This is a genomic window from Fodinicola acaciae (genome assembly GCF_010993745.1).
GTDB classification, from domain to species: Bacteria; Actinomycetota; Actinomycetes; order Mycobacteriales; family HKI-0501; genus Fodinicola; species Fodinicola acaciae.
Window position 1 is genome coordinate 1,147,006 of the sequence record NZ_WOTN01000003.1, and the last position, 56,758, is coordinate 1,203,763.

At 68.7% G+C, this 56,758-nt stretch carries 55 protein-coding genes (2 of these 55 running past the window's edge); 34 read left to right on the top strand and 21 right to left on the bottom strand.

Features of this window, described 5'->3' with window-relative positions:
* The 3 genes from GNX95_RS31590 to GNX95_RS31600 all read left to right on the top strand — a co-directional run.
* Positions 1–565 carry the 3' portion of an ABC transporter permease gene (locus tag GNX95_RS31590; protein WP_163511319.1) on the top strand. Its footprint begins 215 nt before the window's first position, so the window shows 565 of its 780 coding nt (coding positions 216–780); the start codon falls outside the window, past its left edge; it ends in the stop codon at positions 563–565.
* Positions 565–1,371: an ABC transporter permease gene (locus tag GNX95_RS31595; RefSeq protein ID WP_163511320.1), complete on the top strand. Its 807-nt coding sequence runs from the start codon at positions 565–567 to the stop codon at positions 1,369–1,371. Before GNX95_RS31590 ends, GNX95_RS31595 begins: the two co-directional genes overlap by 1 nt.
* An 80-nt stretch (positions 1,372–1,451) precedes the next feature.
* Positions 1,452–2,339 carry an SGNH/GDSL hydrolase family protein gene (locus GNX95_RS31600; RefSeq protein WP_163511321.1) on the top strand — a complete coding sequence of 296 codons (888 nt, stop codon included), beginning with the start codon at positions 1,452–1,454 and terminating at the stop codon, positions 2,337–2,339.
* Here GNX95_RS31600 and GNX95_RS31605 read toward each other — a convergent pair.
* Genes GNX95_RS31605 through GNX95_RS31640 form a run of 8 tightly spaced genes read right to left on the bottom strand, consistent with a single transcriptional unit; the run spans position 2,308 to position 10,541 of the window.
* A complete protein-coding gene (locus GNX95_RS31605; protein WP_222854074.1) occupies positions 2,308–3,129 on the bottom strand; it encodes an alpha/beta hydrolase family protein in 822 nt (273 codons plus the stop codon). The two genes, GNX95_RS31600 and GNX95_RS31605, sit on opposite strands and share 32 nt — an antisense overlap.
* A 9-nt stretch (positions 3,130–3,138) precedes the next feature.
* Positions 3,139–4,116, bottom strand: coding sequence for an ABC transporter ATP-binding protein (locus GNX95_RS31610; protein WP_163511322.1), 978 nt, complete (start codon positions 4,114–4,116; stop codon positions 3,139–3,141).
* Complete coding sequence (locus GNX95_RS31615; protein ID WP_163511323.1) at positions 4,113–5,096, bottom strand: ABC transporter ATP-binding protein; 984 nt, start codon at positions 5,094–5,096, stop codon at positions 4,113–4,115. Before GNX95_RS31615 ends, GNX95_RS31610 begins: the two co-directional genes overlap by 4 nt.
* Positions 5,097–5,101: 5 nt before the next feature.
* The gene (locus GNX95_RS31620; RefSeq protein ID WP_163511324.1) at positions 5,102–5,992 is read right to left on the bottom strand and encodes an ABC transporter permease; all 891 of its coding nucleotides are present in this window, start codon (positions 5,990–5,992) and stop codon (positions 5,102–5,104) included.
* Positions 5,985–6,950: an ABC transporter permease gene (locus GNX95_RS31625; RefSeq protein WP_163511325.1), complete on the bottom strand. Its 966-nt coding sequence runs from the start codon at positions 6,948–6,950 to the stop codon at positions 5,985–5,987. Before GNX95_RS31625 ends, GNX95_RS31620 begins: the two co-directional genes overlap by 8 nt.
* 4 nt (positions 6,951–6,954) lie before the next feature.
* On the bottom strand, positions 6,955–8,607 hold the full coding sequence (locus GNX95_RS31630; RefSeq protein WP_163511326.1) for a peptide ABC transporter substrate-binding protein: 1,653 nt from the start codon (positions 8,605–8,607) through the stop codon (positions 6,955–6,957).
* 6 nt (positions 8,608–8,613) lie between these two features.
* Positions 8,614–9,423: an alpha/beta hydrolase family protein gene (locus tag GNX95_RS31635; protein ID WP_163511327.1), complete on the bottom strand. Its 810-nt coding sequence runs from the start codon at positions 9,421–9,423 to the stop codon at positions 8,614–8,616.
* Positions 9,420–10,541 carry a C45 family autoproteolytic acyltransferase/hydrolase gene (locus tag GNX95_RS31640; RefSeq protein WP_163511328.1) on the bottom strand — a complete coding sequence of 374 codons (1,122 nt, stop codon included), beginning with the start codon at positions 10,539–10,541 and terminating at the stop codon, positions 9,420–9,422. The genes GNX95_RS31635 and GNX95_RS31640 overlap by 4 nt, the downstream gene beginning before the upstream one ends.
* A gap of 106 nt (positions 10,542–10,647) precedes the next feature.
* Here GNX95_RS31640 and GNX95_RS31645 point away from each other — a divergent pair, with 106 nt between their 5' ends.
* Entirely contained in the window at positions 10,648–11,562 is a 915-nt protein-coding gene (locus GNX95_RS31645) for a MurR/RpiR family transcriptional regulator (protein WP_222854075.1), read from the top strand.
* 16 nt (positions 11,563–11,578) lie between these two features.
* Here the strand turns inward: GNX95_RS31645 and GNX95_RS31650 are convergent, their stop codons facing one another.
* A complete protein-coding gene (locus GNX95_RS31650; protein WP_163511329.1) occupies positions 11,579–11,959 on the bottom strand; it encodes a PPOX class F420-dependent oxidoreductase in 381 nt (126 codons plus the stop codon).
* Between the two features lie 75 nt (positions 11,960–12,034).
* Here GNX95_RS31650 and GNX95_RS31655 point away from each other — a divergent pair, with 75 nt between their 5' ends.
* The 12 genes from GNX95_RS31655 (at position 12,035) to GNX95_RS31710 (ending at position 27,634) form a co-directional block, all read left to right on the top strand.
* Positions 12,035–13,516: a purine-cytosine permease family protein gene (locus GNX95_RS31655; RefSeq protein WP_163511330.1), complete on the top strand. Its 1,482-nt coding sequence runs from the start codon at positions 12,035–12,037 to the stop codon at positions 13,514–13,516.
* Between the two features lie 140 nt (positions 13,517–13,656).
* The gene (locus GNX95_RS31660) at positions 13,657–14,004 is read left to right on the top strand and encodes a DUF485 domain-containing protein (RefSeq protein WP_246281828.1); all 348 of its coding nucleotides are present in this window, start codon (positions 13,657–13,659) and stop codon (positions 14,002–14,004) included.
* Positions 14,001–15,659 (top strand): solute symporter family protein, encoded by a 1,659-nt coding sequence (locus GNX95_RS31665; RefSeq protein WP_163511332.1) that lies wholly within the window; start codon positions 14,001–14,003, stop codon positions 15,657–15,659. Before GNX95_RS31660 ends, GNX95_RS31665 begins: the two co-directional genes overlap by 4 nt.
* A gap of 98 nt (positions 15,660–15,757) precedes the next feature.
* Complete coding sequence (locus GNX95_RS31670; RefSeq protein ID WP_163511333.1) at positions 15,758–16,651, top strand: alpha/beta fold hydrolase; 894 nt, start codon at positions 15,758–15,760, stop codon at positions 16,649–16,651.
* Positions 16,648–17,649 (top strand): GNAT family N-acetyltransferase, encoded by a 1,002-nt coding sequence (locus GNX95_RS31675; protein ID WP_163511334.1) that lies wholly within the window; start codon positions 16,648–16,650, stop codon positions 17,647–17,649. Before GNX95_RS31670 ends, GNX95_RS31675 begins: the two co-directional genes overlap by 4 nt.
* A gap of 133 nt (positions 17,650–17,782) precedes the next feature.
* Positions 17,783–19,366 carry a DUF4139 domain-containing protein gene (locus GNX95_RS31680; RefSeq protein WP_222854076.1) on the top strand — a complete coding sequence of 528 codons (1,584 nt, stop codon included), beginning with the start codon at positions 17,783–17,785 and terminating at the stop codon, positions 19,364–19,366.
* Positions 19,367–19,423: 57 nt separating this feature from the next.
* Positions 19,424–20,266 carry an SMP-30/gluconolactonase/LRE family protein gene (locus GNX95_RS31685; protein ID WP_163511335.1) on the top strand — a complete coding sequence of 281 codons (843 nt, stop codon included), beginning with the start codon at positions 19,424–19,426 and terminating at the stop codon, positions 20,264–20,266.
* A 217-nt stretch (positions 20,267–20,483) separates the two neighbouring features.
* Positions 20,484–22,004 carry an MFS transporter gene (locus GNX95_RS31690; RefSeq protein ID WP_163511336.1) on the top strand — a complete coding sequence of 507 codons (1,521 nt, stop codon included), beginning with the start codon at positions 20,484–20,486 and terminating at the stop codon, positions 22,002–22,004.
* A 24-nt stretch (positions 22,005–22,028) separates the two neighbouring features.
* Positions 22,029–22,832, top strand: a complete 804-nt coding sequence (locus GNX95_RS31695) for an alpha/beta fold hydrolase (protein ID WP_163511337.1) — start codon at positions 22,029–22,031, stop codon at positions 22,830–22,832.
* 4 nt (positions 22,833–22,836) lie between these two features.
* Positions 22,837–23,832 carry a glutathione S-transferase family protein gene (locus GNX95_RS31700; RefSeq protein ID WP_163511338.1) on the top strand — a complete coding sequence of 332 codons (996 nt, stop codon included), beginning with the start codon at positions 22,837–22,839 and terminating at the stop codon, positions 23,830–23,832.
* A gap of 405 nt (positions 23,833–24,237) precedes the next feature.
* Positions 24,238–25,671: a sigma 54-interacting transcriptional regulator gene (locus GNX95_RS31705; RefSeq protein WP_163511339.1), complete on the top strand. Its 1,434-nt coding sequence runs from the start codon at positions 24,238–24,240 to the stop codon at positions 25,669–25,671.
* A gap of 1 nt (position 25,672) precedes the next feature.
* Positions 25,673–27,634 carry a vWA domain-containing protein gene (locus GNX95_RS31710; protein WP_163511340.1) on the top strand — a complete coding sequence of 654 codons (1,962 nt, stop codon included), beginning with the start codon at positions 25,673–25,675 and terminating at the stop codon, positions 27,632–27,634.
* 64 nt (positions 27,635–27,698) lie between these two features.
* On the opposite strand, the gene GNX95_RS31715 is transcribed toward GNX95_RS31710, so the two are convergent.
* Positions 27,699–28,676, bottom strand: a complete 978-nt coding sequence (locus GNX95_RS31715) for a hypothetical protein (protein ID WP_163511341.1) — start codon at positions 28,674–28,676, stop codon at positions 27,699–27,701.
* A 135-nt stretch (positions 28,677–28,811) separates the two neighbouring features.
* Between GNX95_RS31715 and GNX95_RS31720 the strand changes: the two genes are divergently transcribed.
* On the top strand, positions 28,812–29,291 hold the full coding sequence (locus tag GNX95_RS31720) for a DUF2269 family protein (RefSeq protein ID WP_163511342.1): 480 nt from the start codon (positions 28,812–28,814) through the stop codon (positions 29,289–29,291).
* Between the two features lie 52 nt (positions 29,292–29,343).
* On the opposite strand, the gene GNX95_RS31725 is transcribed toward GNX95_RS31720, so the two are convergent.
* The gene (locus GNX95_RS31725; protein ID WP_163511343.1) at positions 29,344–30,201 is read right to left on the bottom strand and encodes a hypothetical protein; all 858 of its coding nucleotides are present in this window, start codon (positions 30,199–30,201) and stop codon (positions 29,344–29,346) included.
* Positions 30,202–30,322: 121 nt separating this feature from the next.
* On the opposite strand from GNX95_RS31725, the gene GNX95_RS31730 reads away from it, so the two are divergent.
* Positions 30,323–30,844 (top strand): SigE family RNA polymerase sigma factor, encoded by a 522-nt coding sequence (locus GNX95_RS31730; protein WP_163511344.1) that lies wholly within the window; start codon positions 30,323–30,325, stop codon positions 30,842–30,844.
* Positions 30,841–31,644 carry a hypothetical protein gene (locus GNX95_RS31735; RefSeq protein WP_163511345.1) on the top strand — a complete coding sequence of 268 codons (804 nt, stop codon included), beginning with the start codon at positions 30,841–30,843 and terminating at the stop codon, positions 31,642–31,644. Before GNX95_RS31730 ends, GNX95_RS31735 begins: the two co-directional genes overlap by 4 nt.
* A 67-nt stretch (positions 31,645–31,711) precedes the next feature.
* Here GNX95_RS31735 and GNX95_RS31740 read toward each other — a convergent pair whose 3' ends face one another.
* Both GNX95_RS31740 and yczE read right to left on the bottom strand, forming a co-directional pair.
* Entirely contained in the window at positions 31,712–32,875 is a 1,164-nt protein-coding gene (locus tag GNX95_RS31740) for a cystathionine gamma-synthase (protein WP_163511346.1), read from the bottom strand.
* Entirely contained in the window at positions 32,872–33,501 is a 630-nt protein-coding gene (gene yczE, locus GNX95_RS31745; RefSeq protein WP_222854077.1) for a membrane protein YczE, read from the bottom strand. Before yczE ends, GNX95_RS31740 begins: the two co-directional genes overlap by 4 nt.
* A 62-nt stretch (positions 33,502–33,563) precedes the next feature.
* Here yczE and yczR point away from each other — a divergent pair, with 62 nt between their 5' ends.
* The 5 genes from yczR to lat all read left to right on the top strand — a co-directional run bounded on the left by yczR (position 33,564) and on the right by lat (position 39,110).
* Positions 33,564–35,015 (top strand): MocR-like transcription factor YczR, encoded by a 1,452-nt coding sequence (gene yczR, locus GNX95_RS31750; RefSeq protein ID WP_163511348.1) that lies wholly within the window; start codon positions 33,564–33,566, stop codon positions 35,013–35,015.
* A gap of 52 nt (positions 35,016–35,067) precedes the next feature.
* Positions 35,068–35,727, top strand: coding sequence for a peptide-methionine (S)-S-oxide reductase MsrA (gene msrA / locus GNX95_RS31755; RefSeq protein ID WP_163511349.1), 660 nt, complete (start codon positions 35,068–35,070; stop codon positions 35,725–35,727).
* Positions 35,728–36,200: 473 nt separating this feature from the next.
* Entirely contained in the window at positions 36,201–36,653 is a 453-nt protein-coding gene (locus GNX95_RS31760; RefSeq protein WP_163511350.1) for a universal stress protein, read from the top strand.
* Complete coding sequence (locus GNX95_RS31765) at positions 36,628–37,617, top strand: adenylate/guanylate cyclase domain-containing protein (protein WP_163511351.1); 990 nt, start codon at positions 36,628–36,630, stop codon at positions 37,615–37,617. The genes GNX95_RS31760 and GNX95_RS31765 overlap by 26 nt, the downstream gene beginning before the upstream one ends.
* A 185-nt stretch (positions 37,618–37,802) precedes the next feature.
* Positions 37,803–39,110: an L-lysine 6-transaminase gene (lat, locus tag GNX95_RS31770; protein ID WP_163511352.1), complete on the top strand. Its 1,308-nt coding sequence runs from the start codon at positions 37,803–37,805 to the stop codon at positions 39,108–39,110.
* A 63-nt stretch (positions 39,111–39,173) separates the two neighbouring features.
* On the opposite strand, the gene GNX95_RS31775 is transcribed toward lat, so the two are convergent.
* Entirely contained in the window at positions 39,174–40,409 is a 1,236-nt protein-coding gene (locus GNX95_RS31775) for a lipase family protein (RefSeq protein ID WP_163511353.1), read from the bottom strand.
* A 95-nt stretch (positions 40,410–40,504) separates the two neighbouring features.
* On the opposite strand from GNX95_RS31775, the gene GNX95_RS31780 reads away from it, so the two are divergent.
* Together GNX95_RS31780 and GNX95_RS31785 are read left to right on the top strand one after the other, a co-directional pair.
* Positions 40,505–41,107 carry a TetR family transcriptional regulator gene (locus GNX95_RS31780; RefSeq protein ID WP_163511354.1) on the top strand — a complete coding sequence of 201 codons (603 nt, stop codon included), beginning with the start codon at positions 40,505–40,507 and terminating at the stop codon, positions 41,105–41,107.
* A 49-nt stretch (positions 41,108–41,156) separates the two neighbouring features.
* Positions 41,157–41,738 carry an O-methyltransferase gene (locus tag GNX95_RS31785; RefSeq protein ID WP_163511355.1) on the top strand — a complete coding sequence of 194 codons (582 nt, stop codon included), beginning with the start codon at positions 41,157–41,159 and terminating at the stop codon, positions 41,736–41,738.
* On the opposite strand, the gene GNX95_RS31790 is transcribed toward GNX95_RS31785, so the two are convergent.
* The 4 genes from GNX95_RS31790 to GNX95_RS31805 form a co-directional block, all read right to left on the bottom strand.
* Positions 41,681–42,739 carry an adenosine deaminase gene (locus tag GNX95_RS31790; RefSeq protein ID WP_163511356.1) on the bottom strand — a complete coding sequence of 353 codons (1,059 nt, stop codon included), beginning with the start codon at positions 42,737–42,739 and terminating at the stop codon, positions 41,681–41,683. The genes GNX95_RS31785 and GNX95_RS31790 overlap by 58 nt on opposite strands.
* Before the next feature lie 162 nt (positions 42,740–42,901).
* Positions 42,902–43,339 (bottom strand): hypothetical protein, encoded by a 438-nt coding sequence (locus GNX95_RS31795; protein ID WP_163511357.1) that lies wholly within the window; start codon positions 43,337–43,339, stop codon positions 42,902–42,904.
* 64 nt (positions 43,340–43,403) lie between these two features.
* Positions 43,404–43,637: a DUF397 domain-containing protein gene (locus GNX95_RS31800; protein WP_163511358.1), complete on the bottom strand. Its 234-nt coding sequence runs from the start codon at positions 43,635–43,637 to the stop codon at positions 43,404–43,406.
* Positions 43,638–44,492, bottom strand: coding sequence for a helix-turn-helix domain-containing protein (locus GNX95_RS31805; protein WP_163511359.1), 855 nt, complete (start codon positions 44,490–44,492; stop codon positions 43,638–43,640).
* 74 nt (positions 44,493–44,566) lie between these two features.
* Between GNX95_RS31805 and GNX95_RS31810 the strand changes: the two genes are divergently transcribed.
* Positions 44,567–44,788 (top strand): hypothetical protein, encoded by a 222-nt coding sequence (locus GNX95_RS31810; RefSeq protein WP_163511360.1) that lies wholly within the window; start codon positions 44,567–44,569, stop codon positions 44,786–44,788.
* Positions 44,789–44,856: 68 nt separating this feature from the next.
* On the opposite strand, the gene GNX95_RS31815 is transcribed toward GNX95_RS31810, so the two are convergent.
* Positions 44,857–46,224 (bottom strand): cystathionine beta-synthase, encoded by a 1,368-nt coding sequence (locus GNX95_RS31815; RefSeq protein WP_163511361.1) that lies wholly within the window; start codon positions 46,222–46,224, stop codon positions 44,857–44,859.
* Positions 46,225–46,415: 191 nt separating this feature from the next.
* Between GNX95_RS31815 and GNX95_RS31820 the strand changes: the two genes are divergently transcribed.
* Together GNX95_RS31820 and GNX95_RS31825 are read left to right on the top strand one after the other, a co-directional pair.
* On the top strand, positions 46,416–47,819 hold the full coding sequence (locus GNX95_RS31820; protein ID WP_163511362.1) for a glycoside hydrolase family 43 protein: 1,404 nt from the start codon (positions 46,416–46,418) through the stop codon (positions 47,817–47,819).
* A gap of 84 nt (positions 47,820–47,903) precedes the next feature.
* On the top strand, positions 47,904–49,811 hold the full coding sequence (locus GNX95_RS31825; protein WP_163511363.1) for an N-acetylmuramoyl-L-alanine amidase: 1,908 nt from the start codon (positions 47,904–47,906) through the stop codon (positions 49,809–49,811).
* Here the strand turns inward: GNX95_RS31825 and GNX95_RS31830 are convergent.
* Positions 49,805–50,176 (bottom strand): hypothetical protein, encoded by a 372-nt coding sequence (locus GNX95_RS31830; RefSeq protein ID WP_163510243.1) that lies wholly within the window; start codon positions 50,174–50,176, stop codon positions 49,805–49,807. The genes GNX95_RS31825 and GNX95_RS31830 overlap by 7 nt on opposite strands.
* A 268-nt stretch (positions 50,177–50,444) precedes the next feature.
* Here GNX95_RS31830 and GNX95_RS31835 point away from each other — a divergent pair, with 268 nt between their 5' ends.
* A complete protein-coding gene (locus GNX95_RS31835) occupies positions 50,445–51,014 on the top strand; it encodes a hypothetical protein (RefSeq protein WP_163511364.1) in 570 nt (189 codons plus the stop codon).
* Positions 51,015–51,539: 525 nt separating this feature from the next.
* Here GNX95_RS31835 and GNX95_RS31840 read toward each other — a convergent pair.
* Complete coding sequence (locus tag GNX95_RS31840; protein ID WP_163511365.1) at positions 51,540–52,373, bottom strand: helix-turn-helix transcriptional regulator; 834 nt, start codon at positions 52,371–52,373, stop codon at positions 51,540–51,542.
* Between the two features lie 101 nt (positions 52,374–52,474).
* Between GNX95_RS31840 and GNX95_RS31845 the strand changes: the two genes are divergently transcribed.
* The 4 genes from GNX95_RS31845 to GNX95_RS31860 all read left to right on the top strand — a co-directional run.
* Positions 52,475–53,311, top strand: a complete 837-nt coding sequence (locus GNX95_RS31845) for an NAD-dependent epimerase/dehydratase family protein (protein ID WP_163511366.1) — start codon at positions 52,475–52,477, stop codon at positions 53,309–53,311.
* Positions 53,312–53,433: 122 nt separating this feature from the next.
* Positions 53,434–54,420, top strand: a complete 987-nt coding sequence (locus GNX95_RS31850) for an SGNH/GDSL hydrolase family protein (RefSeq protein WP_222854078.1) — start codon at positions 53,434–53,436, stop codon at positions 54,418–54,420.
* Between the two features lie 64 nt (positions 54,421–54,484).
* Positions 54,485–55,699, top strand: a complete 1,215-nt coding sequence (locus GNX95_RS31855; protein WP_163511368.1) for an acetyl-CoA C-acetyltransferase — start codon at positions 54,485–54,487, stop codon at positions 55,697–55,699.
* A 161-nt stretch (positions 55,700–55,860) separates the two neighbouring features.
* On the top strand, positions 55,861–56,758 hold the 5' portion of the coding sequence (locus GNX95_RS31860; RefSeq protein WP_163511369.1) for a phospholipase D-like domain-containing protein. 341 nt of this gene lie beyond the right edge of the window; only the first 898 of its 1,239 coding nucleotides appear in the window; the start codon lies at positions 55,861–55,863; its stop codon lies off the right edge, out of view.

Sequence of the window (56,758 nt, forward strand, 5' to 3'; positions counted from 1 at the left end):
CAACGCGATGATGAGCGGCGTCGGCGAGGCGACCTGGCCGGTGATGGGTGCGATCAAGTGGTGGCGGCAGTACGAGGCGATGCTCGCGACCCCGCTCGGCGTCACCGACGTGCTGCTCGGCCACCTCGGCATCATCGTCGTCCGTACGTCCATCTCGGCGGCGGCCTTCGTGCTGGTCGCGGCCCTGCTCGGCGCGGTGCCGTCGCTGTGGGGGATCCTCGGCGTGTTCGCCGCGATCCTGGTGACGCTCGCGCACGCCGCGCCGATCATGGCGTTCAGCGCCACGCAGCAAACCGAGACCGGGTTCAGCCTGATCTTCCGGATCGGAGCCACGCCGATGTTCCTGTTCTCCGGCACATTCTTCCCGGTGCACCAGCTGCCGGCGGTGCTGCAGCCGATCGCGTACGCGACACCGCTCTATCACGGCGTCGAGCTGTGCCGCGGCCTGGTCGCCGGCACGGTGGCGCCGCTGCCGGCGCTCGGCCACATCGGTTATCTGCTGCTGTTCCTGGTCGTCGGCCTGGTCCTCGCGCGGATCAGCTATCACCGCCGGCTGGTGATCTGATGGGGGCCGCGCGGCTGGTGGCACGGCTGATCCCGGTCCCGGCCGGTGCCGGACTGGCCAGGATGTTGTTCGAGCGCAACGTTCTGGTCTATCGGCGCGCCTGGATCGCCTTCGTCACCGGCTTCATGGAGCCGGTGTTCTATCTTTTCTCGCTGGGGATCGGCATCGGAGCGCTGGTCGGCACCGTCAGCTACGGCGGCGAGCAGGTGTCGTACGCGTCGTTCGTGGCGCCGGCGATGCTGGCGACCTCGGCGATGAACGGCGTCGTCTTCGACATGGTCTTCATGCTGTTTTTCAAGCTGAAATACAACAAGGTCTACGAGTCGGTGCTCAACACGCCGCTCGGCGTACGCGACATCGCGGTCGGCGAGTCGGCGTGGGCTTTGGTGCGCAGCACGATTTACGCCACGGGTTTCCTGGTCGTCGCGACCATCGCCGGCTTCGTGCACAGCTGGTGGGCGGTGCTGGCGGTGCCGGTGGCGGTGCTGATCGGTTTCTGCTGCGGCTCGCTGGCGATGGCCGGCACCACCTGGATGCGTACGCACCAGGACTTCGACTATCTGAGCCTGGTCCTGATGCCGCTTTTCCTGCTGTCGGCGACCTTCTATCCGCTGGACACCTATCCGCCGGCGCTGCGCTGGCTCGTCCAGCTCTCGCCGCTCTATCACGGCGTCACCCTTGAGCGCGACCTGATGCTCGGCCATCTGCACGCCGGCCTGCTGGTCAACGCGCTCGTGCTCGCGCTCGTCGGTCTGCTCGGCCTGGCGATCGCCGGCCGCCGGCTGGAAAAACTGCTGCTGTCGTAAGAGGGCGTCCTCGCGCCGTTGCCAGCCGAGATAACCGCGGGTAGGTTTCCGGAGACATCCAGTCAGGGAGGAAACCGCCGATGCGTGGTCGCGCCGTGCTGCTGTTTTCCGTGTTGTTGGTCGCGTTGTTTGTCTCGCCGGCCGGCGCCGCCACCGGCTATCGCGAGTACGTGGCGCTCGGCGACTCCTGGACCGCCGACGTCAACATTCTCAACGTCGCGACCACGTTCGTGCCGTACGGTTGCGTGCAGAGCGCGGCGGACTATCCGCACCAGGTCGCGAAAACGCTGGGGATCGCGACGTTCACCGACGCGAGCTGCGGCGGTGCCACCACCGACCACATGACCAAGCCGCAGTCGGCGCCGCTCGGCGGCACCAACCCACCGCAGTTCGACCGGCTCACCCCGACGACCGACTTGGTGACCGTCGGCATCGGCGGCAACGACGCCGGCCTGGTCGGCGTAGTCACCAGCTGCATCCGGCTGCTGCCGCTGGGAAAGACCTGCCAGTCCACGTACGTCTCCGGCGGTGTCGACAAGGTGTCGCAGGCGATCGCCGCCGCCGCACCGAAAATCGCCGCGACGGTCGCCGGCATCAAGGCCCGGTCGCCACACGCGCGGATCGTGCTGGTCAACTACATGAACCCGATTCCGAGCGTCGGCTGCTATCCCTACATCCAGATCTCCAACAAGGATGTCCCATGGCTGCGCGCCAAACTCGCCGAGATGAACGCGGCGATCGCGACGGTCGCGGCCAACGCTCAGGTCGGCGTGGCCAACACCGATGTCGGCATGGCCGGACACGATGTGTGCCAGCTGCCCAACAAGCAGTACGTGACGGCCTTGTTGCCGTTGTCGACGGATCCGCTCGTCGCGGTGCCGTTCCATCCGACGCAGCTCGGCGCCGACCACCAGGCGGCGGTCGTGTCCGCTTACCTCACCGGCGGCTCGTACTCAGCACGTACGTGAAGAAGTCCCGCACGGCCGGCACCATCTTCAGGCCCTCGTGCGCCGCACCGGCGATGAGGTCCTGACGTACGTCAAGGCCGCGCTCCCCCAGTTTTTCCTTCAGCACGGCCATCTTCGTCAGCCGCGTGACCCCGACGTCGTTGACCCCGGCGATCCAGCCGGGAGTGTCCGGTGTCAGGCTGATCTCCCACGTCTCGGTGTCCCGGTCCCCGATCACCAGCTGCACCGGCACCTGCCGGATCGCGTCCCAGTCCGGCCGGACGCCGAGCACCTCGTCCACATTGGACAGTCCGGCCGGCCATGGCAGCGTGTCGTCCGGCAGCGTCACCACGCCTGGCGCGCCGATCGCGGCGCCGAGCAGCCGCTCCGGATGCAGATAGAGAAAGCGGTGGGTGAAGTGGCCGCCGCCGGAAAAACCGAAGAGCAGAAAGCGATCCGTGCGTACGTTGTAGCGCTCGGCCACCTCGTCGACCATCGCCATCGCGACCTCGTCGAAGCGGATGCCGGCGTACGCGAAATACTTGAAGTTGTTGATCTCGCCTGGTGTCGCGATGCCGGCCGGAAACAGCGGCAGCAGCACGATCGCCCCGGTCTGCTCGGCGAAATCCTCGAAACAGTCCCGATACTGCTCGGCCGACCGGCCAGTGCCGTGCATGACCATCGCCAGCGGCGCCCGCCGGCTGTGGTCGTACGTGGCCGGCACGTACAGGTAATACGACAGCCGCTGGTCGGCCTGGCAGGCGGTCAGCGGGATCCGGCCGGTCTGGTGAGCTGCGAGATGCGTCGGCAACAAGAATCCTTACGTGACGAGGTCGAAGTGGTGGCAGGCGACCAAGCGGTCGTCGCCGGCCGGCACGAGTTTTGGCTCGGTGGCGCAGATGTCGGTGGCCAGCGGGCACCGGCCACGAAACCGGCAGCCGGCCGGCGGGTCCTTCGGACTCGGGATCTCGCCGGAGAGCACGACACGTTGCCGGCCGCTCTCCCGCACCGGATCCGGAATCGGTACGGCGGAAAGCAAAGCGCGCGTGTACGGATGGCGCGGCCGCTCGGCGAGCTCGACCGCCGGCCCGATTTCCACCAGGCGGCCCAGATACATGACCGCGATCCGGTCGGCGAGGTGCCGCGCCATCGCCAGGTCGTGTGTGATGAACAGATACGTCAGGCCGAGCTCGTCGCGCAGATCCTGCAGGAGGTTGACGATCTGCGCCTGGATCGACACGTCCAGCGCCGCGATCGCCTCGTCCGCGACGACAAAACTCGGCTCGGTGGCCAGCGCTCGCGCGATGCCGACGCGCTGGCGCTGGCCGCCGGAAAGTTCGTGCGGATAGCGGTCGACAAGGCGGCGGCTCAGGCCGACGAGGTCGAAAAGCCCGGCCACCTTGGAGGCACGCGAACCATGGTCGCCGAGGTGGTGCACGGCCATCGCCTCGGTGATGATCGCGCCGACGGTCATCCGCGGGTTGAGCGAGGCGTACGGATCCTGGAAGACCATCTGCATCCGCGGCCGCACCTTGCGCAGAGCGGAAGCGTCGTACGAGGTGATATCGGTGTTGTCAAAGACAATCGCGCCGGCGGTCGGGCGTACGAGGCGGAGCAACGCACGTCCGGTGGTGGATTTCCCTGAGCCGCTCTCCCCCACCAGAGCAACCGTCTCGCCGCGGCGGATGTCCAGGCTCACCTCGTCGACGGCGCGGATCGCGCCGACCTGCCGGCGCAGGATCCCTCGCCGCACCGGGAAATGTACGCTCAGGCCGGTGGCGCTCACGATCGCTGTCATGACGCGTCCCGCACCAGCTCGGCGTGCCGGAAACACGCGGTGTCATGCCGGTCGGCCACGGTGACCAGCGGCGGAGCGCTTTCGCCGCAGGCCGCTCGAGCGTGCTCGCAGCGGGGGCCGAACGGGCAGCCGGGGCCGAGCCTGGCCAGGTCCGGCGGCGAGCCGGCGATCGGCACCAGCCGGCTGCGTTCTCCGGTCGCCGGCGGCAGCGACCGCAGCAGACCGGCCGTGTACGGATGGCGCGGCTGCGCGAACAGTGGTCGCACATCGGCCTGCTCGACGATGTGGCCGGCGTACATGACGGCGACCCGGTCGACCAGGCCGGCGACCACGCCGAGGTCGTGCGTGATCCAGACGATCGCGGTGTCGAACTCGTCGCGCAGTTTGCGCACCAGCTCGATGATCTGCGCCTGCACGGTCACGTCGAGTGCGGTCGTCGGCTCGTCGGCGATCAGCAGCGCCGGATTGCACGACAATGCCAGCGCGATGACCAGCCGCTGCCGCTGACCGCCGGAAAACTGGTGCGGATAGTCGGAAAGTCGCTGCTTCGGGTCCGGGATCCCCACCAGCGTCAGCAGTTCCACGGCCCGCTCGAACGCCTCGCGGCGACCGAGCCGGAGGTGATGGCGCAGCACCTGGGTGAGCTGCCGGCCGACCGCGATGACCGGGTTGAGCGCGGTCATCGGATCCTGGTAGACCATCGCGATCTGCCGGCCACGAATGCCGCGCAGCTCCGGTTCTGTCGCCGCGACCAGGTCTTTTCCGCGAAACCGTACGGATCCGGTGACGGTCGCCGACTGGTTGGTGAGCAGCCGCATGACGGTCAGCGCGGTCACCGACTTTCCGGATCCGCTCTCGCCGACGATTCCCAGCGTTTCGCGCTCGCGTACGACCAGGTTGAGGCCGTCGACCGCGGTCACCGGGCCGTCGTCGGTGTCGAAGGTGACGGTCAGGTTTTCCAGCTCCAGCAATGCAACCATTGTCGCTACCTCCGCCGCCGGCGTGGGTCGACCGCGTCGCGCAGGCCGTCGCCGATGAAGTTGACGCACAGCACGATCAGGAAGATCGTGAGTCCGGGAAACAGGCCGAGCCACCACTGGCCCTGCGCGATCACCGGGCGTTTCGCCTCGTTGAGCAGCGCACCGAGGGTCGCCTGCGGCGGCTGGAAACCCAGCCCCAGAAACGAAAGCGCCGACTCGACCATGATCGCCGCGGCGATGCCGAGGGTCGCCGCGACGATGACCGGTCCGAGCGCGCCGGGCAGGATGTGCCTGACCGCGATGCGGAAGTCGCCGACGCCGGTGGCCCTGGCCGCCTCGATGTATTCCTGGCCCTTCAGGCTCAGATAGCTGGCGCGCACCAGGCGCGCGGTGTTCATCCAGCTGAACAGCGCGATCGCCGCGACGATGGCCGGGAAGCTCGGCCCGACCAGCGCGACCAGCAGGATGACGACGAAAAGCGCCGGGATCGAATAGAAAACGTCGACGAAACGCATCAGCGCGTTGTCGACAAATCCTCCGACATATCCAGCGAGCGCCCCGATAACGACACCGAGTGCGAGCGCGGCGAGGACGGCTGAGGCCGCCACCGCGATGGTCAGCCGGCCGCCGTCGAGCACCCGCGCCAACTCGTCGCGACCGAGCTGGTCGGTGCCCATCGGATGCGTCCAGGACGGCGCGAGCGTACGCGCGGCGAGATCGATGGCATCGGCCTGATACGGCCAGACCAACGGTCCGACGAGGACGGCCAGGACGATCAGGCCGAGCGCGCCGACCGCCGCGACGGCGAGCCGGTGCCGGCGAAACCGCGACCACGCGTCGGCGCGCAACGACCGTGCTTTCACCGGAAGTTCGATGCTGCCGGCCAGACTAGTCATAGCTGATCCTCGGGTTGAGCCACGCGTAGAGCACGTCCGCGAGCAGGTTGGCCAGCACGACCAGCACCGCCGCGATCATCAGGATCCCCAGCAGGACGGGATAGTCGCGCAGGTTGGCGGAGTCGACGAACAGCCGTCCCATGCCGGACAGGCTGAAGATCGACTCGGTGATCACCGCGCCGAGGAACAGCTCGGGGATCGACAGGACGGCGATGGTGACCACCGGTGCCGCCGCGTTTTTCAGCGCGTGGTGCAAAACGACCGTACGCTCGGGCAGGCCGCTGCCTCTGGCCGTACGCACGTAATCCTGGTCCAGGACCTCGATCATCGACGACCGCACGTACCTTGTCAGGTGTGCCACCGAAATCAGCGACAGCACCGCGACTGGCAGGATGAGGTGCAGGGCCAGGTCACCGATCGCGCCGACACCCTGGTGTTCCTGGCGCAGGTCGGTCAGGCCGGAGGAGGGCAGCCAGCGCAGCTGGAAAGCGAAGACATACAACAACATCAGGCCAAACCAGAAGCTCGGCGTGGCCAGGCCGGCGAAGGCGGCGCCGGTCGCCGCGTAGTCGAACACCGAGTTTCGCTTGTACGCCGAGAAAACTCCGACTGGCAGCGAGACCAGCAGGGCGACCACCAGCGCGAGGCCGGTGATCAGCAACGTCACCGGCACCCGCTCGCCGATCATCGACAGCACGGAGTCGCCGGTGTTGTAGGAAGTCCCCCAGTCGCCGGTCAACAGGCCGCCGATCCAGTGCAGATACTGCACCGGCAGCGGCTGGTCCAGGCCGTATTGCTCGCGCAGTTTCGCCACCTGTTCCGGACTCATCTGCGTCGCGCCCTCGCCGCTGACCAACGGGCCGCCGGGAGTCATCTGCAACAGCAGGAAAACGATGATGCTGATGCCGAGCAGCAGCGGCACCGCCTGCACCAACCGGCGCAACACATAGGAGATCATGGCGTCATCCAAAATGCCAGTAGGCCGAGCTCGCGGTGGTCCACATTCCGTCCCAGAAGTCGGTGCGTACGCCGCGCAGGTGGCTGTTCCAGGCCCAGCCCCGCACCGTACCGTACAACGGCAACGCGACGCGCGTGCCGGTGAAGATCGTCCCCATCTGCTGGAAAAGCCGCAGCCGCTTGCCGCGGTCCACTTCGGACGCCGCCGCGGTGTAGAGCCTGTCGTAGTGCGGATTGCTCCAGTGCGAGTAGGTGAAGCCGTCCGGACTTTTCCTGGTAGGAATGGAAGCCGTGGTGAAGACCTGCGTCCAGGCGCCGGGATCGGGCGAGTCGGCGCCGGCGCGGCTCATCATGATGTCGTAGTTTCCGGTCGCCAGCAGGCCGCCGTCCTGATAGCCGCCGAGCATGATGTTGGACGGCACGTTCTGGATTTTCAGCTCGATGCCGATCTTTCGCAGGTCGAACTGGACGAGCTGTTGGTAGAGCACACGCGTCTGGTCGCCGCTGATCGTCTGGAACTTCATCCTGGCGCGTACGCCGTTTTTCACCCGGATGCCGTCCGGCCCGCGTTTCCAGCCGTCCGCGTCCAGAAGTCTGTTTGCGCGCGCCGGATCGTACGGTGTCGGCGGCACTTTCGCGCCGGCCCAACCGGTGTAGACGAAAGCGCCGCTGGCCGTGCCGAAGCCGCCGAGGACGCCGTTGATGATGGCGTTTCGGTCGATGCCGCGGTCGATCGCCTCGCGTACGACCGGATCTGCGAGCACCGGGTGCGGTCTGGTGTCGTCGCCGTGGTCGGCGAGGTTGAACCACAGCCATTCCACCGACCCGACGTGGCCGCGGTCGGTCACGACCGTCAGCGGCAGGCCCTGGTCGGCGCCGGCCTGCACGTCCTGCAGGTCGTTGCCGGTGAAGAAATAGACCGCGTCGGCCTCGCCGTTGATGAACGCGCTCATCGTCGACTGTTTGTCCGGTGTCACCTTGATCGTGATGCCGTCCAGCTTTGGCAGCGACGGATCGCGCCAGTAGTGCGGATTGCGCTTCAAGGTGATCCGGTCGCCGGTGTTCCACGAGACGTAGACGAACGGTCCGGTGCCCAGCGGCAGCCGGGCCTGCGGGTCGCCGGCGGTGACGGCGGTCGAGGAGAACTTGTGTTTTGGCAGCACCTGCTGGAAAAGACTGAGGAAGGCCGGATTCGGCTCCTTCATCAGCACCTCGGCGGTGTAAGGATCGACGACGTTGACGCGGTCGACGAGCTCGTACTCCGGCTCGGTTTGCGTTGCGCTCTTCGGATTCTGGAAGACCCGCACGGTGAAGGCCAGGTCCTGCGCGGTGAACGGCGCGCCGTCGGACCAGGTGATGCCGTGCCGGAGGTGGATGGTGACCCGCCGGCCGTCCGCGCTGACACCGCCGTTGGCCAGTGTCGGGATGTCGGCGGCCAGATAGGGAAGGTAGTTTCCGTCCGGCCTGGCAAGGAAAACCGGCTCCACCACGAAGGCGGAGGTGATGTCGGAGCCGCTCTGGTCGTTGAAGAACGGGCTGAGCAGGCCAGGCTCCTGGATCAGCGCGACCAGCGCGATCCGGCCGGTCGTGGTGGCCGGCGTCGCGCAGCCGGCGAGCAGTGCGACCAGCGCCGCGAGGATGACGAACCGCCGGGACATCGGCACCTACCCCAGCACAGAGCCGAAAAACGCACGTACGGGCGGCAGCAACGGAGCCAGCTCGTGGCTCGCGCCCGGGACCAGGTCGACCTGGTGGTCGATGCCGTTTTCGGTGTAGCTCTTGGACAGCGCGCGGAGCCGGTCGATACGCGTACGTCCCTGTTTGACCACTCCGGGAAGATAGCGCGGATCATCCGGCTCCAGGGTGATCTCCCAGGTCTCGGTGTCCGCGTCGCCGACCACCAGGTGGACGGCGACCTCGCGGATCGCGGGGAGGTCGAGCTCATCGCCGAAACGGTCGGCAAAGTCGGCGGTGCCGACCCACCACGGCTCCTCCGGATCCAGCAGCGTCACCATGCCGGGCGCGGCGATCGAGGCCGCGCGTAACCGATCCGGATGCAGATAGAGGAACCGGTGGGTGAAATGGCCGCCGCCGGAAAAGCCGTGCAACAGGAACCTGTCGCTGTCGACCCGCCAGGTGGCCGCGACCTCGTCGACAATGCCGAGCAGGACCTTGTCGTAGCGGATGTCCCGATACGCGATGAACTTGTAGTTGTTGAGCTCGCCGGGCTCACCGATGCCACACGGAAACAGCGGAGCGAGCACGACGCAGCCGTGTTTTTCGGAGAAATCGACGAACTCCTCACGGTAGGTCTCGACCGTACGGTCGGTGCCGTGGACGACCACGACGAGCGGATGGCGGCGCTGGTCGTCCTCGTATCCGCGCGGGACGTAGAGACAGTAGGAGAAGCGCTGGTCGACCTGCGCGGCGAAAATCGTCGTGCGGCCGCGCTGGTAGTAGGAAAGCTGGCTCACCTTTCCTCCGTCCCATCATAGATGTTCCACGGCAACGTCTCGAACTCGTACTGACACGGCGGCCCGGCGGCGACCAGGAACTCGCCGGTCGTCAGGTCCATGACGCAGGAGGCGATCGTCTGGTGCTGGTGGACGGCTTCGAGGCCGTCGTCCGGATGCGCGCACAATGCGTTTGGATAGCCGAAATGGTCGGACAGTGCTTCCGCGATCAGCTTGCGCGGCTCGGCGCTGTCGCGGCAGCGTGACAGCAGTTTTTCCAGTCGTGGCAGGCGATAGAGCGAGCTGGTCGAGCCCGGCCGGTAGTCGGCCTTCAGTTGCTCGGGGACCCAGTCGCGATAGTGGTTGGTGTGCACCAGGAGGTCGTGCTCCGGATAGAGCCAGTGGTGCGCTTTTGGTGTGGTTTCCAGGTCGATGCTCATGCCGTCGCGGTGGGTCAGCAGCAGGTTGGCGGCGATCTGTTGCCGCACGGTGACGGCGACCCGCATGGCGTCGGTGAAGCGGGCCGAGTCGAGGATTTTCCGCCGAATGAAGGTCTGCGGCACGCCGATGCTGTTGTCGAAGCGGCCACCCAGACCGTTGGCGTTGAGCGCGATGCCGGCGGAGTTGGCGCCGTGGCGGCCGATCTGTCCGGCCTCGACAGTCGTGACGATCGTCGGTTTTGGCGGCTGGACAATGCGTAATGCGAGTGTCGTGTCGGCGACACCGGCGCGCCAGTCCCAGTTTTGTCCACAGTAGACATGGCCGTCGCCGGACGCCTCCGCGAGCAGCGCGAACGACGAGCAGCCGTCGGTCTCGTCGTTTTGCCCCATCGAGGGGAAAGTCTGGTCGTAGACGATCTCGCCGCGAGCGTTGAGCGCCAGGATGTCCAGCGGACCGACGCCGGCGCCGGCCGCGACGCCGTGCATCTCGGCCACCACGTCCGGCGCGAAGTCCTCCACCAGCGGCATCCACAGCCGCGCGCGGTCGCACACCTCGGCCCACGACAAACCGGCCGAGACCGCGAAAAGCTCGGTGTAGTAGGAGATCGCGGCGGCTATCCGGTCGCGGACCTGCTCGCCGTACTGCTCACCGCGCTCGCGCGGCTCGCCGGAAATCTCGATCAGCGGGATGGCACTCATCGTGGCCTTTGCGTTGTAGTGTTGACTACAAGAACGTAGCTAGCTGTCATCGAATCCACAAGAGGTAAGGTGTGTCCTCCCCCGGACTTCATGGAGCAGGAACGACGTGACCGCCGACGAAAGCACCGCGCCGCTGGCCGAACGGATCACCGAGCGGCTGGCCGGGCTGTCCCCCGCCGAGCGCAAGGTCGCGGAGTTTCTTCGCAACCAGGCGACCGAAATCCTGTTCGCGTCGGCCGGCGAGATCGGCGAGCTCACCGGCACCAGCGACGCCACCGTCGTACGCACCGCGAAAGCGCTCGGATATTCCGGACTTCCCGAGCTGAAACGGCAGATCAGCCGCCAGGTCGGCAAAACCGTACGGCCGGCGCTGCGGCTGCGTAACCGGATCGAACACGCCGGCGACTCGGCCGCGTTGATCGACCGGGTTTTCACCGAAGCGGCCGAGCGCGTCACCGAAACGCACCGGATGACCGATCCGGCGGCCTTCAGCAAGGCGGTCGACCTGCTCGCCGGCGCGCGCGAGGTTTTCGTTTTCGGCATTGGCCTTTCCGGCGTGATCGCCAACTATCTGGCGATGCGCCTGGTCCGCCTCGGCCGGGCCGCGCGCAGCACCGACCACACCGGGTTCCGGCTCGCCGACGAGCTGCTGCCGTTGCGTGCCGGCGACGCGATGGTCATCTATTCCTCCGGCCGGCTCACCACCGACATCGAGGTGCTTCTGTGGCGCGCAAACGAAGTCGGTGCGCGTACGATCCTGGTCACCGACTCGCTCGGCCCGGTCCTCGGCGACCGCGTCGACGTGTGGCTCGCCGCGGCGCACTCACCGAGCGGCTTCACCGGCGAGGCACTGAGCGCCACCATCGTGACCGACGCGTTGTTGCTGGCCGTCGCCGCACGCGACGACGCGGCGGCGACCGCCACCTCCGACCAGCTCACCGGCATCCGCCGCGAACTGCTCGGCCACAACCCCGACCTTTTCGTGCCGAAGCGCGGAAACCGCCGCCGCCGCAAGGAATAACGGTGGTTGCCGCATTTCAGGTGGCGGTTAGTTCGTAGTGGAGGGTCCTGTCGCGGGTGAGCTTGTGCGCCAGCGGCACGACGATCCCGTGCAGCAACGGATGTTTGCGCGCCAGCCGACGCGCTGCCGCCCTGGCTTCGGCGCCGTCGAGGAGACGAGCGCGAGCGGGTACGAAGTCGCCGGTCGGTTTGCCCCTGGTCGTCGACGGACAAAGCTCCACGTCCGGAAAGTTGCGCAACCGCTTGCTTTTCCAGGACTTTCCGTACGTCCGGACATAGCCGCGGCCGGCCTCGACGGCGATGTTGACCGGCGTACCGACCCAGCTGCCGTCGCGTTTGCGGGTCCGCAGGAGCACCGTCTGCTGCCTGGTGAACCGGTCCAGTGGCTGTTCGGTCATACCATCTACAACGAAACAGACAGACCGAGTGTGACGGTGATGGACAGCGCGGCGGCGACACTGCACTCTTGTCCAATGTCGACAGAGGTCAGCAGCCCGGCGCTCGCCGTGGAACGCAACGGCATCAACGTCATCGACGAGTCCGAGCGCAAGGGCCGGCCGGCGGGGTTGTTCTGGCCGTGGTGCGCGGCCAACATCTCCGTGCTGGCGATCAGCTACGGCGCGTTTCTGCTCGGCTTCGGGGTCAGCCTCTGGCAGGCGGTGGTCGCCGGCGTGCTCGGCTGTGTCGCCTCCTTCCTGCTGGTCGGCCTGGTGTCGCTGGCCGGCAAGCGCGGCTCGGCGCCGACGATGGTGTTGTCGCGAGCGGCTTTTGGCGTACGTGGCAACGCGTTGCCGGCGGCGGTCTCCTATGTTCTGTTGGTCGGCTGGGAAATCGTGCTGGTGTCACTGGCGACCCTCGCCACCGCAACGGTTTTCCAGCGCTTCGGCCTCGGCGGCCAGCTGCCGAAGATCGTGGCCTTCGTCGTCGTGGCGGCGATCATCGTCGGCGCCGGCGTCCTCGGTTTCGACGCGATCATGCGGTTGCAGACCTGGCTGACCATCGCGCTCGCGGTCTTCACGGTCGGCTACATCGCGCTGACCGCGCACCAGGTCGACTGGCCGGCGCTCGCGGCGCTGCCGGCCGGCGGTTTTGCCGCCACCGTCGGCGCTTTCGTCCTCGCGCTCACCGGTTTCGGCCTGGGATGGGTCAACTCCGGCGCCGACTACTCACGCTATCTGCCGCGTACGGCCTCCGGCACCGGTGTCGTCGGCTGGACCACCTTCGGCTCGACGGTGGCTCCGGTCGTGCTGCTGTTCTGGGGGACTTTGCTGGCTGGATCGGACAAAAAGCTGTCCGCGGCGATCGGCCTCGACCCGATCGGCGCACTGACCACACTGCTGCCGACCTGGTATCTGGTGCCGTTCGCGATCGTCGCGATCGGCGGCCTGATCGGCGGCGCGGTGCTGGACATCTACTCCTCCGGCCTCACGCTGCTGACCCTGGGCGTACGGCTGCCGCGCTGGATGGCGGCCGGCATCGACGGCATCCTGATGATCCTCGGGACCGGGTACGTCGTCTGGTTCGCGGCCGACTTCATCGGCCCGTTCCAGGGTTTTCTCATCACGCTCGGCGTGCCGATGGCCGCCTGGTGCGGGATTTTCCTGGCGGACATGCTGATCCGGCGGCGCGCGTACGACGACACCGACCTGTTTTCGCCGGCTGGCCGCTACGGCGGCTTCCACTGGTCGGCAATCGGCACCATGGTGGTGGCGACTGCGATAGGTTGGGGCCTGGTCGTCAACACGTCCGCGCCGGTGTTTGGCTGGCAGGGATTTCTGCTGGACCCGCTCGGCCTCGGTCCGCGGACGGATGGCCCGTGGACGTACGCAAATCTCGGTGTGATCGCCGCGCTGGTGCTCGGCGCGGCCGGGCAGCTGCTGTTCGCGCGCGGCCGGATTCGCCGGCAGGAGGCCGGTTTGCCGCCTCGAGAGGCGGCGGCTGTCAGGACACGGTAAGTTCCCGCGCGCGAAACATTGACTGTTGACCATCGGCGGACCACGATCATTTCACCTCGACGAGGCGGTCGTCGACAGCGACCGTCCATCGCGCACGTGGCATGGCCGGATGTCTGAGCCCAGGGTCTGAGGAGGACGGCGTGAGCCAGACCAATCTCGAGAAACCAAGTGAACCGGACGGGGTGAACTGGGAGGAGGTGCAGTCCACCGCGGAGTTCCAGGGTTTGCGGCGGACCCTGCGCAACTTCGTCTTTCCGATGACCGCGCTGTTCCTGATCTGGTATTTGCTTTATGTCATCCTCGCCGACTACGCGCACGGCTTCATGGCCTTCAAGTTGGTCGGAAACATCAACGTCGGCCTGGTGCTCGGCCTGCTGCAGTTCGTCTCCACCTTCGTGATCACCGGCCTGTACGTACGGTTTGCCAACCGCAGGCTGGATCCGGTCGCCGACAGGATCCGCGACGAGGTCGAAGGAGACCAGAAATGAACGCCGGCATCCTGGCGGAGGCGGCCGGACCGGCCAGCACCAACCCGTGGCTGAACATCGGAATTTTCGCGGTGTTCGTCATCATCACGCTGGTGATCGTGTTCCGGGCCAGCCGGCGCAGCGGCACGGCGGTCGACTTCTACGCCGCCGGTCACAGCTTTTCCGGCGCCCAGAACGGAATCGCCATCTCCGGCGACTACCTGTCGGCGGCCTCGTTCCTCGGCATCGCCGGCGCCATCGCGCTGAACGGCTATGACGGATTCCTCTATTCCATCGGATTCCTGGTGGCCTGGCTGGTGGCGCTGCTGCTGGTCGCCGAGCTGCTGCGGAACACCGGTCGCTACACCATGGGCGACGTGCTGAGCTTCCGGATGCAGCAGCGTCCGGTCCGCGCGGCGGCCTCGGTGTCCACCTTGGTCGTGTCGTTTTTCTATCTGCTGGCGCAGATGGCCGGCGCCGGCGGACTGGTGGCACTGCTGCTCGGCGTGACCGGTGCCGGCGGCCAGGCGATCGTGATCGCCGTGGTCGGCATCATCATGATCACGTACGTGCTGGTCGGCGGCATGCGCGGCACCACCTGGGTGCAGATCATCAAGGCGGCGCTGCTGCTGGTCGGCGCCGCGGTGATGTTCATCTGGGTCCTCGGCCTGTTCGGCTTCAACCTCTCGGGCCTGCTCGGCGACGCGGCCACCAAGGCCGGCGAAGGCGGCCAGGCGCTGCTGGCTCCTGGCAAGCAGTACGGCAAGTCGGCGATCACGCAGCTCGACTTCGTCTCGCTCGGCCTCGCGCTGGTGCTGGGCACCGCCGGTCTGCCGCACATCCTGATGCGCTTCTACACCGTCCCCAGCGCGAAAGAAGCGCGGAAGTCGGTCGTGTGGGCCATCTGGCTGATCGGCATCTTCTATCTGTTCACGCTGGTGCTCGGTTACGGCGCCGCCGCGCTGGTCGGTCCGAAGGTGATCAAGGCGGCGCCCGGCGGGCAGAACTCGGCCGCTCCGCTGCTGGCCGAGGCGCTCGGCGGGCCCGTACTGCTCGGCCTGATCGCCGCCGTGGCGTTCGCGACGATCCTGGCGGTGGTCGCCGGCCTCACGATCACCGCGTCGGCGTCGTTCGCACACGACATCTACGCCAACATCATCAAGAAAGGCGCGGCGGACGACAAGAAACAGGAGGTGCGCGTCGCGCGTATCACCGCGGCGGTGATCGGTGTGATCGCGATCCTCGGCGGCATCCTGGCCAACGGTCAGAACATCGCCTTCCTGGTCGCGCTGGCCTTCGCGGTCGCCGCGTCGGCGAACCTGCCGACGATCCTCTACACGTTGTTCTGGAAGCGGTTCAACACCTCCGGAGCGCTGTGGAGCATCTACGGCGGCCTGGCGATCACCATCATCCTGATCGTGTTTTCCCCGGCGGTGTCAGGAAAAGTCGATCCGATGACGCACAAGAGCCTGTCGATGCTGCCGGTCGGCATCGACTTCCACTGGTTCCCACTGGACAACCCCGGCCTGGTGTCGATCCCGCTGTCGTTCCTGCTCGGCTATCTCGGCACGGTGCTGTCCAAGGAAAGCAACGCGAAGAAATACGCGGAGCTTGAGGTGCGCGCGCTGACCGGAGCGCACGCACATGGCGCGGTAAAGGAAACTCCGGCGAAGTAAAACCGCGCGAGGGTGACGTTCGGCGCAAACGTCACCCTCGCGCTGGTCAACTGGTGCGTACGCCTGCGCTGCGCCCGTCCAGATGCCATCCTCGGCACGTGGACACGGAGACTGCACAGCTGCACGTCACGGTCGGCGACGGACGGCGACTGCGAGTGAGGATCAGCGGCGTACGCGGTGGTCCGTTGGTCATCGCGCACCACGGCACTCCTGGTTCGGGCCTGCCGCTGCCGGCCGCGATCGAGGACGTGGCGGCCAAGGGCCTGCTGTTGGCGACCGTCGACCGGGCCGGCTTCGGTGAGTCGGACCGGCTGCCGGGCCGGCAGGTCGCGCATGTCGCCGCCGACACCGCCGCGGTCGCCGACGCGCTCGGGGTGGAACGGTTTCGGGTCTGGGGTTGGTCCGGCGGCGGTCCGCACGCGCTCGCCTGCGCGGCTCTGCTGCCCGACCGGGTCGAGGCGGTCGCCACGCTCGGCGGCGTGGCGCCCTACGACGGCGAGGGCCTGGACTGGATGGGTGGCATGGGTGAGGCCAACCTCGCCGAGTTCGGCGCGGCGGTGGCCAGCGCCGACAAGCTGGAGGAGTTTCTCGCCGAGGAGCGCCGCGAGGTGCTGGCGAGCCGGCCGGAGCAGCTGGTCGAGCTGCTCGCGAGCCTGCTGTCGCAGCCGGACCGGGACGCGATGGACGAGACCACGTCGGCCTATTTCTACGCGTCTTTCGCGGACGGCCTGTCCGGCAGCCATCACGGCTGGCTGGACGACGACCTGGCGTTTGTACGCGGGTGGGGCTTCGACCCGGCGACGATCACCGCGCCGACGCTGATCGTGCACGGCCAGCACGACCTGATGGTGCCGATCAGCCACGCGCGGTGGATGGCGCGGCGGATCCCGCACGCGGTGGTGTGGATCTCCCCGGACGACGGCCACATCAGCCCGCTGCCGAAAATCAGTCGCGTCCACGAGTGGTTGCTGGGGCAGGATCGGCAGACGTGACCCTCATCCGTTCGCCGTACCACCTCGAAGACCCGATCCCCGCGCTCGCCGACGGCGACGTTCACGCGCTGCCCCTCGCCTCGATCCTGGAAGACGTGGCCGCGCGCGTCGCGGTCGCGCGTACGCCCGTGGTGCTGTCCGGCGACTGCACCACCGCTCTGGGCACGGCCGCCGGCCTGCACCGGGCCGGCGTGGAGCCGACGCTGTTGTGGCTGGACGCGCACGGCGACTTCAACACGCCGCGGACGAGTCCGTCCGGCTATCTCGGCGGCATGGTGGTGACGATGCTGACCGGCCGCACCGATCCGCGTGAGCTGGTGCGCGGCCTCGGCCTGCGGCCGCTGGCCGACGAGCGGACAGTACTCGTCGACGCGCGCGACCTCGATCCCGGTGAGCGCGATGCGTTGGCCGCGGTTGCCGTGCGGCGGTGTGCGCTGGAGGAGCTGCCGGTGCCGGCCGGGCCGGTGCATCTGCATCTCGACCTGGACATCGCCGGTGACCTGCCGGCGTTTCGCTACAAGGCGCCGGGTGGTCCCGGTTTCGATGCGGTGGTCGCCGCGGTCGATCGTGTTTTCGCTGGTGGTGAGGTGTGTGCCTTCGATGTCGCGGTGACGGTGGATCCGTCCGCCGACGGCTGTCTGGAGGCGATCGAAGCCGTCCGGCGTACCGGTTGGATCGATGACGAGCCGTTGCTCGTACGCCCGGCTCGGTTGTCCGATGTCGACGCGCTCGTGGGGCTGTGGACGGCCGCGGGGCTGCGGTTTGACGCGGCCGCCGTGGAGGAGGAGCTGTCGGCGTGCCTGCCCGATGGGCTGGCGTTCGTGATCGCGTCGGAGAAGCGGGTGGTGGCGTCGGTGTGGGGGACGTACGACCGGCGGCGCGGCTGGATCCAGCGGCTGGCGACCGCGCCGGACTGCCGCGGCCGTGGGTTTGCGCGGCGGTTGGTCGCGGTGGTGGAGGCTCGGCTGGCCGGGCTCGGTTGTCGGCACCTGGGCTGACCGGATGTCCGCATGGCCACCATGCGTGCGCTGATCGCAAGCATGGCCACCATGCGTGCATGCGGAGCGGCGGCCGGTGGCCGGTCGCGGAAGTGTGGCGCGGTGGATGCGGGGACACGGCATAGTGGCGAGGGTGACTGCAGCGACAGACGAACAGCTGGACGCGCCGATCGTCGCCGTGACCGTCTATCCCGGTCAGGCCCGCGTCACGCGCCGCGCGCGCGTCGAGTTGGTGCCGGGCGAGCGGCAGGTACGGCTCGGCGGCCTGCCGGTCAACCTGCATCCCGACTCGGTACGGGTCGCCGGCCGCGGCTCGGCGTCGGTGCTCGGGGTGGACGTACGGATGGCCCGGCTGGCGCGTACGCCGGACGCGGCGATCACCGCGCTCACCGACCAGAAACGCGGCCTCCAGGCCCGGCTCGACGAGCTGGCCGACGCGGACCGGGTCGAGGAGGACCGGATCGACTACCTGCGTACGCTGTCGCGGCGCGGCGGCCGCGAGTACGCCGGCACGCTGGCCACCGGCACGGCGCAGGCGCAGCAGGCGATCGCGCTCGGCCAGACGATCGCCGACGAGCTCGCCACCGCGCTGGCTCGCCGGCGCGACCTCGCCGAGCAGCGACGGCTGGCGCAGGAGGACCACGACCGCGTCGAGCGTGAGCTGTCGGCGCGCCGCTCGCCGCGGGCGCCGGACCGCCGCGAGGTGGTGGTCGACCTTGACGTGACCGGCTCGCCGGTCGAGCTGGAGGTGTCGTATCTGGTCGACGGTGCCCACTGGGACTCCACCTACGACCTGCGGCTGGCCGGCGACCGGCTGACGCTCGCCTGGTTTGGCCTGGTCAGCCAGAACACCGGCGAGGACTGGCCGGAGTGCGACCTGCGGCTGTCCACGGCGCGGCCGGCGGTCGCCGTGGAGGTGCCGGAGCTGGAGCCGTGGTTCCTGTCCAAGTACGAGCCGCCGCGGCCGATGCCGCGCGCGCCGATGATGCAGGCGGCCGGCTACGGAGCGGCGCCGGCGGCACCGGGTGGCGCGTACGACGCCGTGGCCGACATGGACGTGCCCGATGTGCGCACCGAGGTGGCCGCCGTCGAACACGGCGCGACGGCGACGACGTACAAGCCGAGCCGGCCGATCGCGGTGGCGGCCGATGGCACCGCGCATCGCGCCGCGGTCGCCACCTTCGAACTGCCGGTGCGGCTCGACTACGTCACCGTGCCGCTGCGCGGTGTCGAGGCGTATCTGCGCGCCACCGCCACCAACAGCTCCGAGCACGCGATCCTGCCCGGTCACGCGGCGCTGTTCCACGAGGCCGAGTACGTCGGCAGCACCGACCTGCCACCGTGGGCTCCCGGCGAGGAGGTGGAGCTGGCGCTCGGCGTGGACGACCGCGTACGCGTCGAACGCGAGCTGGTCCGCCGGTCGGCGAGCAAGGCGGCGCTCGGCGGCACCGAGCGGCGCGAGCTCGCATACAAGATCACCATCGGCAACTACAGCCCCGGCGCTGCGCGGATCACCGTGCAGGATCAGGGTCCGGTGTCGCGCGATCCGGCGATCACGGTACGCGACGTGACCTGCCAGCCGCGCGAGTCCGAGCGCACCGAGCTCGGCGTCCTGACCTGGCGGTTGGAGGTGCCGGCCGGCGGCAAGACCGAGATCACCATCGGCTTCCGGGTCGATGTGGCCAAAGGCGTACGGATGGTCGGCTGGCGCGAGTAGGGCCGGTGTCGATTCGCCCGGGTGCCGTTCGTGTAGTCGGTGAAAGGGGTGATCGCGATGAGCGACGTACTACTGACCGGACTGAAGATCGGCGAGTCGGCGCGCTGGCACGACGGCCGGCTGTGGCTGTGCAACTGGGGTACGCGGCAGGTGCTGGCGGTCGACGACGACGGAAGAGCCGAGGTGATGGCGACCGTACCGACGACGATCCCGTTCTCGATCGACTGGCTGCCCGACGGCCGGCTGCTGGTCGTCTCCGGCCCGGAGGGCCGGCTGCTGCGGCAGGAGCCGGACGGCTCGCTGGTCGAGCACGCGGACCTGAGCGCGTACGGCGGCCTGAACGAGATCGTCGTGGACGGCCGCGGCGACATCTTCGTCAACGGTGGCTCGGATTTTCATCCCGACGAAGGCGTGGCGCCGGGGTTCGTCCTGGTGGTCCGGGCGGACGGCGAGGTGCGCAAGGTCGCCGAGGACATCGCGTTCCCCAACGGCATGGTCGTGACGCCGGACGGCTCGACGCTGGTCATCGCGGAGTCCTTCGCCGCGACGCTGACCGCCTTCGACATCGGCGCGGACGGCGGCCTGTCCAACCGCCGCGTGTGGGCCGCGGTCCCCGCTGACGGGATCGTGATGGACGCCGAAGGAGCCATCTGGACGCCGAGCGGCGCGTCCTGCCTGCGGGTCGCCGAAGGCGGCGAGGTGTTGGCGACCGTGCCGCTGGAGCACTTCGGCTTCGCGTGCACGCTCGGCGGCGACGACGGCCGTACGTTGTACATGCTGTCGGCCGACTGGCACATGGGGGACGGCTTCGAGGCCAACCTGGAGCGGCTGGTCGGCGGGCCGGAGACCGGTCGCGTCCTCACCACCCGGGCACCAGCCCCGCACGCCGGCCATCCGTAGACCTCGCCGAAACTGTCGGCCGCCGGTGAGATGCTGGAAATGGGGACCTCGCTCCCCCCGGGGGCTCCTGGGGACCCCCGAATTCCATTCTTCTCCGGGTGGCCGACAGTTTCGGCGTGGCCGGGGAGGTCACGGAAAGTAGTCGGCCGGGAAATGTAGAGATCTGTCGAGGCGCTCCGACCAGTCAGCGAAACCGACGCTGAGAGAGGCACTCGACATGAGCGACAAGAAGGCATGGATCGGCCTCGCCGTACTGGCGCTGCCCAGCCTGCTGGTCTCCATAGATGTGTTCGTCATGCTGCTGGCGCTGCCGCGGCTGTCCGCCGATCTCGGCGCCAGCAGCACCGAGCAGCTGTGGATCATGGACGTGTACGGCTTCCTGCTGTCCGGGTTCATGATCACCATGGGTACGCTCGGCGACCGGATCGGCCGCCGCAAGCTGCTGCTGATCGGCTCGGCCGCGTTCGCCGCCGCGTCGGTGATGGCCGCGTTCTCGGTCAGTCCGCTGATGCTGATCGCGGCGCGTGCCGTGCTCGGCATCGCCGGCGCGACGCTGGCGCCGTCGACGTTGGCGCTGATCAGCAACATGTTCCCCAACCCCAAGCAGCGCGGCCTGGCCATCGGCATCTGGCTGATGTGCTTCATGGGCGGCGCGACGCTCGGACCGCTGGTCGGCGGCGCTCTGCTGCAGCACCTCTGGTGGGGTGCGGTGTTCCTGCTCGGCGTACCGGTCATGGCCGTCCTGCTGGCGGTCGGTCCGGTGCTGCTGCCGGAATACCGCAACCCGGACGCCGGCAAGCTCGACCTGGTCAGCGTCGCGCTGTCGCTGGCGGCGATCCTGCCGTTCGTGTACGGCGTGAAGCAGCTCGCGTACGCGGGCTGGCAGCCGGTGCCGGTCGCCGCGGTCCTGGTCGGCGTCGTCGTCGGCGCGGTGTTCGTACGCCGGCAGACCCGGCTGGAGCATCCGCTGCTGGACCTGCGGCTGTTCACCCGCCGGTCGTTCAGCACGGCGCTGGTGAGCATGCTGGTCGGCACCATGCTGATGGGGGCGATGATGCTGTTCCAGACCCAGCATCTGGAGCTGGTGCAGGGCCTGTCGCCGCTGCAGAGCGCCTTCTGGATGATCCCGATGGCGGTCGCGTCGCTGATCACCTTCCAGGTGTCGCCGCTGCTCGCGCGCCGCTTCCGTCCCGCCTACCTGATCGCCGGCGGCCTGGCCGTGTCGATCACCGGCCTGCTGGTGATCACGCAGGTCGGCGCCACCTCCGGACCGGTCCTGCTGGTCACCGGCTGGTCGCTGATCAATCTCGGCTCCGGACCGCTGGTCACGCTCGGCACCGACCTGGTGATCGGCTCGGCGCCGGTGGAGAAGGCCGGCTCGGCGGCCGCGATCGGTGAGACCAGCAACGAGTTTGGCTTCGCGCTGGGGATCGCGGCGCTCGGCAGCGTTGGTACGGCGGTCTATCGCGCGCTGCTGCCCAGTGGCGTCCCGGCCGCGGCTCGCGACACGCTGGCCAGTGCCACCGAAGTGGCCGGCACGCTCTCCGGCCAGGCCTCCGACGCCCTGCTCAGCTCCGCGCGCGAGGCTTTCACCAGCGGCATGCATGTCGCCGCGCTGATCAGCGCGGTGGCGCTGGCCGTCGTCGCGGTCGCCACCGCGATCCTGCTCCGGCACGTACGCCCCACCGCCGAGCCTGCGCCCGCCGACACGACAGACCCCGTCCTGGTCACCACCTGACGACTTTTTCAGAAGGAGAGAGTCATGAGCACAGTCACGTCCACTGACGGCACCACGATCGCGTACACGTACGTCGGCTCCGGCCCCGCCGTGATCCTGGTCGGCGGCGCCTTCCAGCACCGCGCGATCGACGCCAGTACGCGAGAGGTCGCACAACGGCTCGGCGAGGACTTCACCGTCTTCCATTACGACCGGCGGGGGCGCGGCGAGAGCAGCGACACGCAGCCGTACGCGAAGGAGCGCGAGATCGAAGACCTCGCGGCGCTGATCGCCGAGGCCGGCGGCCGCGTGCACCTGTATGGCATGTCGTCCGGCGCGGCGCTCGCGCTGGACGCGGTCGCCGCCGGTCTCGACGTGGCGTCACTGGCGGTCTACGAGGCGCCCTTCGTCGTCGACGACAGCCGGCCGCCGTTCCCGGACAACTACCTGGAGCACCTGACCGCACTGTGCCGGGCCGGCGACCGCGACGCGGCTGTCGCGTACTTCCTGACCAACATCGGCGTGCCGGCGGACCTGCTCGACGGCATGCGCCAGGCGCCGATCTGGTCGGACTTCGAAGGCGCCGCGCTGACACTGGCGTACGACGCGGCGTTCATGGACGGCACGACCGCCGGCACGCCGCTGCCGGCCGACCGCTGGTCGAAGGTCACCGTGCCGGCGCTGGTGATGCACGGTGGCGCGAGCCCGGACAGCATGCGTACGGCCGCCGAGGCGCTGACCGCGCTGCTGCCGGCCGCGCGGCACGAGGTGCTCGCCGGTCAGCAGCACGACGTGGCGACCGACGTACTCGTGCCGGCGCTTCGACACTGGCTGTCCGTGGAAAAGTAGGGGCATGAGCGATGACGGCGAGTTCAAGCGGGACCTGAACTACATCTCGACGCGGATCACCGCCGACGGCCGCGACGGCTATCCGGTGGAGCCGGGACGCTATCGGCTGGTGATCGCGCGGGCGTGTCCGTGGGCCAACCGCGCGGCGATCGTCCGGCGGCTGCTCGGCCTGGAGCCGGTGCTCTCGATGGGGATCGCCGGCCCGGTCCACGACGTACGCAGCTGGTCCTTCGACCTCGACCCCGGCGGCCGCGACCCGGTGCTCGGCATCGAGCGGCTGCAGGAGGCGTTTTTCAAGCGCCAGCCGGACTATCCGCGCGGCATCACGGTGCCGGCGATCGTCGACATCCCCACCGGCGCCGTCGTCACCAATGACTTCAAGCAGATCACCATCGACCTGTCCACGGAATGGACCGCCCACCACCGCGCGGGCGCTCCTGACCTCTATCCGGAGGCGCTGAGCGACGAGATCGAGGACGTCGCCGAGAAGGTCTTCCGCGATGTCAACAACGGCGTCTACAAATGCGGTTTCGCCAGCTCGCAGAAGGCGTACGAGGAGGCCTACCAGCGGCTTTTCGAGCGCCTCGACTGGCTCAGCGACCGGCTGTCCGGCCAGCGATATCTGGTCGGCGACACGATCACCGAGGCGGACGTACGGCTGTGGACCACGCTGGTCCGCTTCGACGCCGTCTACCACGGCCATTTCAAGTGCAATCGGCAGAAACTCGCCGAGATGCCGGTGTTGTGGGCGTACGCGCGCGACCTGTTCCAGACGCCGGGTTTCGGCGACACGATCGACTTCGCGCAGATCAAGGAGCACTACTACGTGGTGCACACGATGATCAACCCGACCCAGATCGTGCCGGTCGGCCCCGACCCGTCCGGCTGGCTGACCCCGCACCACCGCGAACAACTCGGCGGCCGCCCGTTCGGCGACGGCACCCCGCCCGGCCCGCCACCGGAGCACGAGATCGTCGCCGACTCCCCCGACCAGCCCTGAACTACCCGCTACAGCGCGAAACTGTCGTACCCAGGTGCCAATCTGGCCCCCACCCAAGACGGGTGGGGGGTGGGTCTGAGAGGTTTTTTTAAATATAAGGGAAAACCGACAAAAGCCCCACATTGGCACTTGCCGGCCCCGCCAGCCGGCGCCGCGCGAAGGGCTCCGCTACCGCCGCGCCGGTTGATCACGGACGGCCGACCAGCGACCAAGATCAACTTTCTATGTATGTAAGTATCCAACGCGAACCCACCCCCCACCCGATCTGGGTGGGGGCCAAAACTGTCACAGGGGTACGACAGTTTCGCGCCGTAGCAGGTATGTCGATCCGGGCTGCAACGGTGTAACACCCTGGCAACAGCAGACCCTGTCTCAGCGGTCAGCCGCGGCGTAGGTTCGGAAGGCGTGACGGCACCTGAATCGCAGAACACCCCCGCACCACCGGACACCACCCTCGGACAGCTGCGCGCCAGCGGTCACCTCCACCGCGGCGTCAAAGCCGAGATCCGCGACAACCTGCTGGCCCGGCTGGCCGCCGGCGAGCCCTCCTTCCCCGGCATCGTCGGCTTCGACGAGACCGTCGGGCCGGAGCTGGAGCGCGCGCTGCTGGCAGGCCACGACGTCGTGCTGCTCGGCGAGCGCGGCCAGGGCAAGACCCGGCTGATCCGTACGCTCATCGGCCTGCTCGACGAGTGGACACCGGTCATCGCCGGCAGCGAGACCAACGACCACCCGTACGACCCGGTCAGCGTCTACGGCCAGAAGCTGGTCGCCGAGAAAGGCGACGACACACCGGTGACCTGGCAGCACCGCAGTCGCCGCTACGGCGAGAAGTTGGCCACCCCGGACACCAGCGTCGGCGACCTGGTCGGCGACGTCGACCCGATCAAGGTCGCCGAAGGCCGCACGCTCGGCGACCCGGAGACCATCCACTTCGGCCTGATCCCCCGCACCAACCGCGGCATCGTGGCCATCAACGAGCTGCCTGACCTGGCCGAACGCATCCAGGTCGCACTGTTCAACGTGCTGGAGGAGCGCGACCTGCAGGTCCGCGGCTACACGCTGCGGCTGCCGCTCGACCTGCTGGTGGTCGCCAGCGCCAACCCGGAGGACTACACCAACCGCGGCCGGATCGTCACGCCGCTGAAAGACCGGTTCGGCGCGGAGATCCGCACGCACTATCCGATCGAGCTCCAGGACGAGGTCGCGCTGCTGCTCCAGGAGGCACGTACGGTCTGGGACGGCAAGTACGGCGAGCCGGTGATCCCCAGCCACCTGGTCGAGATCGTGGCGCGCTACACGCGGGTCGTCCGCGAGTCGCCGCAGATCGACGCACGCAGCGGCGTGAGCGCGCGTTTTGCCATCTCCGGCTTGGAAACCCTGGCCGCCTCCGCCGTACGCCGCGCCGCGATCACCGGCGAGCCGCCGGTCGCGCGAGTATGTGACCTGCCGGCGCTGGTGCCGGCCAGCCGCGGCAAGGTCGAGTTCGAGGACACCGAGGAAGGCCGCGAGCTGGAGGTGCTGGAGCACCTGCTGCGCCAGGCGACCGCGGCGACCTACCGGCTGCGGATGGCCGGCGCCGACACCAGCGGCCTGCAGGCGGTGTTCGAGGACGGCCGTACGGTCGCGGCCGGCGACACCGTGCCGGCCGGCGAGCTGCTGCGTCAGCTCGGCACTTTCAGCGGCCTGGCGGCGATACTGGAACGCAGCGGCGTCGACGACGGCGCCGAGTCACCGGGCCTGGCCGCCGCGGCGGTCGAGTTCGTCCTGGAAGGTCTCTATCTCAGCCGCCGGCTCGCCAAGGACGCCGACGGCGGACGTACGGTCTACGGAGCCTGACATGCCGTTCCGTTATGGAAGATGGTCCGGCGGACCCGATCCGCTGGCACCGCCGTACGACGTCGCCGAGGCGCTGGACGCGATCGGCGACGAGGTGCTGGCCGGCGGCACGCCGACCGACGCGCTGCGCCGCCTGATGCGCGAAGGCGCCAACGGCCTGCGCGGACTGGACGACCTGCGCCGCCAGGCGCAGCGGCGGCGCAGGCAGCTGCGCAAGTCCGGCGAGCTGGACGGCACGCTGGAAGAGGTACGCCGGCTGCTGGAGCAGGCCCTTGAGGCCGAGCGTCGCGAGCTGTTCGCCGATCCGTCCGACGACGCTCGGTTGGAGGAGGCCGAACTCGACACGCTCCCGGACGAGACCGCCAGTGCCGTACGTGCGCTGGCCGATCGCCAGTGGCGCAGCGCCGCTGCTCGCGAGGCGTACGAGCAGATCACCGAGCTGCTGCGCAGCGAGGTGCTGGACAGCCAGTTCGCCGGCATGCGCGACGCGCTGCGCGGCGCCGACGCGGAGGACATGCGGCGGGTCAAGGACATGATGTCCGACCTCAACGACCTGCTCGACAAGCACGCGCGCGGCGAGGACACCGAGCAGGCGCTCTCGGACTTCCTCGACAAACACGGGGACTTCTTCCCGGAGAAACCGTCCACTGTGGACGAGCTGATCGACCAGCTGGCACGCCGCGCGGCGGCGGCGCAGCGGATGATGGCCGGCCTGACACCGCAGCAGCGCGCCGAGCTGTCCGACCTGATGTCCAACGCTCTCGGCGGCGACCTCGACCTGGCCGCGCAGCTCGACCGGCTCAACGCGCAGCTGCAGGCGGCCCGGCCCGATCTCGACTGGAACAGCGACCCGCGGATGTCCGGCCGCGGCGAGCTCGGCATGTCCGACGCCACCGCGGCGATCGCCGAGCTCTCCGACCTGGAGGCGCTGGAGCGTGGCTTCAGCCAGTCGTACGCCGGCGCGTCGCTGGACGACATCGACCCCGAGCAGGTCGCGCGTGCGCTCGGCCGCTCCGCGGTCGACGACCTGCAGGCGCTGCGCCGGATCGAACGGGAGCTGACCCGGCAGGGCTGGCTGACACGGCGCGACGGACGGCTTGAGCTGTCACCGCGCGCGTTGCGGCGGCTCGGTGCGACCGCCCTGAAGCGGGTCTTCGCCGATCTGGCGAGCACCGGGCGCGGCCAGCACGACGTCACTGGCTCCGGCATCGCCGGCGAGCCGACCGGCGCCTCGGTGCCGTGGGAGTTCGGCGACACCCGGCCGCTGGACGCCGCGCGTACGGTCCGCAACGCGGTCGTACGCTCCGGGCCTTCTTCGAAGATTTCGCTCGATGTCGAGGATTTCGAGGTCGTCGAGACCGAGCGGCGGACCCGAGCGGCGGTCGCGTTGCTGGTGGACCTGTCGTACTCGATGGCGCTCAACGGCACCTGGGCGCCGGCCAAGCAGACCGCGCTGGCGCTGCACTCGCTGGTGACCACGCGGTTTCCGCAGGACTCGATCGAGATCATCGGTTTCAGCCAGTACGCGCGGACGCTGAAGCCGACCGACCTCGCCGGCCTGGACTTCGACCCCGTACAGGGGACCAACCTGCAGCACGCGCTCATGCTGGCGCGCCGCCACCTGACGAAGCACTCCGGCGCGGAGCCGGTCGTCATGGTCGTCACCGACGGCGAGCCGACCGCTCACCTGGAGCGGGACGGCTCTGCGGTGTTCTGCTGGCCGCCTCTGCCCGAGACGCTGGAGCTGACGATGGCCGAGGTCGACCGGGCGACCCGCGCCGGCGTCACGCTCAACATGTTCATGCTCGGCGACGACCCGCGGCTGGTGGAGTTCTGCGGGGAGCTGACCCGGCGCAACGGTGGCCGGCTGTTCACCTCCGACGGCAGCGACCTCGGCGCGTACGTCGTGCGCGACTACCTCCGCCGCCGCACCGGCACCCCCAGCGGCCGCCGCGCCTCGTAGGAACCCTTTGGCCGCGCCGAAACTGTCGGTGCACCGCGCGAGGCTTGATATCGGGGGCCCAGAATCAGGCTGGCGGCAACCGTACGGTCGGCGTGCGGTCGTCGGCAAAGGGCACCGTCGGCGTGTCCAACCGCGGCGGAAAGGGGCCGACCGGGTGCGCCGGCCTTCCCGGGGCTGGCCCCGGCGGCGCGTTCCCGATCGGCGGTCTGGGTCGCACCGGCGGCGCGAGCGCCGCGTCCAGCGCCTTGGCCAGCGCGATCGCGCCGTCCACGCGTCGCTGGACCGGCGGCGTGCCGCGGCCGAGGTCCTGGTCGTGCACGACGACAGCGGTGCGGTGCACGACGACCCAGCTGTCCGACAGCGGCAGCAGCGCACGCCGTACGGCCGGATGGTTGAGCAGCCGCATCGCCGCCGGGTCGATCCACCCACCGGTGCAGTCGGCGTCGATCGGCCGCTCCGGACGTACGCGCCCGGGGATCAGCAGCACCGGACCGACCCGGCCCGAGCGCGTCGGTCGCAGCAGTTTCACCCGTACGGCACGGAAAGCGGCACGCTGGTCCGGCACCACCGCGTCGGCCTCGGCCGAACCGATGAGCACCCAGCGGAAGGTGAAGACCGGCACGCCGTGGATCAGGCGGTTGCGAGCGGCGGTCACCAGCAGCCGCGTCGACCCCGCCACCATCGTCGCCGCCACCGCACGCGCCAGCGGCGCGACCCATTGCGCGCCGACCACCGGCGCGATCGGACCCGGCCTTCGTACGAGCGGCGGCACTGCCGGAGGCATCGACGCCGGAGCCGCGGTGTAGGCGGCACCGAAACCGACCACGGCCACCAGACCCGCGGTCATCACCAGGAAACTGGCGACCGCGGCGGCGATGAACGCCGGTGCCTCCGGCAGCGCCTGCGACGCCAGCAGAAAACTGAAAAAGCCGGCGACGCAGGCCGCCGACGCACCCGCCATCCCCCACGGCAGCCACGGCCGCGGGCCCGGCAAGGTGCCGACCGACGGCCGTGACCTCCGCATCGCCATCGGGTCTGGCACTCCTGCATGGTCGCTCACCCACGCAAGCATTCCCGCAGGACGGCGAAAGACGCCGTACGCGCGTGCGCACTAGTGTGCAGTCTTTCCTGCACGCCTTGCCGGGCCAAGCGGTGACCGAGGCCCTACAGTCTGCTCATGCGCGTCTTCCTGCTGACCCTGCACGTACTCGCGGCGGTCTTCGTCATCGGTCCCCTGGTCTACTTTCCGATGAACGGCCTGCGCGGCATCCGCACCGGCGATGTCGACGCGGTACGCTCCGCGGCCCGCCAGACCTTCCTCTACTCGCTGCTCTCGCTGCTGGTCTTCGGCCTCGGCGCGGCGGTGATCGCGGCAAGCACCAAGATCACCTTCGGCACCGCGTGGCTGACCATCTCGATGACGCTCTACGTGGTCGCCTTCGCCATCACGCTGGCGCTGCTGGTGCCGGCGCTGCGGCACGCCGTCACGCTCATGGAGGCGAGCCACACCGACCTGGAGAAGGACGAGACGGAGGTGCGTACGCGGTCGAAGCTGGACTCCGTACGCGGCCGCGCCGCCGCCTCCGCCGGCGTGGTCGCGCTGCTGTTCGTGGTGATCACGATCCTGATGGTCGTCAAGCCCTTCGGCCCGTCCTGATGTCCGCATGGCCACCATGCGTGCACCCAACGCACGCATGGTGGCCATGCGGCTATTCGGTCGACGGGGCCAGCTCGGGACCGATGCCGGCCAGGTGGATGACTGCGCCGACCAGCATCGCCAGCGACGCGAGCAGCATCGTCACACCACCGCCACCGAAGGACAGCGTCACGCCGGCCGCGGCCGGCGCGGTCACCAGCGGCTCGAAGACGACCGTCTTCACCGACACGGCATAGCCGGCCATGATCAGGAAGGCCGCGCCGGCGGCGGCCACCGACAGCTGACGCGACCCGAACGGCAGCGGCACCGAGCCGCTGCCCGGCCGCATGCCGACGCCGACCATCGCCACCACCGCGATGGCCAGCACCACCGGCAACGCGGACAGCGGGAACATGAACGTCCGGCCGCTCCACGCCGAATATGACACCGGAGCGCCGAGCTTGAGCAGGTTGGGAAACGCGCCACCGTACGCCACGAACGGCGCGAACGAGCCGATCACCAGCAGGATCGCGGCCAGTGTGGCGACCAGTCCGCCGACCGAGATCCGCCGCACCGGCCAGCCGCGAAACCACGCCACCAGGCCGTCGACGTCGACCACCGGCACCTGACGCGTCGGCTGGTAGACCGGCGGCGGGTCCATCCGCGGCACCACGACCGTCTCGGCGACCGGTGCCTCAGGCCGTACGTCCGCCGTCTCGGCGACCGGCACCTCGCCGGTGTCCGGCTGCCGGTGCCGCGCCTGGCGCTCCGGCAGCTCGCCGGCGGACGGCAGTGGGATGTGCGGCAACGCCTGCGTGTACTGCGCGGCCGGCCCTCCCCACGCCGGCGGCGGCGTGGCCAGCCGCACCTGACCGGCGCCGGCCTGCTGGTCGGCCGGTTCCGGCGCGGGCTGCGGCCCGTGCGGACTCATCGGTTCACCCTCTCGGTCTCTTGCCGCGGGACGGCGGATACGTCGATCCTCGCATCATCGACCGACCGAACAGAACCTTTCGCGGCCACGACCACGTCCAGGAAGACATGAAGGACGCCAGATGCTGACCCCCCAGCGGCCGGACTTCGCCGATTTCGTCGGCACGGCCGCGACCCGCCTACTGCGTACCGCCGAGCTGCTGACCGGTGACCGTCACCAGGCCGAAGACCTGGTGCAGGCCGCGCTGGAGAAGGCCTATCTGCGGTGGCACCGGATCCGCTCTGACGACCCGTACGGCTATGTCCGCCGCGTACTGGTCAACACGCACAACGACTGGTGGCGCCGCAAGCCGTGGCGCGAGCGCGCGACCGGCGAGCTGCCGGAGGAGGCGAGCGCGGACGTGTCGGAAGAGCACGCCAAACGCGACGCGGTGTTCCGCGCGCTGGCGACGCTGACCCCGCGCGAACGTACGGTCGTCGTCCTCCGGTACTACGAGGACCTGTCGGAGGAGGCGACCGCCACCGCGCTCGGCGTCGCCGTCGGCACGGTCAAGAGCACCGCCGCGCGCGCGTTCGCGAAGCTGCGGATCACCCCTGACATCGGCGAAGTACGCCTGACCCGGCCAGTGGAGGCACGACCGTGAACACCATCGACGAGCTTCGCCAGGCAATGCACGAGGCGGTCGACCACCAGCCGACCTCCACCGTCGACACTGTGACGATCACGTCCGGAGCGCTGCGCCGCCAGCGCCGCTGGATGGCGACCGGCGTCACCGCCGTCGCCAGTCTCGCCGTACTGACGCTCGGTGCGTCCGCGGAGCAGCCGGTCAACGTCGTCGGCATTGCCGCGAAACCGCCAGCCGGTGACGGACGCGTGTGGGACCTGCTGCATGACAAAGGTCTCCGGCTGCTGCCACCTCCGGTCACCGTCCCCGCGGACGGCAAGGCGGCGGCGTTCACCACCGAGCGCGGCGACCGGATCGAGGTCACCAACACACCTGGCCGTCGCTCCGGACCGCTGGACGGACTCGGTGCCATCGTCAGAGACGGATCCGACCCGGCCAGAGGGGTCGACCTCAGTCGCGGTGGCTGGGAAGTCGACGAGGCTCCGGTGGACACGGTCGGAGCGATCAAGGCCGTCCGCGTACGCACCAGCCACGGCGTCCTGCTGATCGCGCTTGGCGGCACGACCACCGGCGTCGCCGGCTACGCGATAGCCGATCCGGACGCCAGCCAGGTGCCGGCACCGGCGGCTATGAAGCACAAGGAGGTTCGCGGTGACCGGCATGCCATCGTCATGTGGTCGTACGTGCCTGACGAACCCGAGCTGGGGATCAGCGCGCTCGTCGTGACCGGAAGGGGTGGTCAGCCGCCGTCGCTCACCATCAGCTTCGTGTCCGTTCCTGACCTGAAGAAGGTGCTGGAGCTCCGGGACCTGCCGTGAATGTCCGCATGGCCGCCATGCTTGCGTTGGATGCAAGCATGGTGGCCATGCGGCCACGGGTACGGGTCTAGCCGAGGGCCTGGGTCAGGTCGGCGCGCAGATCCTCGACGCTCTCGATGCCGACCGACAGCCGGACGAGGTCGTCCGGCACCTCCAGCTCCGACCCGGCCACGCTGCTGTGCGTCATCAGGCCGGGATGCTCGATCAGCGACTCGACGCCACCCAGCGACTCGGCGAGCGTGAAGACCTTCGCCTTGTCGCAGACGGCGACGGCGGCGTCCTGGCCACCGCGTACGCGGAAGCTCACCATCCCGCCAAACCGGCGCATCTGCTTGGCGGCGATCTCGTGGCCGGCGTGGTTTTCCAGTCCCGGATAGAAAACCTCGGTGACGGCCGGGTGGCTGACCAGCAGCTGCACGACACTCTCGGCGTTGGCGCAGTGCCGGTCCATCCGTACGGCCAGGGTTTTCAGGCCACGCAAGGCAAGCCACGAGTCGAACGGGCCGGCCACCCCGCCCATCGACTTGAGGTGGAAGGCGATGTCGTCGGCCAGGTGCGCGTCGCGTACGACCACCGCGCCGCCGACCACATCGGAATGGCCGCCGATGTATTTGGTCGTCGAGTGCACGACCGCGTCCGCGCCGAGGTTGAGCGGCTGCTGCAGATACGGCGAGGCGAAGGTGTTGTCGACGACCAGCTGCGCGCCGGCCTCGTGCGCGACGCTCGCCAGGCCGGCGATGTCGGCGATCCCGAGCAGCGGGTTGGTCGGCGTCTCACACCAGATCAGCTTGGTCTCCGGCCGGATCGCCGCGCGTACGGCGGCCAGGTCGGACAGCGGCACCGGTGTGTAGTCCAGGCCCCACCGCCGCAGCACGCGGTCGACCAGCCGGAAGGTGCCGCCGTACGCGTCGTTGGGGATCAGGATGTGGTCGCCTGGCCGGCAGACCGCGCGCAGATACGTGTCGGTCGCGGCCATGCCGGACGCGAACGCGAATCCGCGCGTGCCGCCTTCCAGCGCGGCCAGACAGTCCTCCAGCGCCGCCCGCGTCGGGTTGCCGGCGCGGCTGTAGTCGTATCCGGCCGGCAGCTCGCCGACCGTCGGCTGCCGGAACGTGGAGGTCTGGAAGATCGGCGTGATCACCGCGCCGGTCGAGGGATCGGCGTCCTGCCCCGCGTGGATCGCCAACGTCTCGAACCCGTGCGCTGTTTCGGCGCCTTTGCCGTCGGTCATGACCGCAAGGCTACGACGGTGTCGGCTTCCCTGTCGGTCCGGACCTTCATCAGCGGCAGGAAGACGTGCACGAGTGGACCAATCGTGAGCGCGTAGAACAGCGTTCCGAAACCGACCGAGCCACCGAGCAGAAAGCCGACGACGAGCACGCTCACCTCGATGCACGTACGCACCAACCGGACGGATTTGCCAGTACGCGCAACCAAACCGGTCATCAGTCCGTCGCGCGGTCCCGGTCCCATGCCGGCGCCGACATAGCATCCGGTCGCGAAGCCGCACAACACCACGCCGGCGACCAGGAAAACGATCCGCAGCACCAGGTTTTGTGGCGTAGGAAGAAATGCCAGCGACGCGTCGACGGCGAGCCCGACGACGATGACGTTGGAGATCGTGCCGATCCCGGGCTTCTGCCGCAGCGGGATCCAGCCGAGCATCACCACCGCGCCGACGATGATCGTGATGGCGCCGAAGCTCAGGCCGGTGTGCTTGACCAGGCCCTGGTGGAACACGTCCCACGGGTCCAGGCCGAGCTGCGCGCGGATCATCAGCGCCGAGCTCAGGCCGTAGAGATACAGGCCGACGAAGAGCTGGACGAACCGGCGGAGCCGGCGGTCAGGTGGCAGCATGTCGATCATTTTCGGCAGCCAATGGCCTCGGATTCGTGGGCCAAACGTGAGAGATTGGTCCGATGGTGACAGGGGTCATGCTGAGCAAGGTGCTCGGCGACTGGTGGCACCGCGGCGACGGTCCGGCGCACCGGCAGCTGGCCGACCGCATCCAGGTGCTGGTGCTCGACGGACGGTTGCCGCTGCGTACGCGCCTGCCGGCGGAGCGGGAGCTGGCGTCCGCGCTCGGCCTGAGCCGCGGGACGGTGACGACCGCGTACGACGCGCTGCGCGAGTCGGGTTTCATCGGCAGCAAGCGCGGCGCCGGCAGCTGGGTCGAGCTGCCGGCACGGTCGCGCAACGACTCGCCCACCTGGGCCTTGACGCCGTACGGGCGAGACGGTGACCCGATCATCGACATGGCGCACGCGGCACCCGGCGCACCGGCCGGCGACCTCTATCCGGCCGTACAGGCGGCGACCGCGCGGTTGCCGGAGTTCCTGCCCGGCAACGGATATTTCGGTTCCGGCATCGAGCTGCTGCGTACGGCGATCGCCGACCGCTACACGCGGCGTGGCCTGCCGACGCGCGCCGACCAGATCATGGTGTGCGCCGGCGCGCAGCACGGCATCACGCTGGTCCTCGGCGCGGTCGCCGCGGCCGGCGACCGCGTACTCGTGGAGCATCCGGCCTATCCGGCGATCTTCGACGCCGTCCGGCAGGCCGGCTGTCGTACGGTGCCGGTCGCGCTGACCGCCGACGGCTGGGACCTCGACCTGATCGCCGCCACGATGGCGCAGACCGCGCCGCGGCTGGCATACGTGGTGCCCGACTTCCACAATCCGACCGGCGCCTGCATGCCGGCCGAGCAGCGGGCCGAGCTGGCGCGGCTGGCGCACCGGCGGCAGACGTTGCTGGTCGTCGACGAGTCGCTGGTCGAGCTGGGCCTCGACCATCCGGCGCCGCGGCCGGTCGGCGCCGACCTGCCGGCCTCGGTGCAGGACGTGCTCGTCCACATCGGCTCGACCAGCAAGACCTTCTGGGGTGGCCTGCGGGTCGGCTGGATCCGCTGTCAGCCCGACCTGTTGCACCGGCTGGCGGTCGTACGCGCCAGCACCGACCTCGGCAGTCCGGTGTTGGAGCAGCTGATCACGGTGGAGCTGCTCGGCAACGCCGACGACATCCTGGCCAGACGCTGCAAGGAGCTGGCCGAGTCGCGCGACCACCTGCGCTGGCTGCTCGGCGAGCGGTTTCCCGGCTGGTCGGTGCCGTGTCCGCCCGGCGGCCTCAACCTGTGGATCGACCTGCGCCGGCCGGTGTCGTCGATGCTCGCGCTCACCGCCGGCCGCTTCGGCCTCCGGCTGGCCGCCGGGCCGCGCTTCGGCGTCGACGGCGCGTTCGAAAACTGGCTTCGCCTGCCGTTCACCCTGTCGGCCACCGACACCGCCGCGGCCGTCGACCGGCTCGCCGCGGCCGCCGCCAGCATGGGCGGCGCGACCGCTCCGGTCGTGGCGCCACCGACCGGCGTTGTGTGACTGCGGAATCATGGGTGGTGGGTCGTGGTTGACTCAAGCGAGGAGGCACGAGATGTTCGGATTTCGCCGCAGCACCATGGTCGACCCCGCCGACGCGCTGCCCGGCCGGCAGGAGCCGATCCCGGTGGCCGAGCGGCACGCCGTACTCGGCACGCCACTGACCGGCCCGTGGCCCGACGGCCTGCAGGTCATGGTCGTCGGCATGGGATGTTTCTGGGGCGCGGAGCGGATTTTCTGGCAGACGCCGGGGGTTTACTCCACCTCGGCCGGTTACGCCGGCGGCTTCACCCCCAACCCGACCTACGAGGAGGTCTGCTCCGGCCGCACCGGCCACGCCGAGGTCGTCCAGGTCGTCTTCGACCCGGCCAAGGTGTCGTACGAGCAACTGCTGAAGACCTTCTTCGAAAACCACGACCCGACGCAGGGAAACCGGCAGGGCAACGACGTGGGCTCGCAGTATCGCTCGGCGATCTACACCACCACGCCTGAGCAGGAGCGGGTCGCGAAGGCCGTGCTGGAGGCTTTCCAGCCGGTCGTGACGAAGAACGGCTTCGGTCAGATCACCACCGAGATCAAGCCGCTGGATCACTACTACTTCGCTGAGGACTATCACCAGCAGTACTTGTCCGACGCGAAGAATCCGTACGGTTATTGCAACCACGGCCCCAACGGCATGTCCTGTCCGATCGGGGTCGCTCGCCTCGACAGCTAGCGACCCGGTTCTCACGACTCTGTGACCGGCGAGGCTCGACAGCCGATGACGTTGGTCCGCGAAGGTCGCCGACTCGTACGCGTCAGCCGAGCCTAGCCACAGCGTCGCCGATCAGACTCGACCGAGCAAGCGACGCGGTTTTCACGAACTCGACGTTCTGGTCGTTTTCCAACGTTAAAAAGGACCAAAACGTCGAGTTCGCGCGCCGGCCGGCTCCACAGTCGCCAAGGCTCGACAGCCGATGACCTTGGTCCGCGAAGGTCATCGACCCACACGCGCCAGCCGAGCCAGCCACAGCGTCATCGACCAGACTCGACCGAGCAAGCTACACGGCCTTCGCGAGCTGACCTCACCGCGCGCGCCAAACTGTCGGTCCTCGGAATTGGCACCGGTGTGACAAGCCGCGATGGTCTGGGGGGCCGGTGACCGTACTCGGCGGTAAGGTGGCGGCCTGACGGCGGAGAGGTGAGGCGATGAGCGGTTACCAGACGATCGTGGTCGGCACCGACGGGTCGGAGACCTCGCTGAAGGCGGTCGACCGGGCCGGTCAGATCGCCCGGGTCGGCAGCGCGACGAAGCTGGTCATCGTGTGTGCGTACGTGCCGGCCGAGCCGCGCGACGTGGACCGGGCGCAGGACATCCTCGGCGAGGACGCCTACCAGGTGGTCGGCTCGACACCGGCCGAGGACACGCTGCGTACGGCCGCCGACCGGGCAAAGGCGGCCGGCGCCGGGAACATCGAGACGGTGGCCGTGCGCGGCGAGCCGGTGCGGGTGCTGATGAGCGCGTCGAAGAAGCATCGCGCCGAGCTGCTGGTCGTCGGCAACCGCGGCCTGAACACGCTCGCCGGCCGCATCCTCGGGTCCGTACCGTCGGCGGTCACCCATCGCGCGGAGTGCGATGTCCTCGTCGTCCACACCACCTGACGCGGCGGCGGTCCTCGAACAGATCCTGCTCGGCGGTCCGGCGCACTACAACCGCCACCAGGTCGCCGACGCCGCACAGGTGCCGCTGGAGCGCGCGCAGCGGCTGTGGAAGGCGATGGGATTCGCGGACGTCGGCGACGACGCGGAGATGTTCACCGACGCCGACATCGTGGCGCTGCGGGTGTGGGACTCGCTGGTACGCGGCCAGGACATCGACAGCCACGAGGAGATCACGCTGGCTCGCGCGCTGGCGCAGGCTTTCGCCCGGCTGGCCGAGTGGCAGGTGCAGCTCTTCCGCACGTTCATGGACCGCGACGACGACCTCGTCGACGGCGTACGGCTGGTCGAGGAGCTGATCCCGGTCGTCGAGCGCCTCCAGTCCTACGTCTGGCGCCGGCAGCTGACCGCCGCGATCGGCCGGGCGATGATGGAAAACGGCGAGGAGCTGGCGACCCGCGAGATGGTCGTCGGGTTTGCCGACATCGTCGGCTTCACCTCGCTCACCAGGCGGATCGGCAAGGCCGAGCTGGCGGCGCTGCTGGAGGACTTCGAGACCGACGCGGCGCTCGCGGTGACCGAGAACCACGGACGGATCGTCAAGAATATCGGCGATGAGGTGCTGTTCGTCGCCGACGACGCGGCCGACGCGGCCGAGATCGCGCTGCGGCTGACCGACCCCGAGCGCGAGGAGCGCGGCCTGCCGCAGCTGCGGATCGGCATGGCGTACGGCAACGTGCTGCTGCGCTTCGGCGACGTGTTCGGCTCGGTGGTCAACCTGGCCGCGCGGCTCACCTCGGTCGCGCGGCCGGGCACTGTGCTGATCGACCGCGAGATGGCGACCACGCTGTCCGACAACGACACCTACAAGCTGCGGCCGCGGCGGCCGATCGCCGTACGTGGCTATCCGCACATGCGCTCGTGGGTGCTGCGCCGCAACGACTCCTGGCAGAGCCTCGCGGACTGACCGGACAAGATCTTGCCGAGCGCGAGACCTGTGTCTGATTTGTCCCTTTATTCGGCTCGTACGGCCGAAAGGTTTCCGTGATCCGCCGTCACGGCCGTCCACAAGTGGCAGCGGATGTTGCATGCACCGTACGCTCGAAGTGCAATTCTTTTCGACGTTCACCCGAATGGAGGGAAATCTTCTTCATGACTGCGACCATCGGTGCCTCAGTCGCACCTGCCGACGTGCACCAGCGACTGGCCGAGCACGTGCTGACCGACGGCTTCAAACTGGTGTTGGACACGCGTGCGAGCCAGGGCTCGTGGATCGTCGACGCACGTACGGGTGAGCGTTATCTGGACATGTACACGTTCTTCGCGTCGGCTCCGCTGGGCCTCAACCACCCCGGCGTGGTGGACGACCCGGAGTTCATGACGCTGCTGGCCGAGATCGCCGCCAACAAGCCGGCCAACCCCGACATCTACACCACGCACTACGCCGAGTTCGTCGAGACGTTCGCGCGCGTGCTCGGCGACCCCGCACTGCCGCACCTCTTCTTCGTTGAAGGTGGCGCGCTCGCGGTGGAAAACGCGCTGAAGGTCGCCTTCGACTGGAAGAGCCGCCGCAACGAGGCCGCAGGCCGCTCGCCGGAGCTGGGCACCAAGGTGTTGCACCTGCGGCACGCCTTCCACGGGCGCAGCGGCTACACCATGTCGCTGACCAACACCGACCCCGGCAAGACCGCGCGCTTCCCGCGGTTCGACTGGCCGCGCATCGACGTGCCGGCGACGCATTTCGGCGATGTCGAGCAGCTGGAGAAGGACGCGCTCGCGCAGGCCAGGGCCGCTTTCGAGGCCAACCCGCACGACATCGCGTGCTTCATCGCCGAGCCGATCCAGGGCGAAGGCGGCGACAACCACCTGCGCGCCGAGTTCCTGCTGGCGATGCAGGCACTGTGCCACGAGTACGACGCGCTGTTCGTGCTCGACGAGGTGCAGACCGGTGTCGGCACGACCGGCAAGCCGTGGGCATACCAGCACTTCGACCTTGCGCCGGACATCGTCGCCTTCTCCAAGAAGGTGCAGGTCGGCGGCATCATGGCCGGCCGGCGGGTGGACGAGGTGCCGGACAACGTGTTCGTGGTGAGCGGCCGGATCAACTCGACCTGGGGTGGCGGCCTGGTGGACATGGTCCGCTCGCGCCGCTACCTGGAGATCATCGAGCGCGAGGGCCTGTTCGCGCAGGCCGCCGAGCGTGGTGAGTTTTTCCTGGCAGAGCTGAAAAAGCTCGCCGACCGGCACTCGATCGCCAATGTCCGCGGCCGTGGCCTGATGATCGCCTTCGACCTGGAGAGTGCGGCCGTACGCGACGACGTGCTCGGCCGCCTGCGCACCGATGAGCACCTGGTCGCGCTGCCGAGCGGCGAGCGGTCGATCCGCTTCCGGCCGGCGCTGACGGTGTCCGAGGACGAGCTCAAGTTTGCCTTGACGGCCCTCGACAACGTCCTTCCATAGCCGGTTCTTGCCGCAACGCCCCGTTACTGTCACCAGCTGCCAGTAACGGGGGGTTGCGGCCTTCTAGCTGTTCCGGATCCACCAGCAGTCGTTGACCGCCGGCAGGCCGGCAAACCGGGCCTTCAGGTACGGATAACCGGTCGCATACCAGGGCGCCACGCCGAGGCCGTGCTCGGCGAGCAGCGTCCAGTCGGCGTCCACGGTCGCGCCGCCGGCACACCATTCCTTCACGTTTCGCTTGTTCTGCGCGAAAGGCACGATCTCGTCGAGCTGTCCGTGTGAGTTGAAGACAGGTGCCTTCGGTGCCTGCGACCCCATGCTCTGCCGCGTGGTGACCGCGACGATTTCCGGCTCGACAAACAGATCCGGCGAGGTCGTGTACGCGTTGATGTCACGGAACGGCAGCTCGGCCACCAGCTGCGCGGCACAGGCGTTCTCATAGCGCTGGTAGAGCGTGCGGCCTTTGTCGTTAAGGAATTTCCGCAGCTGCGGATACTGCTTGAGGATGCCGATAATGCCACCGGCGGCCAGGCCGGCCGCGGCCTTTCCTGGGCCGGTCAGCCATTTCACCACGTCGAGCAGCTTCGCCGGCGTGCCACCGCCGGCCGTGCCGACATAGTTGAGCTCCGGCGCGTACGTCCCCTGCAGCTCACCGGCCCAGCCGGTCGCCAGTCCCCCGCCGGAGTAACCGAAAGTCGCCACCTTGGTGCGCGGATCCAAGCCAGCGGTGGAAAAGTTCAGCGCGGCGCGGATCCCGTCGAGTACGCCGTGACCGGCCATCCGGCCGACGCCGAACATTCCTTGCGGTCCCTCGTAATCCGGCACCACCACGGCCCAGCCGAGGGCGAGCGCCGGCCCGACGGCCAGCGGGTCGGCCAGCGGCTCGCCGAGGCCGGCGAAGATGCCGTTGCGCCACGCGTACGACGGTGCGCAGTCGATGCCGACCGAGTCTTCCGCGCTCTGGTAGGAAAGCAGCGGCCGCGTGCCGGCGCCGGTCCACGGCGCCGCTGGTACGAGCACGGTGGCGACCGTCGCGGTGGCCGCGTCCTCGCCGTCGTTCGTACGATAGAGCACCTGCCACGCGCGCACCGCCGGCAGTTGGCCGATCGCAGTTTGCGGCGCGATCTGCCGCGATCTGATGACCGCACCCGGAGCGTACGAGCCGACATCCGAGGGCACCGCATAGAACGGGTCCTGGCTCGGTGGCGCGATGGCCGCCCCGGCCGGCGCGGCGGCGGTCAGTCCGGCCACGAAGACGAGTGCGGCGAGCAGCAGCGACAGGCGGGATCTCTGGACCACATGGGCCTCCTGTGAGGTGGGTCACCGGGAACCTACTGGCAGGTAGCATGCCGCTTTGCCAGAAATATTTCAAGTGCTCGATTTATTATTGTCACGTGGCTGAGCAAAAACGGCGTACGCAGGCCGAACGCCGCGCGGCGACCAACGCGAGCCTGCTCGACGGCACGATCTCGGCGCTGTCCGAGCTCGGCTACGCGCGCGCGACGGTCAAGGAAATCAGCGCCAGAGCGGGTGTTTCGGCCGGCGCGCTGTTCGGTCACTACGCGACGCTGACCGACCTCATGCTGGCCGCCGCCGAGGAGGTCGCGCGCCGACAGATCCAGCGGTTCACCGACTATGTCGCCGAGCTGCCGGAGGCCGACCCGGTCGCGGTGCTGCCGCGCGTACGCGCCGGCGCGCGCGATCCGATCAACGCGGTCTGGATCGAGCTGCTGGTCGCCGCCCGCACCGATCCGGTGCTCCGCGAGCGCCTCAAGCCGGTCGCCGGCGCGTTCGCCGAGGCGATGCTCGAGGCGAGCAAGCAGGTGCCGGTGCTGCGCGCGCTGCCGGACGACAAGCGACTCGCGGTCGTCGCACACGTCATCCACTACTTCGACGGCGAGGCGTTGTCGGCGGTGCTCTATCCGGACGTGGATTTCGACCAGCGGCGGATGGACATGATCGCGACGATGCTCCAGGCATACGTACGCGCGGAGTAAAATCTCACAGCCTGGAAGCGCCGGCCGGCGAAGCGAGCATGATGGCGCCATGGACGAAAAACGCTTGCGGCAGCTGGAATCGCTCTACGAAGAAGGTCGCCAGCACGACGAGAAACAGCCCGACCGGCTCAAGCGCCGCCGCAATGTCGACCCCGGCGCGGCCGCGTTCCTGGTCACCCTGATCCGCGCGATCCCGGCGCCCCGGGTGCTGGAAATCGGCACGTCCAACGGATATTCGACGATCTGGCTGGCCGACGCGTGCGCCGCGGTCGGTGGCCAGGTGACCACAGTGGACACCGAGACCCAGGCGGGTGCCAGGGACAACCTCGAAAAAGCCGGCCTGGCCGAGCACGTCACCTTCGTCGCCGGCGACGGTGGCGAGTTTTTACGCGGCTTGGCGGAAAACAGCGTCGACCTGCTGTTCCTGGACGCGGAACGGACGGAATACCCGGGCTGGTGGCCACATCCGCTGCGGGTGATCCGGCCCGGTGGCATCCTGGTCGCCGACAACGCGCTGTCGCATCCGGCCGAGATCGCTCCGCTCCAGGAACTGCTGGAAAACGAGCCGAGCTGCTATTCGACGCTGGTGCCGGTCGGCTCCGGCGAGCTGGTCGCCGTGCTCGACAGATAGCCGTCGATCTCGCCGCCGATCCGCTTTTTCACCGCCTCAGGCGCGAAAGACGCGTCGACCGCCGCCTTGGCCAGCGCGGCCAGACCGGCCTCGTCGAGGTCGAGCAGCCGCGCCGCGACGGCGTACTCGTTGGTCAGCGTCGTGCCGAACATCGGCGGGTCGTCGGAGTTGATCGTCACGCGCAGGCCGGCCTCGACCATCCGCGGCAACGGATGCGTCTCGTACGAGTCGACGACACGGGTGCGTACGTTGGAGGTCGGCGACACCTCCAGTGGGATCTGTTTCTCGGCAAGGAAATCGACCAGCTTCGGATCCTCCATGCAGTGTGTGCCATGGCCGATCCGCTCCGCCTTGAGCAGGTTGATCGCGTCCCAGATCGTCGGCGCGCCGGTCGACTCTCCGGCGTGTGGCGCCGAATGCAGGCCGGCGGCGATCGCCTGGTCGAACCACGACTGGTAAAAACCGCGCGGCTGGCCGATTTCCGGCCCGCCCAGGCCAAAAGCGACCAGACCATCCGGCCGTACGCCGGTCGCCGCGTGCAGCGTGAGATCGGCCGCCGGCGCGCCGTACTCCCCCGGGATGTCGAAAATCCACCGCATCTCCAAGCCAAACTCGGTGGCCGCCTTGGCGCGTACGTCCTCGATGACCTCGCAGACCTGCTCCGGCGAGATGCCGGCCAAATGGTGGGTGTACGGCGTAACCTGCAGCTCGACGTAACGCACCTGCTGCGCGGCGAGGTCGCGCGCGATCTCGTACGTGAGCAGGTGCAGGTCGTCGGTGGTGCGGATGAGCGCCACGACGGCCTGGTAGATCTCGATGAAATGGGCGAAGTCGCTGAACGTGAAATAGTCGGCGAGCGCTGCCGGGTCGGCCGGCACGGTCGTGCTGCCGGCGTGCCGCGCGGCCAGCTCGGCGACGATCCGCGGCGACGCCGACCCGACGTGGTGGACGTGCAGCTCGGCCTTCGGCAGGCCGGCGATGAAGGCGTTCAGATCTGTCATGGCGAGACATTAACACTGTCGTGTCAATCTTGACCACGACTTTGACCAGCGCCGATCCGCCGTGGCGACGAGCTGCGCGTATGCCTTGACATCACCCCGTCAGCCCATGGCCGCATGGCCACCATGCGTGCGTTCGACGCACGCATGGTGGCCATGCGAACCTCAGCCGGTCGTCTGTGTGCAGGCCGACTTCGCGCGATAGCAGTCGGCGTAGCCGGTGGCGCCGTGCGTGGAGTCGAGCGCGCCGACCCAGACCAGCGTGATGCCACCGGAGACGGCACTGCCGTCCAGCGGGATGTTGCCGATGCCGTACGTCAGGCCGTGCGCGCTGCTGTAGCCGCAGTACAGATCGGATCCGGTCGGCCGTTCCTCGTCGTCGATCATCCGGTCACCCTGGAAACCGGTCGCGGTCACGTAGCCGCACTCGTGCGGCGCGACCCAGACCTGGACGTTGGTCAGCGTGACCGACCGGTTGGACCAGGACAGGCCGCCGGTCACGATCAACGCCGTCGCACCGGCGCCGCCGCTGTGTACGGCCTTGGCCACGAAGGAGGTCGGCGACGCGTGCGCCGCGGTGCCTGTCCCGAACAACGCCGCCATGACCAACCCGATGACAACAAGAGCATGCAGAATTCGTCGCTTCAGCACGGAAATGCCTTCCGCTTCACCCTGCCCGCACCGGATCATGCCAGACAGGGCGGCGTGTGGGCTCGCCTAGCCCGAACCGGCCCGCTTTGATCTCACCGAGGGCGGCGCGCCAGTTGTCATGCGAGAAAAGAAGAACAGGACTGGCGTCGCGCAACTTGCTGTCCCGTACGCCAATAGCTAACGACGAATTGGCAACTTCGACGCAACCATTAGGAGTTTCGGACCGCGTCGACTTTCGCCAACCTCGCACTCACAACTCCTTCATCACCCTCTCGATCATCTCGCGCGAGTCCTGCGGATCGAGGGCCTGAACCCGCAGCCTGGCAAGGATATCCCGATACGTTTCAATCTCCGCCGGCTGCTCGAAGTAGCGAACGCCTACGCGCGTCTCCGCGTACACGACTCCCGGATCGACGACCAAGTCGCTCGGCAGCGAGAAATAGGTGAATGTGCCGTCCAACGCCGGATGTGCACCTTTGGCGAATGGCATGACCTGAATCTCGACGTTTGGCATGTCGGCCAACCTAATCAGGCGTTCCAGCTGTTCACGCATGGTGATCGGACCGCCGACCATCCGCCTGATAGTCGCCTCGTCGAGGATGGTCCAGATCCTTGGCGGGTTCTCCCGCTCAACCGTTTTCTGCCTGGCCATGCGAAAATTCACACGGCGGACGACCTCATCATCGGACATCGTCGGACTGCCGCCACGCATGATCGCGGCGGCGTACGCGCGCGTTTGGAACAGGCCAGGCACAACGACGGCGTGATACTCCTCGATCTTGGCCGACGCGGACTCAAGTCCGAAGTACAGATCGAATTCGTCCGCATGACTCAGGCCGATCCACCAGTCGCGACCTCTTTTGGCCTGGCGCAGCATGTTCCGGTAGAACTCGACCTTCTCCGGATGGCCGTACCAGGTCAGCAACAGCTCCAGGTCGCCAGGCGAGGGCAGGTTGCGCATCGTCTCGATGTGGCCGATCTGCGCCGAGGTCTTGCCGAGCCGTTCGGCCGCCTCCGGGCGCGTCCGGCCGGCCTCCTCGCGGAGCCGCTTCAGCTCGTACGCGATCAGGCGCTTGAGGACTGTCGGCGAGTACGTGTCGGACACCTGACGCTCCGTCGTTTGTTGCGCACAACATACTTGACGCACTCAGCGTTGCCGACAAGTATACGGAGGGTTGGATGTTCACTCATTTGCGGTGCCGGCGGACGGACGAACCGGAAGGGATCCGCGAGGCCGCGCAGTCGCTCGCACCGCTGGCCGCCATGGATCCCGACGACCTCGACAAGACGCTGCGCGTCAACCTCGTCCTGCTCGCCAACCACATGTGCAAGCTCGACGACGCCGAGAAAGCCGCCTGGCGAGCCGTCACCCGCATCCGCACGCATCTCGGCTCGACCTGACCGCGAGGGTGACGTCTTGACGGTCAGGCCGGCCGCGACGGCCGTCGAAACGTCACCCTCGACGGGGTTTACTCGTGGGTCAGGTAGCCCAGGAGGTCCTGGCGGGTGAGTACGCTGCGCGGCTGGCCGCCGTCGTGCACCAGCGCGGCGTCGGCTGTCTCCAGTGCGTGCACCGCCGCCGAGACCGGCTCGCCGACGCCGATCATCGGCAGGGCCTTGGACATGTGCATCTGCAGGCCGTCGGCGAGCGCGGCGCGGCCGTTGAACAGTGCGTCCATCAGGTCACGCTCGACGACCGTGCCGACCACCTCGGCGGCCATCACCGGCGGCTCCTGGCTGACGACCGGCAGCTGCGACACGCCATACTCGCGCAGGATGTCGATCGCCTCGCGGACCGTCTCGGTGGGGTGTACGTGCACCAGCTCCGGCAGCTTCCCGCTCTTACGCGCGAGCACATCGCCGACCGTCGTGCCGACACCGCTCGCGAGGAAACCGTAGTCGGCCATCCAGTCGTCGTTGAAGATCTTCGACAGATAGCCGCGGCCGCCGTCCGGCAGCAGCACCACGACCACGTCGTCCGGACCGGCCTCGCGCGCCACCTCCAGCGCGGCGACCACGGCCATGCCGCACGAACCGCCGACCAGCAGGCCCTCCTCACGGGCCAGCCGGCGCGTCATCAGGAACGAGTCGCGATCGGAGACCGGCCGGATCTCGTCCGGGATCGACGGGTCGTACGCGGTCGGCCAGAAGTCCTCGCCGACGCCTTCGACCAGATACGGCCGGCCGCTGCCGCCGGAGTAGACCGAGCCCTCCGGGTCAGCGCCGACCACGCGTACGCGACCCTCGGAGACCTCCTTGAGATAACGGCCGGTGCCGCTGATCGTGCCGCCGGTGCCGACGCCGGCGACGAAATGCGTGACGCGGCCGTCGGTGTCCTTCCAGATCTCCGGACCGGTCGACAGATAGTGCGACTGCGGGCCCTCCGGATTCGAGTACTGGTCCGGTTTCCAGGCGTCCGGGATCTCCCGCAGCAGCCGGTTGGAGACGTTGTAGTAGGACTCCGGGTTCTCCGGCGCGACCGCGGTCGGCGCGACGACCACCTCGGCGCCGTACGCGCGCAGCGTGTTGATCTTGTCAGCGCTCACCTTGTCGGGACACACGAACACGCACTTGTAGCCCTTGCGCTGCGCCACGATGGCCAGGCCGACGCCGGTGTTCCCGCTGGTTGGCTCGACGATGGTGCCGCCGGGCTTGAGCTCGCCGGACGCCTCGGCCGCCTCGATCATCCGCAACGCGATCCGGTCCTTCACGCTGCCGCCGGGGTTGAAATACTCCACCTTCGCCAGCACCGTCGCGGAGATGCCGTCGGTGACGCTGGAAAGCTTGACCAACGGCGTGTTGCCGACCAGGTCGATGAGAGAGTCGTAGACGCGCACGACGAAACGCACCTTTCGGTGAAATACGCGGGACCGGCCACTATGCCGGGACGACCGCTGCCTCCAGAGTAACCGTCCAGGTGTGGCCACCTGCGGTTACGGCACATACGGCGCATCACAGACCGGTGTCGATTGACCCGTTTACAACGTTGCACTACACCTTTCGTCAAGGCGTGTTTACTGGAGGCCAGATGAAGCTGCTCTACAGCGCATTAGCTCTCGCACTGGTGGTCGCCGGCCTGGTGGCGCCGGCGCCGGCCGCGGCGGCAGGGAGACCCGTGTTTCGCAATCCGATCAACGGCAGCGCCGACCCGACGATGACGGTCTACCGCGGCCGCTACTACCTGGCGACCACACAGGGCGACCGGCTCTCGGTCTGGTCGTCACGCAGCATCGGCGGCCTGCTCAACGCTCAGGAGCACGTCATCTGGCGCGGCGCCGACGACGATCCGAGCCGCGGCACCCAGATCTGGGCTCCGGCGCTCTACAAGTTTGGCAAGCACTGGTACGTCTACTACACGGCCAGCGACGGCGTCGACGCCAACCACCGGATGTACGTGCTGGAGTCGACCGGCGACGATCCGCTGGGGCCGTATCATTTCAAGGCGAAAATCGCCGACCAGGGTGTCTACGCGATCGACGGTGAGCCGTTTGTCCACAATGGACAGATGTACTTCAGCTGGACCAGCCCCGGTCGCGGCTATCCGACGGGTCCGCAGCAGATCTACGCGCTGAAGATGACAAATCCGTGGACCGCGGTCGGCACTCCGGTCGCGCTGCCGGTGGACAACGGCGGTTGCGGATCGGTACGCGAAGGACCGACCAGCCTCCGGCACGGCAACCGGCTTTTCCTGACGTACTCGACCTGCGACACCGGCCTGCCGGACTACCAGCTCTGGATGATCTCCATCAGGAACGGTGCCGATCCGCTGGTTGCCAGCAACTGGACCAAACATCCGGCGCCGCTGCTCAAGCGCAACGACGCGGCCGGCGTCTACGGACCGGGCCACCATTCGTTTTTCACGTCACCGGACGGCCGGCAGGACTGGATCGCCTATCACGCCAAGAACAGCTCGGCCTACACCTACGACTGGCGGACGACACGCGCGCAACAGGTGCACTGGAACGCCGACGGCACGCCATACATCGATCCGCCGGTGGCACTCGGCCAGGACGTGGCCGTGCCGTCCGGCGATCCGGGCGCCGGCTCGTATGTCATCAACGACACCGATGCCGCGGTTTCCTATGCCGGCAACTGGAACTCCGGCAACGGCTGCGGCGTGCAGTGCTTCCGCGGCGACGACCACTGGAGCAACAACGCCGGCGACACCGCGACTTTCCGTTTCAACGGCACGCAAATCGCGCTGCTGAGCGTACGCGACACCGGCAACGGCATCGCTGCCATCTCGATCGACGGCGGGCCGGAGGTGAAGGTCGACTACTACGCCAACCCGCGCACCGGCCAGGCGCCAAACTACATCAGCCCGAAGCTGAGCCGCGGCCAGCACACGCTGACCGTGCGCGTGACCGGTGAGAAGGCGCCGCAGTCCGGCGCGGCATACATCAGCATCGACCGCGCGGAGGTCTGGGCATAGCGGCGAAGCACGTTCCGGGATGGACGGGGGATCGCGTACGATCCCTTCGTCCATTTCGGCATTTGACGGCGGGATGTGGTGCGGATGCGGCGCTTTCTTGGCACGGTCGTCCTCGGTCTGGCCCTGCTGACACCGGTGCCGGCCACCGCCGCACCGGTCGACCGCCAGCAGGATTTCGCCGCCGCCGCTGAGAAATACGGCGTGCCGGTGTCGGTGTTGCTCGGCGTCTCGTATCTGGAGTCGCGCTGGGACGACCACCGCGGATCGCCGAGCTCGGCGGGCGGTTTCGGACCGATGAACCTCACCGACGCGCGTTACGTCGTCGCGCACGCGCCGGCCGGCAACGAGTTCGCCGATGATCCGCGCGGCGACGAACGCCGGCCGAGCGGACCACTTCCGGACACCGGCACGCCGGCACTCGACGCGCCGTCGATGCGCACGTTGCCGGAAGCGGCCACCCTGACCGGTCTCGACCCGGCCGCACTGCGTACGGACCCGGCCGCCAACATCGCCGGCGCCGCCGCGCTTTTGGCGCGCTATCAGCACGATCTCGGCTTCTCCGGCGCCGAGCCCGGCGACTGGTATGGCGCGGTCGCGCGATATTCCGGCGCGACGACCGGCACCGGAGCGCGACAGTTCGCCGACCAGGTCTTCGACCTGATCCGCACCGGTGCGAGCCGACAGACCAACGACGGCCAGCACGTTTCGTTGGCTGGCACCGACCTACGGCCGGCGACCGGCCAGCTGGCCGCACTGCGGCTCGCCTCGACGACCTCCACGACCACCGAGTGTCCGTCCACTGTGGACTGTGACTTCGCGCCAGCCGCGTACACGCAAACCGGTGCGTCCAAAGAGCAATATGGCAACTACGACTGGGCTCACCGGCCGGCCAACCTGAAGATCCAGTACATCGTCATCCACGACCAGGAGGGCTACTACAACGGCACGGTGAGCTGGTTCCAGAACCCGGCGGCGAAAACCTCGTCGACCTACGTGATGCGCTCCAGCGACGGTCACATCACCCAGATGGTGAAGACCTCCGACCTCGCCTGGCACGCCGGAAACTGGTATCTCAACATGCATTCGGTCGGCATCGAGCACGAGGGTTTCGCGGCCGCCGGCGCCACCTGGTACACCGAGGCGATGTATCGCCAGTCGGCCAAGCTCGTGCGCTATCTCGCGCAGCGCTTCGATATTCCGCTGGACCGGCGGCACATTCTGGCGCACGGCAACGTGCCCGCGCTGGTGCCGGCGAAAATTCCGGGCATGCACTGGGATCCGGGACCGTACTGGGATTGGAACCACTACATGGACCTGCTGCACGCGACGCCGCGGCCGGCTCGTTTCGGTGGCCTGCTGACGATTTCCCCGGACTTCGCGACCAACCAGCCGCCGGTCACCGGCTGCGACAAGTCGGGCAGCGGCAACCCGTGCCCGCCGCAGGCGTCGAATGTCGTCTACCTGCGCGAATCTCCGTCCGCCGACGCGCCGCTGGTCACCGACACCGGCCTCGGTGCCGGCGCGTACGACATCGCCGACTGGGGTGCGCGCGCCGAGGCCGGCCAGCAGTTCGCGTCGGCCGGCCGGTCCGGCGACTGGAGCGCGATCTGGTATCTGGGCCGCAAAGCCTGGTTCCTCGACCCCCGCAAGGCGCCGACCGCCTACGCCTCGGCCGGCTTCACCGTGACGCCGCGGCATGGCCTGTCATCCATCCAGGTCTTCGGCGCGGCCTATCCGGAACCGGCCGCGTACAACGGAAATCCGGTGCCGGCGCAGCCGGTGACGCCGCTGCCGTACGCGATCGCGGCCGGCCAGCGATACGCGCTCGGCGAGTGGCGCGTGCCGACGGATTACTACTACGCGCCGACGATCGACGCGTCGTATCCCGGCGACCACACGGTCGTACGCGGGAAGACGCGTTATCTGGAGATCCAGTTCAACCACCGGGTCGCGTTCGTCAAGGCATCCGACGTCACGCTTCTCCCCTACTGAAACCGCCGGTCAGGTGTTCGTCGCCGTCGTGGCGCCGGTTGGCGCTGCGGCGGCGAGCCACCGGGCGGCCGGCTGCCCGCGCGCGGCCGGGCCGCCTGCCGGCGTACGCGCGGACGCGGCTCGACGGGGCGCCTCGGCAGCGGCATCGTCCGCTCGCGGCGCCAGGCCGCCAGGATGAGCCGCAGCGTCGCCTGAGCGGCGCGGCGGCGCTCACGACGGCGTGACCAGACCGCCGGCAGCACGACGCCGACGACCAGCAGCAGGAGAACGGCGCCGAGAATGGCGATGACCAGCCAGACCGCACCCTGCAGGGCGGTGAGCACGGTGGCCAGGTTGCCGATGAACCGCTGAGCCCAGCGTTGCATGCCGTGACCCTTTCGAAGTGGTCCGTCGCGGGACCCCGAGCGGTAGGGCGTCGTCTCGTCATGAACCTGCTGGCAAGGACCCCCGCAACCCCCAGGTGCCCCCTACGCACCTTCCGCTAACTTTGCGGCAACCGTAGCAGAGCGGCGTGCACATGCCAATGCACAGGCCGATGCACGTGCAGCTACCGACGGTCACCCACGTACGCGCACGAAGATCACTGATTACACGAATCGACTGTCAAGTCTCCCTTGACGCTACAGTGGTCGCGTGGACGATCGCGATCTTGACGGTCCGGCCGACGCGGCGCTGCCTCGTGCGGCGCTGGCCCGGCTGGCGCTGAGTGCCGCCGCGAAGGAGGTCGCCGACCGCGCGATGTGGTTGGTGCCGGTGCCGGCCGAGCCACCGCCGGACGCCAGGCACGTGGAGGAGGCCGCGCGCCTGGTCACCGCGGCGCAGGCCGTCCTGACCCAGGCGGTCGTACACGCGCGCGAGAGCGGTGCCAGCTGGTCGTCGGTCAGCTCGGCGCTCAACGTCACCCGCCAGGCGGCGCACCTCCGGTTCTCCGACGCGGTCAGCCGCTGGCGGGCGGCGCTCGACCAGCCGTGGACGACCGACGACGACGGCATGCGCTGCGAGCTGCCCAAAGGCGCCGACCTGCCGGACCAGCACATGCGCGCGCTGGACCTGTGGTGCCACCGGCACATCAACCCCGAAATCGAGGCGAGGCAAGGCTTTCCGGTGCCACTCGGCAGTGGCGCGCACATGGTCTCCGACAACCTGCCGCAGCACACCGAGGAAACGCGGCGAGCGACCGCCGAGCGATTCCGTCGATCCTAGGGCGGTTTCGTGCGGGGCGGCGACAGCCGAGCCCAAACACCGCCTGGCGCGATCTCAAGGGAGGGGCACCGGGACGCCAAACGATCGACTGGAGCGCGCCTACGTGCGTAATACTTGTTTAACAAGACATCAAACCGGGCATTTATTCTCGCCCGGCAGTCACAACAGCATTATCAGCCTCACTAGTCACACCCGCCACAACCTCCGGCAGCCGCGATGACATGAAGGCCCCGTTACGTGCGTCCAGCGCACGTAACTCGACCCTCACACCATCTGTGAACCCCACATACTGGACCTGCCCGCCACCCACCGAGACGCCACGGCACCGCCGGCGCCCCAGCCACAATCCCGGTCCACCCACCTCGAGAACCGCACCCGCCGCACCCAACCCAACCACCACCCAAACCCTCGCGCGTCCCTCCCCTTGAGGTCGCCCTCCGCGCAGGAGCGCCCGCCGCGCAGGCGATAACCCCACCCGCCCAGCGCACCAATCGGGAAGGCGCAACCACCCCCAAAACACAACAATTAAGCTCGTTGCGTGCCGAGTACACGCAGAAGGTCCAGCGCCTGTTCGGCGCTGCTGCCCGGCTCGGCGGAGTTGACGATCAGCCGCTGGCCGGCGTCCGGCAGCATGAAGACCTCGCAGTCCAGCTGGATCTCCCCCACCTCGGGATGGACGAACGTCTTGGTCTGCGACCGGCGTACGGACACCTCGTGCTCGTCCCACAGCCGCGCGAAGTCGGCGCTGCCGGCGCGCAACCGGCGTACCAGCTCGGGACCGCGCGGGTCACCCGGATGCGCGGCCACGGCGGCGCGCAGGTCGGAGACGTGGCTGCGCGCGTTGTAGTCGCGGTCGCGCATGACCAGGCTGGCCTGCCCGTCCGGCGGACAGAAGAACATCAGGTGCATGTTGCGATCTGCGTCCGGCAGCTGCGAATAGTCGCGGCCGAGCGCGGCGAAGACCGGCGTCCAGGCGAGTACGTAACCGAGGTCGTCGCAGACGATCGCGGCCACGTCGGAGAGCCGGTCGAGCATCCGCAGCACGCCGGGCCGTACGTGGCTGGACGGCGCACCGAGCCGCGGCGCCTCCTCGCCGACCAGGTGAAACAGGTGGTCGCGCTCGTCCTCGGTGAGCCGCAGCGCGCGAGCCAGCGAGGTGAGCAGCTGGCGGGACGGACGCGGCCCGCGGGCCTGCTCCAGCCGCGTGTAGTAGTCGCACGACATGCCGGCCAGGTTGGCGACCTCCTCGCGGCGCAGTCCTGGTGTCCGACGGCGGCGTCCGACCGGCAGGCCGACCGCGACCGGCTGCAGCACGGCCCGGCGTCTGCGCAGGAAATCGGCCAGAGAGGCAGCGTCCATGGCACCATCCTGGCGCGGCCGCGACGGCTCAGCCAGGGATCGCCGGTCCCAGCCTTGGCGGGTCTCTACCGGGCCGCGCGGAAGGCGGCGATGGTCGAGGCATGACAACTCTGATCACCGGTGCCACCGGCAAGGTCGGCAGCCGGTTCGCGCGGCGGATGCTCGCGGCCGCCGAGCCGGTCCGGCTTTTCGTACGCGACAAGGAAAAGGCACTCGCCGGCGCGGACGTCGTCGTCGGCGACCTGCGTGACGCGGCGGCCGTACGCGACGCGGTCGACGGCGTGTCGGCGGTCGTACACATCGCGAGCTCGTTCCGGTCGTGGGACGCCGACCAACTCGTCGAGGTCGACATCGCCGGCACCGAACAACTCGCGCGCGCGGCGCTGGAGGCCGGCGTGACGCGGTTTGTCTACACCAGCACCAACCTCGTCTACGACGGCTGCGACTACGGCCGGCCGGCGACCGAGGACGACCCGGTCGGCACCGACCTGTTCGCGTATCCGGCCGCGAAGGCCGAGGCCGAGCGGCGGTTGCGGGCGATGGCCGGCCTCGACCTGCGGATCGTACGGCTGCCGTTCGTCTACGGCGACGGCGATCCGCACGTGGCCGACGCGGCGGCGATGCTCGGCAGCTGGCCGCCGTACCAGCGGCTCACCACCGCGCACCACGCCGACGTGGCGCAGGCTCTGATGCGAGCGCTGCGCGCGGAAGGCGTCGGCGGACGTACGTACAACCTGGCCGACGACGCGCCGATGACGGCCTATGAGGTCTTCGCCCTGCACGGACTGGCGCTGCCTGACCGGGCAGAAAACGCCGACCGTTCGGCCGATCCGTCGCCGTGGCTACACACCGTGAGCACCGCGCGGATCCGCCGTGAGCTCGGATACCGGCCGCTCTATCCGACCGTCGCGAGCGCCGCCGAGGCCGGAGCGGTTTAGCTCCTATCGCCCGCGTCACCGCCAGCTTTACTGCCGCGACACGCATAAATGACTGATCATTGTGGCACTCACGTAGTTCACTTGAGGGTGATCACAGCGACAGGCAGAAGGGTGGCGGGGTGATGAGCAGAGCGCGGACGGCACGCCGGATCGCCACCGCCGCCGCGTATGGCGGCGGTGTGGGGTTACTCGGTGTCGGCATGTACGGACTGTTGATGGCCGAGGCGAGCTGGGCTCGCAAGGTCATCCAGCCGCTGCCGTACGGCGGACCGCCCAGTGCCGACGGCGTCTATGGCGCCGATCTGCCGGGTGAGCCGCTGGTGCTGGCCGTGCTCGGCGACTCGACCTCGGTCGGCTATGGCGTGGAGCGGGTCGAGGACACGCCCGGCGCCGTACTCGCCGGCGGCCTGTCCAAGCAGGTGCGGCGGCCGGTGCGGGTCGTCAGCGCCGGTGTCATCGGCGCGGTGTCGGCCGACCTGGCCGTCCAGGTCGAGCGGGTGCTGCCGGACCGGCCGGATGTCGCGATGATCCTGATCGGCGGCAACGACGTGACGACGCGCGCGCGTACGGCCGAGGCCGTAGGACACCTCGACCAGGCCGTACGTGCCCTGGCCGCGGTCGGCTGTCGGTCCGTCGTCGGCACCTGTCCCGACCTGGGCACCATCGAGCCGATCTATCCGCCGCTGCGCTGGGTCGCGCGGCTGGACAGCCGGCGGCTGGCCGCCGCGCAGACGATCGCGGTGGTCGAGGCCGGCGGGCGTACGGTCTCGCTCGGCGACCTGCTCGGTCCGCAGTTCGTACGCGCGCGCGACCGGATGTTCTCGCCGGACCGCTTCCATCCGTCCGCCGAGGGCTATGCGCTCGCCGTCGCGGCGATGCTGCCGGCGGTCGTCGCGAGCGTGCTGGGCACCGAGCCGGCCGCCGACGGCGTCATGCCGCTGCCGAAGGCCGCCGTACAGGCCGTGGCCACCGCCGGCACCGAGGTCTCCGGCGCCGGCGTCGCCGGCTCCGACGACCGCCGCGACCTGTGGGGCCAGCTGCGTCAACGTATCCGCCTGCCGCGCTTCGGCTCCGCCGCGACACCGGCCCCCGAAGCCGCCCGCGTCTGAGGTTTTGCCGCAACGCCTCATTTCCGAGCGTGACTTGAGCGGCCGCGCGAGTTACTTTCGAGTAATGACTGAAGCCGTGATCGTCGCCACCGCTCGTTCGCCGATCGGCCGGGCCGGCAAGGGGTCCATGACCGAGGTGCGGCCGGACGACCTCACCGCCACCATCGTCAGGACCGCGCTGGACAAGGTGCCCCAGCTCGACCCGTCCACCATCGACGACCTGATGCTCGGCTGCGGCCTGCCCGGTGGCGAGCAGGGCTTCAACATGGCGCGTGTGGTGGCGGTCAAGCTCGGCTATGACTCGCTGCCCGGCACCACGGTGACGCGCTATTGCTCCTCCAGCCTGCAGACGACCCGGATGGCCTTCCACGCCATCAAGGCCGGCGAGGGCGACGCGTTCATCTCGGCCGGCGTCGAGATGGTCTCGCGGTTTGCCAAGGGCAGCTCCGACTCGTGGCCGGACACGCACAACCCGGAGTTCGCCGAGGCCGAGGCACGCACGGCCAGGACCGCCGAAGGCGGCTCCGACTGGCATGACCCGCGCGAGGACGGCAAGGTGCCGGACATCTACATCGCGATGGGCCAGACCGCGGAAAACCTGGCGCGGCTCAAGAACGTCAGCCGCGAGGAGATGGACGAGTTCGGCGTACGCTCGCAAAACCTCGCCGAGAAGGCCATCAAGGACGGCTTCTGGTCGCGCGAGATCACCCCGATCACGCTGCCCAACGGCAACGTCATGGACCGCGACGACGGCCCGCGGCCGGGCGTGACGCTGGAAGGCGTGTCCGGCCTGAAGCCGGTGTTCCGTCCGGATGGCCGGGTCACCGCCGGCAACTGCTGTCCGCTCAACGACGGCGCCGCGGCGGTCGTCGTCATGAGCGACACCAAGGCGCGCCAGCTCGGCATCAAGCCGCTGGCCAGGATCGTCGCGACCGGCGTGTCCGGCCTGTCGCCGGAGATCATGGGCTACGGACCCGTCGAGGCCTCACGCCAGGCGCTCAAGCGGGCCGGCCTGACCATCGACGACATCGACCTCGTGGAGATCAACGAGGCCTTCGCCGCGCAGGTCATCCCGTCGTACAAAGACCTCGGCGTTCCGCTGGAGAAGCTCAACGTCAACGGCGGCGCGATCGCGGTCGGCCACCCCTTCGGCATGACCGGCGCGCGGATCACCACGACGCTGCTCAACTCGCTGGAGTTCCACGACAAGCGGCTCGGCCTGGAGACCATGTGCGTCGGCGGCGGCCAGGGAATGGCCCTCATTATCGAGCGGCTGTAGAACCACCGCGAAGGTGACGTTTTGCCGGTCTTTTCGTACGCTTTCGCCGGCAAACGGCACCCTCGGCGCGGGCTGGCCGCTAGCGGCCGCCGACCTCAACGAAATGTCACGGCGTGGCGCGCACACTCCTCTCGGAAGTTTCTTTCCGGAGGGAGATCATCATGGCCAGATTCCGACTACTCGCCGCCGCCGCGGCGGCTGTCACGGTGGCTGTCACGGTGGCTGCCGGCCTGGTCGGCGCCACCCCGGCCGCGGCCGCGCCGGCCGACGGTGTGGTGTTCAACGACCCCACCGACGCGACGCACAAGTACGACATCCAGAACCACATCATCGACCTGATCCACGGCGCGCCGGCCGGCTCGACGATCCGGCTGACGATCTACCTGTTCGCCTCCTCGGCATACCGTGACGCGCTCATCCAGGCGCACGCGAACGGGGTGAACGTACAGTTCGTCGCCGACTCGGCCGAGGCGAAGCCGACCGCGACGACGTGGCACCAGCTGGAGGACGCGCTCGGCACCGACAAGTCCAAGCCGTCCTACGCCATCACCTGCGGCGCCGGGCACGGCTGCGTCGACCCCGACTCCGGCATCAACCACAACAAGTTCGCGCTGTTCTCCAGCACCGGCGGCAAGGACAAGGTCTTCGTCCAGTCGTCGGCCAACATGAACTCGCACGACGACGGCAAAGGCAACAGCGGCATCAACGCGTGGAACAACGCCGTCACGATGGTCGACGAGCCGGCGATCTACGACGCGTACGTGGCCAGGTTCAACGCGATGCGCGACCAGGTGCACTCCACGCCGTACTCCTCGACCGACGGCACCAACGCCAAGGTCTATTTCTTCCCGCGGTCGTCCGGCAGCACGATCCTCGGCATCCTCGACAATGTGGACTGTACGAAGAAAAACACCAGTGGCGGCTGGGGACCTGACCACCTCACGTCCATTCACGTGGCAATGTACAAGCTGTCCGACGTCGACGTGGCGAAGAAGCTGTGGAGCCTGGACGACCAAGGTTGCGTGGTGCACGTCGTACGCACCAACGTCGGCGCTTCCG

What these genes read in the sequence shown, in the direction of transcription:
- yczE (WP_222854077.1), bottom strand. Translation starts at nt 33,501, where the DNA reads ATGCTGCCACCTGACCGCCGGCTCCGCCGGTTCGTCCAGCTCTTCGTC.
- GNX95_RS31595 (WP_163511320.1), top strand. Translation starts at nt 565, where the DNA reads ATGGGGGCCGCGCGGCTGGTGGCACGGCTGATCCCGGTCCCGGCCGGT.
- GNX95_RS31720 (WP_163511342.1), top strand. Translation starts at nt 28,812, where the DNA reads ATGCGCGTCTTCCTGCTGACCCTGCACGTACTCGCGGCGGTCTTCGTC.
- GNX95_RS31690 (WP_163511336.1), top strand. Translation starts at nt 20,484, where the DNA reads ATGAGCGACAAGAAGGCATGGATCGGCCTCGCCGTACTGGCGCTGCCC.
- GNX95_RS31785 (WP_163511355.1), top strand. Translation starts at nt 41,157, where the DNA reads ATGGACGAAAAACGCTTGCGGCAGCTGGAATCGCTCTACGAAGAAGGT.
- GNX95_RS31700 (WP_163511338.1), top strand. Translation starts at nt 22,837, where the DNA reads ATGAGCGATGACGGCGAGTTCAAGCGGGACCTGAACTACATCTCGACG.
- GNX95_RS31790 (WP_163511356.1), bottom strand. Translation starts at nt 42,739, where the DNA reads ATGACAGATCTGAACGCCTTCATCGCCGGCCTGCCGAAGGCCGAGCTG.
- GNX95_RS31610 (WP_163511322.1), bottom strand. Translation starts at nt 4,116, where the DNA reads ATGACAGCGATCGTGAGCGCCACCGGCCTGAGCGTACATTTCCCGGTG.
- GNX95_RS31725 (WP_163511343.1), bottom strand. Translation starts at nt 30,201, where the DNA reads ATGAGTCCGCACGGGCCGCAGCCCGCGCCGGAACCGGCCGACCAGCAG.
- GNX95_RS31640 (WP_163511328.1), bottom strand. Translation starts at nt 10,541, where the DNA reads ATGAGTGCCATCCCGCTGATCGAGATTTCCGGCGAGCCGCGCGAGCGC.
- GNX95_RS31655 (WP_163511330.1), top strand. Translation starts at nt 12,035, where the DNA reads ATGTCGACAGAGGTCAGCAGCCCGGCGCTCGCCGTGGAACGCAACGGC.
- GNX95_RS31710 (WP_163511340.1), top strand. Translation starts at nt 25,673, where the DNA reads ATGCCGTTCCGTTATGGAAGATGGTCCGGCGGACCCGATCCGCTGGCA.
- GNX95_RS31760 (WP_163511350.1), top strand. Translation starts at nt 36,201, where the DNA reads ATGAGCGGTTACCAGACGATCGTGGTCGGCACCGACGGGTCGGAGACC.
- GNX95_RS31685 (WP_163511335.1), top strand. Translation starts at nt 19,424, where the DNA reads ATGAGCGACGTACTACTGACCGGACTGAAGATCGGCGAGTCGGCGCGC.
- GNX95_RS31625 (WP_163511325.1), bottom strand. Translation starts at nt 6,950, where the DNA reads ATGATCTCCTATGTGTTGCGCCGGTTGGTGCAGGCGGTGCCGCTGCTG.
- GNX95_RS31810 (WP_163511360.1), top strand. Translation starts at nt 44,567, where the DNA reads ATGTTCACTCATTTGCGGTGCCGGCGGACGGACGAACCGGAAGGGATC.
- msrA (WP_163511349.1), top strand. Translation starts at nt 35,068, where the DNA reads ATGTTCGGATTTCGCCGCAGCACCATGGTCGACCCCGCCGACGCGCTG.
- lat (WP_163511352.1), top strand. Translation starts at nt 37,803, where the DNA reads ATGACTGCGACCATCGGTGCCTCAGTCGCACCTGCCGACGTGCACCAG.
- GNX95_RS31740 (WP_163511346.1), bottom strand. Translation starts at nt 32,875, where the DNA reads ATGACCGACGGCAAAGGCGCCGAAACAGCGCACGGGTTCGAGACGTTG.
- GNX95_RS31765 (WP_163511351.1), top strand. Translation starts at nt 36,628, where the DNA reads ATGTCCTCGTCGTCCACACCACCTGACGCGGCGGCGGTCCTCGAACAG.
- GNX95_RS31665 (WP_163511332.1), top strand. Translation starts at nt 14,001, where the DNA reads ATGAACGCCGGCATCCTGGCGGAGGCGGCCGGACCGGCCAGCACCAAC.
- GNX95_RS31795 (WP_163511357.1), bottom strand. Translation starts at nt 43,339, where the DNA reads ATGGCGGCGTTGTTCGGGACAGGCACCGCGGCGCACGCGTCGCCGACC.
- GNX95_RS31695 (WP_163511337.1), top strand. Translation starts at nt 22,029, where the DNA reads ATGAGCACAGTCACGTCCACTGACGGCACCACGATCGCGTACACGTAC.
- GNX95_RS31845 (WP_163511366.1), top strand. Translation starts at nt 52,475, where the DNA reads ATGACAACTCTGATCACCGGTGCCACCGGCAAGGTCGGCAGCCGGTTC.
- GNX95_RS31830 (WP_163510243.1), bottom strand. Translation starts at nt 50,176, where the DNA reads ATGCAACGCTGGGCTCAGCGGTTCATCGGCAACCTGGCCACCGTGCTC.
- GNX95_RS31630 (WP_163511326.1), bottom strand. Translation starts at nt 8,607, where the DNA reads ATGTCCCGGCGGTTCGTCATCCTCGCGGCGCTGGTCGCACTGCTCGCC.
- GNX95_RS31650 (WP_163511329.1), bottom strand. Translation starts at nt 11,959, where the DNA reads ATGACCGAACAGCCACTGGACCGGTTCACCAGGCAGCAGACGGTGCTC.
- GNX95_RS31820 (WP_163511362.1), top strand. Translation starts at nt 46,416, where the DNA reads ATGAAGCTGCTCTACAGCGCATTAGCTCTCGCACTGGTGGTCGCCGGC.
- GNX95_RS31840 (WP_163511365.1), bottom strand. Translation starts at nt 52,373, where the DNA reads ATGGACGCTGCCTCTCTGGCCGATTTCCTGCGCAGACGCCGGGCCGTG.
- GNX95_RS31730 (WP_163511344.1), top strand. Translation starts at nt 30,323, where the DNA reads ATGCTGACCCCCCAGCGGCCGGACTTCGCCGATTTCGTCGGCACGGCC.
- GNX95_RS31620 (WP_163511324.1), bottom strand. Translation starts at nt 5,992, where the DNA reads ATGACTAGTCTGGCCGGCAGCATCGAACTTCCGGTGAAAGCACGGTCG.
- yczR (WP_163511348.1), top strand. Translation starts at nt 33,564, where the DNA reads ATGGTGACAGGGGTCATGCTGAGCAAGGTGCTCGGCGACTGGTGGCAC.
- GNX95_RS31615 (WP_163511323.1), bottom strand. Translation starts at nt 5,096, where the DNA reads ATGGTTGCATTGCTGGAGCTGGAAAACCTGACCGTCACCTTCGACACC.
- GNX95_RS31850 (WP_222854078.1), top strand. Translation starts at nt 53,434, where the DNA reads ATGAGCAGAGCGCGGACGGCACGCCGGATCGCCACCGCCGCCGCGTAT.
- GNX95_RS31600 (WP_163511321.1), top strand. Translation starts at nt 1,452, where the DNA reads ATGCGTGGTCGCGCCGTGCTGCTGTTTTCCGTGTTGTTGGTCGCGTTG.
- GNX95_RS31825 (WP_163511363.1), top strand. Translation starts at nt 47,904, where the DNA reads ATGCGGCGCTTTCTTGGCACGGTCGTCCTCGGTCTGGCCCTGCTGACA.
- GNX95_RS31855 (WP_163511368.1), top strand. Translation starts at nt 54,485, where the DNA reads ATGACTGAAGCCGTGATCGTCGCCACCGCTCGTTCGCCGATCGGCCGG.